Source organism: Chryseobacterium taklimakanense (assembly GCF_900187185.1).
GTDB classification, from domain to species: Bacteria; Bacteroidota; Bacteroidia; order Flavobacteriales; family Weeksellaceae; genus Planobacterium; species Planobacterium taklimakanense.
This window is the reverse complement of record NZ_LT906465.1, coordinates 689,806-747,476: the sequence shown is the minus strand read 5'-3', so window position 1 is coordinate 747,476 and position 57,671 is coordinate 689,806. Positions and strand designations below refer to the sequence as shown.

The window sequence follows — 57,671 nt, the reverse complement described above, 5'->3', positions numbered from 1 at the left end:
TTTTGCCGTGCATGATGAATTTCAGGCTTTCCCTGTGCAGTTCGGCGCGCATGACCATGTCATCGGTTTTGCCTTTTATTTTGTTTAAAGGTTCATACCAGCCTTCATCCCAAATTTCTACTTCACCGGCGCCGTAATTTCCTTTCGGTATTGTTCCCTCGAAAGTGCGGTAAGAAAAAGGATGATCTTCCACATGCATTGCAAGGCGTTTGTCTTTGGGGTTTAATGACGGGCCTTTTGGAACGGCCCAACTTTTCAGCACCCCGTCCATTTCCAGCCGGAAGTCGTAATGCAGATGCGACGCCGCATGCCGCTGAACCACAAAACGGAGTTTCTCGCCAGAAGTCTCGGCAATGCCTTCGGGTTCTGCAGTCTGCTTGAAATCACGCTTTTCGTTGTATTCTTTTAGTGACATCGCATTTTTTTTAAAAATTTTTTGTTTGAAATTTCATGGCCGCTTATCCGGTTGCTTTTTTTCCTGCTTCCAGACTGGCTTTAAGCATCGCCATTAGATCACTTGGTGCCGTTTGCTTTTCGGCTGGTTCATCGATTTTCACGGCTTTGCCTTTGGCTTTTTGATTAATGATTTTCATCAGATCATCATGATAAGTATCCTTGAATTTTTCCGGAGTGAAATCCGTGGCAAGTTGCCTGATCAGGCTTTCGGCCATTTTCAGTTCTTCTTCTTTAGGATTTTTTCCGGCGGGAATGTTCAGGTCTTCGTAGGAGCGCAACTCCTGTGGGAACCGCATCCGGTTCACCATCAGGATTTTGTTTTCGTAAGGCCTTACAAGGCACAGGATTTCTTTTTCTCTTAAAATAAATGTTCCGATGCCGGCCATTTTTGTTTTTACCAAAGATTTCAGGAGAAGTTTGTAGGCTTCCTCGCTGTTTTTTTGCGGTTCGAGGAAGTAAGGCGTTTCAAAATACGCAGGATCTATATCGTCGTGATTTACAAACTGTTTTATGGAAAGGATTTTGGATTTTTCAGGTGATGCCGCTTCGAAATCTTCCTTTTCCAGAACGATGTAGCGGTCTTCCATTTTATAGCCTTTTACGATATTCTCGTAAGCGACTTCCTTGCCCGTCTTTTCATTTACCCTTTTGAATTTTATATTGCTGAAATCCTTGCTGTCGAGCATATCGAGATCGATGCTGCTTTCTTCCGATGCCGAATATAATTTGATGGGAATATTTACCAGGCCAAAACCGATGGCGCCGCTCCAGATTGCTCTCATAATGTTATCTTTGTGATGGTAACTTGCAGACATCAAAAACCGTGACAAATCTTCGGACCATTAAAATTTATGAATTATTTAACCGAATCTTACAAGTATTTAAGTTTTAAAATACCTATTTTTGAAATTAACATTAAAACAAATTCTTATGGCTAATATCACCTTAAAAGGTAATGCAGTAAACACGATAGGCAACTTGCCGGAAAATGGACTGTCGATAAAAGATTTCGCACTGGTAAACGAAAAGCTTGAAGTAAAGCAGCTTTCAGATTATGACGGGAAGAAAAAAATCTTCAATATTTTCCCGTCGATTGATACCGGAGTTTGCGCGTCTTCTGCAAGAAAATTCAATGAAGAGGCTGGAAATTTGGAAAACACTGTGGTTATCAACGTCTCTAAGGATTTACCGTTTGCGCTGGGCAGATTTTGCGCTGCTGAAGGTCTGGATCACGTAGAAACCTTATCGGATTTCAGAGGAACTTTCGGTGATGATTATGGCGTTTCTATCACTGATAGCCCTATGAAAGGTCTGCTTTCAAGAGCGGTTATCGTAACTGATGAAAATAATAAAGTAATCTACACAGAGCAGGTTCCTGAAATTACACAGGAGCCTAATTATGAGGCAGCACTGAGTGCCGCAAAATAATTACTGATACCGTAAAAATTCAAACTGTAAAATCAAAGGTTTTCCATGTGAAGATCTTTGATTTTCTGTCTTAAGTAAGATTTAAACTCGAAAGATTAATCACTGAACACTTATGAAACGCTCCGGTTCCGCAAACCTCCCGCTTCACTATGGCTATGTTCCACAATGGCTGTACGAACGCATGTCAAGACTTGGCCTTGCGGTTTTTGAAGTTTTGCTCGAAGATTACGGAAAAGATGAGGTGTTGCGCCGGATGAGCGATCCGTTTTGGTTTCAAAGCCTTGGCGCGGTGATGGGAATGGACTGGCATTCGTCGGGCGTTACCACCTCCGTGATGGGCGCGCTGAAACGGGCAATTAATCCTCATTCAAAAGAATTTGGAATATACATTGCGGGCGGAAAAGGAAAATTCGCCAAAGAAACACCACATGAACTTCTGAAGATTGCAGACCTAACAGGACTGAACGGAAACGAGCTGGTGCGTGCGAGCAAACTTTCCGCAAAAGTGGACAATACCGCCATTCTCGACGGTTACCAACTTTATACACATAATTTTATCCTGAGTGACGAAGGAAAATGGACGGTAGTGCAACAGGGCATGAATGCACAGGACAAAACCGCACGCCGTTACCACTGGCATTCCGAAAATCTGAAATCCTTTGTAGATGAGCCACATCAGGGAATTGAAGGCGTCAATGTTGGTGAAATTTTAAATCTCACCCATCACGATGCCCGGGAAAACCGAAACGGGATTATGGAAATTTCCCACGGAGCACCCGAAAAAATTATGAAGGAAATTTCGCTGATTATGCCGTCGCATCATGATGTCCGCGCAGAGGATGTCAATTTGAAAAGACTTGGCGCAACACTCACTTTGGCGAGGGAAATGCAACCCGAAAATTTCGAGGAATTATTATTGTTAAAAGGCGTCGGCCCGCGTACGATGCAAAGTCTGGCTTTGGTGTCGGAGGTGATTTACGGCGCACCGGCAAGGTTTAAGGATCCTGCACGTTTTTCCTTTGCCCACGGCGGAAAAGACGGCCACCCGTTTCCGGTTCCTGTAAAAGTTTATGATGAAACTCTGGAAATTTTAAGATTGGGAATTGAAAAATCCAAACTCGGAAATTCAGATAAAATCCACGCCGTGAAAAAGTTACACGAAATCAATTTAAAAATCGAAGAAAACTTTATACCAAATTTTAATATTCAGGAGGTCATTGAAGAAGAACGCGAAAACTCCTGGCGTTTTGGCGGGAAAACGGTTTTTGGTGATGCGAAACCATCGAAAGGAAATTTAGGGAATGGCGGAATCCAGTTGAGTTTGTTTTAATAATAACTGTGGCCTGAAAATGATATTTTCCAATGTCTTTTTTTAATTTTAAGTGCAAATTTATCGATGCAGCAGAATCTCAAGTTTGTTTACCAGCATCCTTTACTTTCCGAAAACGATTTGGAAAAACTTGCGTCGAAACATCAGCGTACTGAATTTAAAAAGAATGAATTTCTGCTTCGCGAAGGCGAGATTTCAGCGGAATACTACATTTTGGAAAGTGGAATTGTCCGCGGTTTTGTGCATGATTACGACCAGAATGAAATCACTACCGAGTTTTTTGTGGAAAATGATATTGTGATTGTTCCCTCGTCGCTTTTTCAGAAAATTCCGTCGCAGGAAAACCTACAGGCGGTAATGGATTGTGTATTATGGAAAATCAGTTACGATGATTTCCAGGAACTTTTCCACGAAATCGAAGGTTTCCGGGAGTGGGGAAGGGTGTGGTTTTCGTATCAGGTTTTTTCAATGAAACAGCGGTCGTTGGATGTGGTGATGAAAACGGCTTCGGAAAGATATTTAAAACTGATGAAAGAAAAACCGCAAATCATCCGGAATGTCCCTTTAAAACAGATCGCTTCATATCTCGGAATTACGGATTCTTCGCTGAGCAGAATCAGAAGGGAGATTTAAGCTGTTGGTAAACGTCATCTTAACCTTCAACGGGCAGTAAAATTTGTTGTACAGAATATCTACAATAGTCATTCTTTTCTCTAATTCCAAAACAGCGCTATGAGATTACGACGATATTCAGCAAACCATCGAAGTCTTACACAAATTGGCTGCAGCGGTAAATATTGATTATAAATATTTAACATGATATTCTGAAATAATCTTTTTAATTTTATCATCCACAACCAAATTAAAATGCTACCAAAATGATTAAGCAGGGACTATTAAACGAATTCGACTACGAGGCCGAAAACACAAGAAAATTATTGAACTCCATTCCGGATTCTGCACTGGATTACCGTCCGCAACCGCAACTTTGGTCCGTCGGGCAACTGGCGTCGCACATCGCGGAAGTGTACAACTGGTATGACGGTACTTTCAACACTGATAATTTCGATATGGGGACATATTCCTACGACAAAGGCGACATCAGCAGGGCTTCCAACATTGTGGAAAAATTTGAAGAAAATGTAAAAAAAGCCCGTGAAATTTTAGCAAATTCAGACGAATCCACTTATATGAACAACTGGTCCATGGGCGCAAACGGACAGACGTTTATAGGGCCGGCTCCAAGAATTGCGATGGTGCGCAGTCTGCTTTATAACCACCTTTATCACCATCGTGGTGAACTGGTTGCACACCTTCGCGCCAGCGGAAATAAAGTTCCCGGACTTTACGGCCCAACTTACGAAGAAAGCCACGGAAAGTAATTTTTCTTAAGAGTAAATATAAAAAGTAACAGGTTTTGTGATCTGTTATTTTTTTGTTTTAGAATCAAATAATATCCCGCTGATTTCACAGATTACGCAGATTTCCACAGATTTTTTCTAAGCTGCATTAATAAATTAGCGCAGTCTGTGCAATCAGCGGGATAATTAAAAAGTTAAAAAGTAAGACTTTACCCATCTGTGAAAATCCGTGAAATCTGTGAGAAAAAAAGCCTAAACAATTCGTGCAATCGGAGAGAGAAAAAATCACACAGATCACACAGATCACACAGAATTTTAAACCTATTATCAAATCAGCGTAATCTGTGCAATCAGCGGGATAATTAAAAAGTTAAAAAGTAAGACTTTACCCATCTGTGAAAATCCGTGAAATCTGTGAGAAAAAAAGCCCAAACAATTCGTGCAATCGGAGAGACAAAAAACCACACAAATCACACAGATCACACAGATCACACAGATCACACAGAATTTTAACCTATTATCAAATCAGCGTAATCTGTGCAATCAGCGGGATAATTAAAAAGTTAAAAAGTAAGACTTTACGCATCTGTGAAAATCCGTGAAATCTGTGAGAAAAAAAGCTTAAACTATTCGTGCAATCGGAGAGAGAAAAAATCACACAGATCACACAGATCACACAGATTACACAGAATTTTAACCTATTATCAAATCAGCGTAATCTGTGAAATCAGCGGGATAATTAAAAAGTTAAAAAGTAAGACTTAACCCATCTGTGAAAATCCGTGAAATCTGTGAGAAAAAAAGCCTAAACAATTCGTGCAATCGGAGAGACAAAAAATCACACAGATCACACAGATCCACACAGATCACACAGAATTTTAACCTATTATTAAATCAGCGTAATCTGTGCAATCAGCGGGATAATTAAAAAGTTAAAAAGTAAGACTTTACCCATCTGTGAAAATCCGTGAAATCTGTGAGAAAAAAAGCCCAAACAATTCGTGCAATCGGAGAGAGAAAAAATCACACAGATCACACAGATCACACAGAATTTTAACCTATTATCAAATCAGCGTAATCTGTGCAATCAGCGGGATAATTAAAAAGTTAAAAAGTAAGACTTTACCCATCTGTGAAAATCCGTGAAATCTGTGAGAAAAAAAATCCGCACAATCCGCGCAAGATTCAAACCAATGAAAATTTCTTGCCCTATGACAAGTGATTTTAGATCAACTAAATTCTAATTTTGATAAAAATTTTAAGACATGCAAGCCAATGCCTTACAGTTTCTAAAAATACAACTCCAGTTCAACAACGAGGTCATTTCAAAAAATCTTGCCGGAATTTCCAACGAAGAAGCGATGGTTTTCCCGAATGGCGAAGTGAACAACGTGAACTGGGTTTTAGGCCATTTGATTTTTATTCGAAACGCGATGATTAAAATATTGGGCGGAACTACAGTCTGGAATGATGAAGAATACTCTTTCTACGACCGTGGCGCAAAACCGCTCGAACATAAAAACGAATTTCCTGATTTTGAATTTTTGAAATCCAAATTTGAAAAATCCTCCGAAGAAATTTTTTCTGCTTTAGAAAAAATGGTGAACGTAAAACCCGAAACCGTCGAAGACCTTGCCGCACTTATGCTCCACGAAATTTACCACGCCGGACAATTCGGAATTTTACGCAGGATTTTAGGAAAAGAAGGAGCGATTAAGTGAAAATGCTTGAAAATTAAATTTTCCCGCAGATTATGCAGATTGCACAGATTTTTTTGATAATGTATTAAATCAGCGTAAACTGTGTAATCTGCGGGAGAAAAACCTTTAAAAAAATCTTAATTATCAATTCCTTAACACAAATTTCAAATCCAAATTTTTAGTTTTAATAACCCAAATCCAAAATGCTATGGAAAACAAGGCAATCGTAAAGCAGTTTATCGACAACCTTTTTGTGAACGATGATTTAGCGTATGAAACGCTTTCGGACGACGTTACATTCAACTGGCCCGGCTTCGGAATGGAAGACATCGTGGGCAAGGATAACCTCAGAAAATTCTTCAGTGAAGACGGTCCCGACAAAATCATCGAACAGAAAATCAACAACCTCATTGCCGAAGGAAATACCGTTATCGGCGACGGAACCATCGTTACTGAAAGAAACGGAAAAGTGGAAACCTCCTATTTCGCCGATGTTTACACCGTAGAAAACGGGAAAATCACCAAAGCGCATTCGTATATGGTGATGGACAAAAGCAACGAAGGCCAAGAATAATCATGGAAAATGTCTGGCTAAATCTGCCGGTTCAGGATTTGGACCGCACAGAAAAATTTTACAAAGCCATCGGTTTCGAGCCGAATGGAAAACATTTTAAAAAAGATGAACTCGTAAGTTTTCTGGCGGGCAGCAACCAATTAATTGTGCATTTTTTCAAAAAGGAAATTTTGGCAAAATCAATGATGGGCGCGGTTGCCAATACCTCGAAAGGTAATGAAATCATCATCACCATCGGCTCAAAATCCAAAGAAGAAATCGCCGAAATTACTGAAAAAGCCAAACAAAATGGCGGCGAAATCCACCAGCAACCGCAAGAATCACCCGACGGTTATTATGGTAGCATGTTCTCCGATCCCGACGGCCACAAATGGAATCTCCTTCTCCTCGAAAAAGGAATGTAATAAAATGACCTCGGGAACGGAGGCGTGAAGAAAATTTAAAATTAATCCGTTAAAAAATTTCCACTGTTTGAGTGGCGGCAAAAATTTAACTTGAGTGCGATAATCGTGTTTCCGCCCGAGTTTTGGAAATTTTAGGATTAAATTTAAATTTTTAGCCGGAGTTTCCAAGTCTTGAACTTTTGGTTCTTTTGTTTCAAGACAAAAGAACAAGAATAAAAATCAATTTTAAAATAAAATATTATGAAAATTAATCCGTATCTCAATTTCGACGGCACTTGCGAAGAAGCCTTCAACCTTTACAAAGACATTTTCGGTGGAGAGTTTACCGGCAACGGAATCATGCGTTTCGGCGATATTCCTGCACAGGAAGACGGTCAGCCGATTTCGGACGAAGTAAAAAACAGAGTAATGCACGTCGCACTTCAAATCGGTGACGACACTTTAATGGGCAGCGACATCATGCCCGGGATGTGCAATTCCGACGGCGGCCTCGAGTTTCGCCGTGGCGACAATGTGATCATCAGTATTTCACCGGATTCCCGCGAAGACGCCGACAGAATTTACGCTGCACTTTCCAACGGCGGTAAAGCCACAAACCCAATGCAGGATCAATTCTGGGGCGATTATTGGGGCATGCTGGTCGATAAATTCGGGAATGAGTGGATGATTAATTATTCAGAACAGTCCACTTTTTAAAATAAAATCACACAGATTACACAGATCACACGGATTCTCACAGAGACTTCATTTGAATTTTAAATCTGTGAGAATCCGTGAAAATCTGTGCGAGAAAAGAATCGGCGCAATCGGCGTAATCAGCGGGAGAAAATAATCAAACAGAAAATCAAGAAATTTTATCAAAAATTTTAATCCGTGAAAATCCGTGAAATCTGTGCGAGAAAAAATAGTGCAAGCGTCCTCAGCAGGAAAAAAACCTTCGGAATTCATTCGATGAAGTAAATAAAAAGCCTTAAATTAGAGCCTTATTGAGATTTCAGTAAGGCTTTTAATTTTTAAACAAAATGGAAATCTATCGATTGCGATCTGGCGATGCAAGCAAGATGCAGGAACTTTCTTCCTTGTTTAAAAGGGTTTTTGAAATGGAAGTTTCTGAACCGGCTTCAGAAAATTATTGCGAACAGATTTTGAAAAATGAAAATTCAATTTATCTGGTTGCAGAGGAAAACACACAAATTGTTGGCGGACTTTCGGCTTTTTTGATGCCTTTTGTTCACGGAAATTCTGAAATCTTTGTATATGATTTGGCGGTTGAAGAAAATTTGCAGCGAAAAGGCATCGGAACTCAACTGATGCAGAAACTTAAAGAAATTTCGGTGGAACTTGGCGCAGACGGAATCATCATTCCGGCTGAAAATGAGGATGACCACGCGATTAAATTTTATAACAAAACCGGAGGCGAGGGCAATGATGAAGTTACGCTTTTCTGGTATCTAACAAAGACAAAATGAGCCCTGAAATCTCAAAATATATCGCCAATTTCCCCGAAGACGTTCAGGAAAAAATGCAGAAAATCCGGAAGATAATTTTGGACGAAGCACCTGAAGCAACGGAAAAACTCGGCTACGGAATGCCGGGATTTTATCTTAACGGAAAACCTTTGGTTTACTTCGCCGGTTACAAAAACCACATCGGATTTTACGCCACGCCCAGTGGACACGAGGAATTTAAAGAAGAGTTATCGAAATTCAAACAGGGAAAAGGTTCGGTGCAGTTTCCTTTGAAAGATGAAATTCCGTACGATTTAATTCGTAAAATTGTGAAATTCAGAAAAAAATCAAAAGATATAAAGTATGGAAAAGAAAATCACGATTGATAACTATATGGACAGCCACTACATCCACCGCAGCAACTGGCTCCGGGCGGCAGTTTTGGGTGCCAACGACGGTATTATTTCGATTTCGAGTTTGGCGATCGGTGTGGCGGCGGCAAGCGCTGCACGCGAACCAATTCTTTTGGCGACGGTTGCCGGACTCGTGGCAGGTGCGCTCTCTATGGCTGCTGGCGAATATGTCTCCGTAAGTTCGCAAACCGATATTGAAAAAGCCGATATCGAGCGTGAGAAAATTGAGCTTCGGGAAAGCCCTGAAGAAGAATTGCAGATTTTAGCGCAAATCTACGAACAGCGAGGACTGAAAAAGGAAACCGCCATGCTCGTTGCTCAGGAGCTTACCGCGAAAGATGCTCTTGGTGCACACGTTCGCGACGAATTGGGGATCAACGAAATCAGCCAGGCCAATCCTCTGCAGGCCGCGATGGCTTCTGGTGCGGCGTTTACCGTAGGTGGTGTTTTGCCTTTGTTTGTCGCACTTTTAGCTCCGGTACAGGGCATGGAATACTGGCTTTACGCCTTCACCATCGTGTTTCTTGGGATTTTGGGAACGGTTTCCGCAAAAGTTGGCGGTTCAAGTATCGGAAAAGCTGTGATGCGAATTATCATTTGGGGAACCATCGCGATGATACTTTCCGCTGCGGTAGGTTACATCTTTGGTGTAAAGAATGCAGGATAAATTTAGTGAAAAAAAATAAAGAAGAGTCCGGAATTTAAATTTTTCCGGACTTTTTGATTTAACAGAAATGTGATTTTAAAAATTAAAATGATTGAGTGCGGTATTTGACAGTTTTTTTGATAAAAATCGTGGGGATGGCAAACCTCCTTTAACATTTTTTACCATTCTTTATTTGGCTTACATGTTCATAAATTCCTATTTTAGAAAAATTTAAATCACAAAAAAATTATGGAAACAGTTACATTGGATTCAACGATTCTAAGGCCGGTAGACAAAGTTTGGGAGTATTTCACCCAACCGGAACACATCACCAAATGGAATTTCGCAACCGATGAGTGGACCTGTCCAAAAGCTGAAGCTGATGTGCGCGAAGGCGGCCGTTTCAATTACAGGATGGAGGCGAAGGATGGCAGTTTTGGTTTCGATTATACCGGCACTTTCAATGAGGTTATTCCACAGCAGAAACTCGCTTATACGCTGGATGACAACAGAAAAGTTCAGGTTTTGTTCAATGCCATCGATAACAGCACGACGGAAATTGTGGAAACTTTTGAGGCAGAGCCAAGCCAGCCGGTAGAAATGCAGCGCGAAGGCTGGAAAAATATTCTGCATAACTTCGAAAAATACGCTGAGAAAAATCTGTAACTTTTCAATTCTCCCGCAGATTTCAGGCTTTCGCATATTTTCTTTCGCACGGATGCCACAGATTATCACGGATTTTATGGAAGTATTATTTAAATCTGTGGAAATCTGTGTGATCTGTGAAATATTGTTCCCCGCAGATTACAGAGCTTTCGCAGATTTTTTTTCGCACGGATGCCACAGATTATCACAGATTTTATGGAAGTATTATTTAAATCTGTGGAAATCTGTGTGATCTGTGTGTTCATATTCCCCGCAGATTTCAGAGATTTCGCAGATTTTTTTTCGCACGGATGCCACAAATTATCACGGATCTTATGTAAATATTAATTTACTTCTGTGTGATCTGTGTGATCTGTGAAATATTGTTCCCCGCAGATTTCAGAGATTTCGCAGATTTTTTTTCTCACACGGATGCCGCAGATTATCCCGGATTTATGGAAATATTAATTTACTTTTTTGGAAATCTGTGTGATCTGTGAGATTTTTTTCCGGCAGATTGTGTAGATTTCGCAGATTTTTTTCTCACACGGATGACACAGATTATCACGGATTTTATGGAAATATTAATTTACTTCTTTGGAAATCTGTGTAATCTTTGAGGTTTTTTTCTCCCGCAGATTTCAGAGATTTTGCAGATTTTTTTTCTTACACGGATGACACAGATTATCACGGATTTTATGGAAATGTTAAATTACTTCTGTGGAAATCTGTGGAAATCTGTGGAAATCTGTGCGATTTTTTCTCCCGCAGATTTCAGAGATTTTGCAGATTTTTTTTCTTACACGGATGACACAGATTATCACGGATTTTATGGAAATGTTAAATTACTTCTGTGGAAATCTGTGCGATTTTTTCTCCCGCAGATTTCAGAGATTTTGCAGATTTTTTTTCTTACACGGATGACACAGATTATCACGGATTTAGGGAAATATTAAATTACTTCTTTGGAAATCTGTGTGATCTGTGAGATTTTTTTTCTCCCGCAGATTTCAGAGATTTTGCAGATTTTTTTTCTTACACGGATGACACAGATTATCACCGATTTAGGGAAATATTAATTTACTTCTGTGGAAATCTGTGTGATCTGTGAGATTTTTTTCCGGCAGATTGTGTAGATTTCGCAGATTTTTTTCTCACACGGATGACACAGATTATCACGGATTTTATGGAAATATTAATTTACTTCTTTGGAAATCTGTGTGATCTGTGAGATTTTTTTTCTCCCGCAGATTTCAGAGATTTCGCAGATTTTTTTTTCGCACGGATGACACAGATTATCACGGATCTTATGTAAATATTAATTTACTTCTGTGTGATCTGTGTGTTCTGTGAGATTTTTCTCTTATGCAGCTTTCAGGGATTTCGCAGATTTTTTTTTTTCACACAGATGGCACAGATTATCACGGATTTTATGTAAATATTAATTTACTTCTGTGAAAATCTGTGTGATCTGTGAAATATTGTTCCCCGCAGATTTCAGAGTTTTCGCAGATTTTTTTTCGCACGGATGCCACAGATTATCCCGGATTTTATGGAAATATTAAATTACTTCTGTGAAAACCTGTGTGATCTGTGAGAGTATATTTGTTTTGAAATTTAACTGGTATAGAGAAAGTGGGTTTTCGTTCGGTTTTTCATTTTAATTTTAAGTATATTTAGAAAAAAATTATGATATGGAGACAATAAAATCTGAAGTGATGCTTCTTGCACCTTTGAAGAGGGTTTGGGATTGTTTTGCGGATCCGAAACATATTTCCAAATGGTTTTTTGCCACGCACAGCTACAAAGTTCCGAAAGCGGTGAATGACCTGCGTGAGGGCGGTAAATTCAACTACACGATGGAAGCAAAGGACGGCAGTTTCGGGTACCAGTTCAGTGGAACGATTCAGGAGTTGAGGGATCTGGAGAAAATACTTTCCCGTCTTGATGACGGCCGCTCGGTGGAATTCCATTTTGTCAAAATTGATGACGGTACTACAAAATTCACGATGCTTTTTGAACCGGAAACCAAAAATACCCGCGAAACCCAGAAACGTTTCTGGGATGTGGTGCTGAATAATTTTGAAAAATATGTTGAAAAACAGAAATAAATTTATTCCTTTTCTCAGTTTTATCATCATTTTTTCCTGCAAGAAAACTGAATATTCCGATGTGGAATCTAAAGTTGATACGATTGAAATGATGAAGGATTCAGCGGTGAATGAGCATAAGGCAGGAGAAGAGAAAACCATCTTAACTTATTCCACTTACAAAGGCGCTTGGTTTGACATTGAATATCCCGCCAGTTTCAAAGTTGAAAATTCCTTGAAATCATCGACGAGCTCGGAAGGTTTTGACAGTGCATTTTTCACCTCGCCGGACGGTAAGGTTCAGTTTTATATTTTTTCGCCGCAGTGGAGCGGGAAACCTGGGGATATTAAAATTCAGCAAAACGAAAAGATACTGGAAACGAAGGCGGAAACCCAAAACGGTATTTTCATAAAAAGATGGAGTGTGGCTGCAAAAGACGGCAGCTATTTCAGATCCTATGAAGAAAGCTCTGAAATAGAGGGCCAGATTAATAAAATTTTCGGAATAAAATACGCTTCAAACGAAGATTTAGAGCGTTACCGGGATCAGTATCTTCATTTTAAAAATTCATTAGAGCAGTTTGCGGATTAAAAAAGTATAAATGAATCAACTTAGGTAATCACTGCAGAATTCCAAATTCTTTAGCTTTTTGAAGGAGATTGACCGTTTTGTTCACTTCAAATTTCTGCATCAGATTTTTCCTGTGGCTGTCCACTGTCTGGGAGTTCGCGGGACCCTTTTCATTTTCTTTGAGAAGGGTTCTTTTTTTTCTCATCAAAAATAGATTGCACTTAAATATTAAAAACTTAAATTTGAGAAAAAGATTTACTGTGAACAATGATGTTTTTCCCTCCCTTTGGTACAACGGCGATGCCAAGCAGTCCGCTGAATTCTACTGCAGTATTTTCGGTGGCAGGATTGCGGTCGATTCGCCAGTGGTTATCAATATTGAGATTTTTGGACAAAGAATGATGCTGCTGAACGGTGGCCCTCAGTTTGAAAAAAATGCCTCCATTTCTTTTATGGTTTTATGCGAAACCGAGGAGGAGATCGATAAATATTGGAAACCGCTTGCAGCCGACGGAATTGTCCTGATGGAACTGGGCGAATATCCGTGGAGTAAAAAATACGGCTGGGTTCGTGATAAATTTGGGGTTACCTGGCAGCTTTACCTCGGCGAAAAACAAGGTGATCAGACCATCGTGCCAACCCTCATGTTCATTCACCAAAACAATGGAAAGGCGTTAGAAGCGATGGAGCTTTACACTGGTATTTTTCCGAATTCTAAAATCACCCGCGTCCTGAAATATGGCGAAGGTTTAGGAAACGAAGCTCACGAAGTGCCTGAAAATGTGCAGCATGCAGCTTTTGAGCTTGACGGTTATGCTTTTTTCTGTATGGATAATTCCTACGACCATAGATTCGATTTCAATGAAGGGATTTCAATCGTGGTGATGACTGATAATCAGGATGAAACCGACAAGTTCTGGAATTCGCTTACTGCCGGTGGCGGTGAAGAAAGCCGCTGCGGTTGGCTGAAAGATAAATTTGGCGTAAGCTGGCAGATTGTTCCGAAAAGGCTACTGGAACTGATGAACGATTCCAGGCATCCCGAAAAAGCCCAAAAAGTGGTCGAAGCCATGTTGCAGATGAAAAAAATCGTAATTGCGGATTTGGAAAGTGCTTACAACTCGAAACCTTAGACATTAAAATTTAAACATAAATTAAATTAGCTATGCCACTACTGAATTTTGAAACAGAAATTAATGCCACGCGGGAAAAAGTGTGGGACACGCTTTGGCAGGAGGAGTCTTTCAAAGCATGGGCTCCGACTTTAAACTGCTCTTACTATGAAGGAAATTTTCAGCAGGATAGCAAGATTTATTTTTTTGGTGAAGACCGCAACGGAATGTACAGTTTCGTCGAGAAAAATATTCCTGAAAAAGAGATGAAATTTCAGCATCTGGGTTGGATTAACGATGGGGAAGAGTCGCCGCAAGACTGGGAAAATTCCTGGGAAACTTATCTTTTGGAAGAATCGTCAAACGGCACACAGCTAAAAATCGAGGTTAATGCTCTGGATGAATTTGCAGATTTCTTCAGCAGCAATTATCCAAATATGATCCAAAAAGTGAAAGAACTGGCTGAATCTTAAAAACATTAAACATCCAAATCACAAAATATGGTAACAATAATTCATGAAACCGACATCAAAGCACCTGCAGAAAAAATCTGGCAAATCCTCTGGAACGACGGTACTTACAGGAAGTGGGCCAACTGTTTCTCAGAAGGGTCTACTACGAATCCGACTGGCAGGTTGGCGGCAAAACGCTTTTTCTAGATTCTACCGGCAAAAACGGTATGCTTTCTACAATCGAAACACTCAATGCGCCTTTTGAAGTGGTTTTCAAGCATCTTGGTTCTCTGAAAGATGGCGAGGAAGTGTTCAACACCAAAGAAGTCGCAGAATGGAGCGGCGCGCAGGAAAAATATATCCTCACCGAATTTCCCGGTTATACCAAACTTACCGCCAAAACGCAAACAATGCAGGAGTATGAGGATTATATGAAAAACGCTTTTCACCGGGCGTTTGAAAAAATAAAAGAACTTGCGGAAAGTGAGTAAATATCCGGCACAACTTCTGGCAATTATGAGCGGCGGCAAACCTAGCCCGGTTTGCCGCCGATTTACTTCTCACTCAGTTCACTCTGGTAATTGCGGAGCGTAAAATTCAGGATTACATCCATGATATCGCCCATCGTTTGGCACTTTTTCAGCGAATTATCGTGCAGGTAGTTGAAGATCTCATGTTTCAGTTGCTCAGTTTTTTCGGCGGGAGCAATGGTGTCTTCCTTCATGATGGCCATTAATTTTTTTAGCCTTTCAGCGCCTACAATCATTCGTTTCGCCATCAGCGAGCGTTCCTCTTTTTGGTATTGTATGATCGATGATTCCTCGATATTTTCTGAAACAAACTTCACATAATCCAGATTTTCTCTGAAAAATTGGGGCTTGTACGTGTTCATTCTGCCTTCATAGCACTGCTGGTCAAAATCTATGCTGCGGATTCTATACTTCACCTCATCAAAATCCGGGGTCATTTCAATCACAAAGTTATAAGATCTCTGGTCGCCGAGCAGTCGCAGGAAACACCGCTCATTAAACTTTACAAACTCCTTGGCAATCCTCTTTTTGTTGCTGTATTCGTTCACATACCGGTCCAAAAAAACATCTCCCGGGATTCCAGAAATATGCTCTTCAATCAGCGTGTTTTTATAAACCAGAAAATAGACTCGGTTTGGCGAGAGCAGATACTCCAGTTCCAGGCCGTAGATCCGTGATGCATCGGCTTTTTTCACGTAAAAATAATCGTGAATATCATTATCCAGATTACGGATTTTAATCCGGAACGGGCGCGAATTTCCAAACGTGCAGTAATCGATACTGTCTACCGTAAGGTGATGCGTGGCTTCCTCGTTGCCGTCGCTACGCAGCCTTTGGTAAATCTTCAGCAGGCCGCTGTTAATCTCATCCTGTTCGTGATGATGGTACATAACGCCTTCCCAAAGCGTATCTTTCCCCTGGCTGTCCAGGATCGGCCAGTGATCGGTAAAGCGCATCAAATCTTCGTACAATACCGGCGATTTCATAGTGCGATGAAACTCATCAAGATAGCCCATTAAGTCGTCATTGATGGGATAATGAATTTTCTTTTTCGAGATTTTGATGTCGCCGTTTCCTGTAGGATTCATCGTCTGGTGAATTAAAAATCTAATTTACGAATTTTTTAGGAGCAAGACGACAGGCGTATCAGTTGGCCTCACGGACCCGCTTTCCGCACTCGCTTTTTTGTTTTTTCCCCAACTCTTAAACCCCAAAAAAACAAAAAGAGCTCAAACAGATGCTCCAATCGGGACTGTCGATCACGTTTCGCCCCTTCAGCCCACAAAAAAAATCACCATTTACTAAATTACAATACCATTCAACCACTCCACCACCCAACCACTCAACCACTCAACCACTAAATTACAACCACTCAACCGCATCTTTTTATTAAATTTGCCTCACAACCTCATTTGTGAAAGACTATTACTATTTTCTTGGTGTAAAACCTGATGCTTCTGATGAAGACATCAAAAAAGCCTATCGCAAGCTTTCGCTGAAATACCATCCCGACAAAAATGCGGATGACGGATTTTTCGAGAACCGTTTCCGGGAAGTGCAGGAGGCTTACGACACTTTAAGCGACAGTGAACTGCGCAAGACCTACGATTCTAATTTCGAGGGGTTTCAAAAAACTTTCAGAAGTAATTTGCCACCCGCGATAAAAACCTTTACGGCCAATAAGATTCACGCCGTGAAAGGCGAGGAAATTACCGTGAAATGGATCACCAACAATGCGGATGTGGTCAAGATAATGCCTTTTGGGTTGGAAAAAGCTTACGGCGAACGGACTTTTAGGATTACGGAGTTTAAAGACGGAAAATTTCAGTTGCTTTTGCATGCCCACAATTCATTGCTGCGACGTACCGCCGTGCAGGGAATTACCATAACAGAGGTTTTTGAAAACGAAAAAGAAAAATTTAGAAGTGAAGCGGAGGAGATTTTTCAGCCCAATCCGAAACTGCCGGCAAATCCTGCAAATTACTCCAGAGCTTTATATGTACTGATGGCGGTATTGCTGCTTGCAGTTGCTGCCATGCTGCTTTACACCAGCACTAAGTGATTTTTTTGTTTTAAAGAATTCTAAGCCATTTTCAGCCGTCCCGGACATTTTTTACAACGCTTGCCTTTCTTGAATTTTTTGCAGCATTTCTTTTTATCACAAAACATTTCCTCGGTAGAATAATTAAATGCCGGCGCTAACGGTTTAATTTTAAATGGCGTAATCTGCGGGTTCATCATGCAAAGATAAATCTAATTTAGAATTAATCAAAATAATAATTGATCATTCTGGCGACTTTTGGCATAAAAAATCCCGTTGTCAGTCACACCAAAAAATCGTATTTTTACACATCATTTTTCTGATAAAAAATAATCAAATAAAAAGTATGAATACAACAATGTTTGTGAACCGCCACATCTCGATGAACGAAGCTGACAAAAAGGCTATGCTTGAGAAAGTTGGTGTTTCCGGAGTAGATGAACTGATTTCGCAGACCATTCCAGATTCGATCCGTTTAGAAAAAGAACTCAATATTTCCAGAGCACTTTCTGAGTATGAAATGCTGCGCCATTCCAAAGCTTTGGCAAGTAAAAATGCGGATTTCGCGAACTATATCGGTTTTGGTTATAACAATACGATTTTGCCGTCGGCTATTAAAAGAAATATTTTTGAAAATCCTTCATGGTACACGGCTTACACACCATATCAGGCTGAAATTGCACAGGGAAGGCTGGAGGCACTTCTAAATTATCAGACGGTAATTGCCAACCTGACCGGTTTTCCGCTGGCAAATGCGTCACTTTTGGATGAATCCACTGCAGCCGCAGAAGCGATGAGTATGTTCTTCGGAAGCAGAACCAGAGAGCAGAAAAAAAATGCCAATAAATTCTTCGTTTCAGACCTCGTGTTGCCGCAAACGGTTGCGGTGCTGAAAACCAAAGCCGAAGGTTTGGGAATCGAAGTGATTGTCGGAAACCACAAAACACACCAGTTCAACGAAAACTATTTTGGAGTTTTATTGCAGTATCCGGGTAAAAACGGAATTGTTTTAGACTATTCAGAAGACATTCAATCTTACAAGGAGCATCATCTTCAGGTAGCAGTGGCCTGCGATATTTTAGCGTTGGTAAAACTGAAATCTCCTGCAGAGATGGGTGCTGACTGTGCCGTGGGAACTTCCCAAAGGTTCGGCATCCCGATGGGTTACGGTGGCCCGCACGCGGCATTTTTTGCTTGTAAAGATGATTATAAACGCGACATCCCGGGAAGAATTATCGGGGTTTCACAGGATGCTTACGGAAGACGCGCATTGAGAATGGCGCTTCAAACCAGGGAACAGCACATCAAAAGAGAAAGAGCAACTTCAAATATCTGTACTGCTCAGGTTCTTTTGGCGGTGATGGCGGGTATGTACGCGGTGTACCACGGTCCAAAAGGCCTTCAATATATTGCTGACCAGATTCATTTTAAAACCAATGCTCTGGCTGGCGCCTTAAAAGCTTTAGGTTATGATGTGGTGGAAGAACCTGTTTTTGATACCGTGAAAATCAGACTTCACGAGGACGAAAAAGCAAAGCTGACGCGTATGATGCGCGACAGAAGGATCAATCTGAATTATTTTACAGAAGGGGTGGTAAGTATTGCCATCAACGAAAGCACCACCGTTAACAAGCTGAATTATCTGGTTGAAGGTTTTGCAAATTTCAAGGAAAAGCAGGCCTTTAAACTTGAATTAAAAGAAGAGTACACCATTCCTTCTGAACTTCTCCGGAAAGATGAAATTCTCACTGAAGAGGTCTTCAATAAATATCACACGGAAACTGAACTCATGCGCTACAGTAAGCGTTTGGAAAGAAAAGACCTTTCGCTTACACATTCCATGATTTCTCTGGGATCATGTACGATGAAACTGAACGCAGCAACTCAAATGCTGCCTCTGTCCTGGGGCGAATGGGGAAATATCCATCCGTTTGTACCTACGGAACAGGCGGGCGGTTACCAGGAAATGATCCGGGAGCTTGAAAAAGACCTTTCTGAAATTACTGGATTTGCGGGTACTTCGCTTCAGCCAAATTCAGGTGCTCAGGGAGAATATGCAGGCCTCATGGTCATCAGGGCTTATCATGCCGCTAACGGACAGGGACACAGAAATATCGTACTGATTCCGCAGTCTGCACACGGTACCAATCCGGCTTCTGCTGTTTTGGCAGGGATGAAAGTAGTGGTTTGTAAAAACCTTGAAAACGGAGAAATCGATCCGGCTGACTGGCAGGCAAAAGCTGAAGAGCACAGGGATAACCTTGCTGCAGCAATGATTACTTATCCTTCGACCTACGGCTTCTTCGATGCAAATATCAAAGAAATCATCAAAGTAATTCACGATAACGGCGGCCAGGTGTATATGGATGGCGCCAATATGAATGCACAGGTTGGATACACCAGTCCCGGCAATATCGGTGCCGATGTTTGTCACCTGAATCTTCACAAGACTTTTGCGATTCCGCACGGCGGCGGCGGCCCAGGTGTTGGTCCTATTTGCGTTGCGGCGCATTTAGTGCCGTTCCTTCCTTCAAATCCAAATATCAAAACAGGAGGAAAACAGGCTCTTGAAGGAATTTCAGCGGCGCCTTACGGTTCTGCTTTGGTTCTGAATATTTCTTACGCTTACATCAAGATGCTTGGCACTGAAGGTCTGAAAAAATCAACAGAGCACGCAATTTTGAATGCGAATTATCTGAAAGAAGTTTTAGCGGAGCATTACCCAATCCTTTACCAAAACGAAAACGGAAGGGTGGCTCACGAATGTATCGTAGATTTCCGCCAGTTTAAATCTCTTGGAATTGAAGTGGCTGATGTGGCCAAACGTTTGATGGATTACGGGTTCCACGCGCCGACGGTTTCCTTCCCGGTTGCCGGAACTTTAATGATCGAACCTACAGAGTCTGAAAGCAAGGAAGAAATCGACCGTTTTGCAGAAGCGCTGATCAGCATTAAAAAAGAAATCGATGAAATCGCCAACGGTGATATGCCGGCCGATAACAACGTTTTGAAAAATGCACCGCACACGGAACAGGTGGTGATTTCAGATTCGTGGGATAAACCGTACAGCAGAGAAAAAGCGGCTTATCCTTTGGATTGGGTTCGCGACCATAAATTCTTCGCATCCGTTTCCAGAGTTGATGAAGCGTATGGCGACAGAAATCTGGTCTGTACCTGTGAGCCGATTGAAGCGTATATGTAAAATTAATTTTGCTATAATATGAGTCCCGGAGATTTTTAGACTGCACCCAAAAGTTTAGACAAAATTAAACAATATTCTCAAAGGAAAGAGTTCGGTACTGTACCGGACTCTTTCCTTTGAGATTGAGTCTTATTCTATCATTGTTGTAATAGTGAATGTACTTCACTATTTCCATCTTAAGTTCCTGAATGGAACCAAACTTTCTGGTATAAAACATTTCTGATTTTATTGTTCCAAAAAAGTTTTCTATCACCGCATTGTCCAAACAGTTTCCTTTTCTGGACATACTTTGAATAATACCTTTTTCTTTTAACAAGTTTTGGTAATGTTTCATTTGATACTGCCAACCTTGATCAGAATGTAGAATGATGTTTTGTGTAGATTTTACTTTTCTGAATGATTTCTTTAGCATCCTGATGATTTGGCTAAACACAGGTCTTTCAGATAGGTCAAAACTGACAATTTCACCATTAAATAAATCGATGATTGGAGATAGGTAAAGTTTATTACCCGATACATTAAACTCTGTAACATCAGTTGCCCATTTCTGATTAGGAGTGTCCGATTTGAAATTCCTCTGTAGAACATTGGGCGCAATTTTCCCTTGCTCTCCCTTGTAAGATTTATATTTCTTCACTCGGATAATACTCTTTAAACCTAATATTTTCATAAGTCGTAAAACAGTTTTGTGATTAATCAAAATTCCTTTTTCTTTCAAAAGCAAAGTAATTCTTCTATAGCCCAACCTTCCTTTGTGACGATGATAAATCTGCTTAATCATTTCTTTTATTTCCGCATATTTATCTTTCATTTGAAATCGTTTTTGATAGTAATAAAAACTGCTTCTTGCCATCGATGTACAATGCAGCAGTACTGCTAAATCAAAGTCCTGCCTTAACTCTTCGATGGCTTTGGATTTTTCCTTTCCTGAATTAAGGCGTCTAACTTTTTTAAAATGGCGTTCTCGGCTTCTAAATAATAAATCCTCTCCAACAGTTCTTCCTCCCTTGTTAAGGGTTTGCCTGTTTTCTTTTTTTTTCGCTTGTAATTACTCATGGTTTTAGGTCTTCCCCTGGGTCTGTTTTCTAAACCTAAAATACCATTTTTTTTGTAATTACGCTGCCAACTAAGAATACTGGACTCCGCAGGAATATTAAACCTTCTCGACGCTTCTTTTAAACTTAAATTCTCTTTCTCAATTACTGATAAAATCTTTAATTTAAAATCTTTTGTGTAATGCGTATTGGAAAGCCGAACAAGTCCTGAAACTCCATAAAGTTCATAAAATTTTATCCATTTACGAACCAATGAACCACAAACTCCAATGCGTTTTCCTAAATCGTCTGTTCCAATGTCACCTTTGTGATATCTCTTTATAGCTTTTAATTTAAAGTCTACTGAATATTTACTTTTCCCCATAAAAAATGCCCCTAAAAAGTGTCTAACTTTTTGGGGGCAGTCCATTTCCGGGATTTTTTTATATTTGAAAAATATGAAACAGCCATTCATCATACTTTTAATCTTACCATTCTTTGCTTTTTCACAAGCCAATAAAAAATTACCGCTTCACAAGGTGTCTTATTCTTCCACAATCTTAGATGGGAACAAAGATGTCTGTAAAAAATATTTTGAAGCTGATAAAAGTAACGGAAAAGCAAAAGACAGTATAATAGGCCACACCAGAAATTTGATTTTGCAGGACGGTTATTCAGAAGCAGATTTTTACGGAGACCTTTTAAAATTTCAGCCTGAATTTCAAAAAAGATTAAAAATTCCTGCTGATGTAAAAGCTGGTGAAAACAGAATAAGAATCTGGGTAGGTTTTGCAGGAAATTATGAAAAGATTGAGAAACTAAAGGTTTCTGATGACAGAGTTGCAGATCATATGGTTTCGTTGGTCAAATCTCAGGAAATCATAAAGGTAATGCCGTTCGCGAAATGTCAGCGTCCGGTTAGAGAGCAAATTTTGATATCTGTTTTTACTGAAAATAATTAAAGTAACGTATTAGGTTTTCAGCATGGCTAATTTATTTCTATTGCTGTAAGTTATATTTATGAAAAACAGTTATAGGCTTACAATTGATGACTGGCTTTACCCCACAATAAAATGAACTTAAACCAACTCTACACCAACCGCCGCACTGGCAACCACGGTGCTACTTCCGCTTCCCGAACAGATTTTCAGCGCGATTTCGACCGTATTATTTTCTCATCCGCGTTTCGTAGACTGCAGAACAAGACACAGGTTTTTCCGCTCCCGGGCAGTGTTTTTGTGCATAACCGGTTGACACATTCTTTGGAAGTTTCTTCTGTTGGCCGAAGTTTGGGAAGTTTGGCCGGCGAATTTATTGTTCAGAATTTCTCAAATGAACTGTCAGACGACTCCAAAAACTTTTACCTTCATAATCTAAGCAATGTGATTGCAGCGGCCTGCCTTTGTCACGACGTTGGTAATCCGGCTTTTGGGCACTCCGGGGAGGATGCGATCGCCAGTTATTTTGAAAGAAATGAATCAGGTTTAAAAGAAAAATTTAATGAAAAAGAGTGGGCCGATTTGGTGAATTTTGAGGGAAATGCCAATGCGGTCCGGGTTTTGACGCACAAGCAACAAGGCAAAGACGACGGCGGAACCCAATTGACGCACACCACGCTTGCAAGCATCGCGAAGTATCCGTGCGAAGCCGTTGCCAAGAAAAAAGGAATTCTGCACCGCAAAAAGTTTGGCTTTTTTCAAAATGAAAAGGAAACCTTCCTTCAGATCGCAAATTCCGTGAATATGATTCCGGAAAGTAGCGAGCCTACGATTTTTAAGCGTCACCCTTTTGTGTGGCTTGTGGAAGCGGCGGACGATATCTGCTACAACATCATCGATATGGAAGATGCTCACAGATTGGGAATTGTAGCAACTTCAGATATTGAAGATTTGTTTTTTGAACTGATAAAATCTGAAAATCAAAATCTGGAGAGGGTTATGGTTAAGCGAAGTACGCTGACTAATGCCAACGAGAGAATTTCTTATTTGCGGGCAAAAGTCATCAATGCGCTCATCAATACATCCATAGAAATTTACCGTGAAAGTTTTGATAAGATTTTGAACGGAACTTTGCACCTGGCGCTTTTGGATTCGTATAAAACTGTAAATCCGTCACTACAGGAAATTGAAAGTTTTTCCATTGAAAAAATATACGGCCACCGCTCTGTTGTGGAGATTGAAAATGCTGGCTATAACGTCATGTACGAGTTGCTGAACCATTTCATCCCACCAATCATCAAAGATAAATCCGAAAGAAAATCATATGATAAAAAAGCACTCCAGCTGATGCCGCAGCAGTTCCATTATGAAGACGGAACCGTTTATCAGAAAGTGCTGGGTGTTCTGGATTTTGTGTCTGGCATGACGGATAATTTCGCCACAGACCTTTACCGTAAAATAAAAGGTATTGATATCGGCATGACGGTTTAATCTGATTTTAAATCAGAAAAAATCTGTAACTTTCAACAGAGAAATCAGACTAATTAATAAACTTAAAAAACTCTAAATTATGTCATTAATCGGAATTGTAGCCTTTCTGGGGCTCATTATTTTATTCGCTTCTTTCTTTATTGTAAAGCAGCAAACAGCCGCTATTGTAGAACGTTTCGGTAAATTGCAGTCGGTGCGCCATGCCGGTTTTCACCTCAAGATTCCGTTAATTGACCAGATTTCAAAAAGAATGAATCTCAGGATTCAGCAGCTGGATGTCATCATCGATACAAAAACTTTGGATAATGTTTTCGTCAAGATGAAGGTTTCCGTGCAGTATCAGGTAATCCGGGAACAGGTGGCTGATGCATTCTATAAATTGGAATATCCGGAAGGACAGATCACTTCCTACGTTTTCGACGTGGTGAGAGCTGAAGTTCCAAAAATGAAACTCGACGATGTCTTTGTGAGAAAAGATGATATCGCAATTGCTGTAAAAGGCGAGCTTCAGGACGCGATGCAAAGCTACGGTTATGACATCATCAAAGCTCTGGTTACCGATATCGACCCGGATGAGCAGGTAAAACACGCCATGAACCGTATCAATGCCGCAGAACGCGAAAAAACCGCTGCGGAGTATGAATCTGAAGCTCAGAGAATCAGAATTGTTGCTGTGGCAAAAGCTGAAGCAGAATCGAAAAAACTTCAGGGCCAGGGTATTGCTGACCAGAGAAGAGAAATTGCAAAAGGTTTGAAAGAGTCTGTAGAAATGCTGAACGACGTCAATATCAACGCAGCGGAAGCTTCGGCTTTAATCGTGGTGACGCAGCACTACGATACCCTTCATTCCGTAGGTTCCAATAACAGAAGTAATTTGGTTCTGTTACCAAATTCGCCGACTGCAGCGAGCAATATGCTGAACGATTTAGTGGTTTCCATGGCTGCAACCCAACAGTTTGCTGACTTGGATAAGAGTAAACTTCCAAATCCACCGGACAGACACAGTCATTAATTTAATTTTTCATTTTAATAAAAATATTGCCCCGAAAATTTCCGGGGCATTTTTTTATGACTTGAATTTGATTTTACCTGTTAATAATTCAAAAAACATCCTGAAATCTGAAAGTAACGACCAAAGCGGATATTTAAAAGTCGCCGGTGTATTTTTCTCGAAAACTGCATGCGAGAACCAGGCGAAACCATAACCCACAATCGGCAAATACCACAGGAAGCGTTCTTTACCTGAATAAATCACGAAACCTAACACCCAAAACACCAAAAACGTCCCGACAAAATGAAAGATCCTCGTCCACATTTTGCTGTGTTCGGTAAGGTAAAACTGATAAAACTGCGGAAATGATTTGATTCTTTCGCTCATAAATAGTTTGTGAGAAGGAGATGTGAGATTAGTCCCTGCTACTTCAAGTCACCATTCAAATCCTGTTCCAGTTTGCTGTGTTTAACGCCGTAACAGAAGTATATAATCAGCCCGATAGCGAACCAAAGCAGAAACCAGAACCAGTTGTTGTGCGTCATTCCCGTCAAAAGATAAAGACATGAAGACAGCCCGAGCAACGGAATCAGATTTAAATTTTTGGTAAATGAAAGATAAACCAAAACGAAATTGATCAGAATATAAACCGTCACCGAAAGCCTGAATTCGCCCTCTGCCGGATCGCTCCATTCCAGAATATTGTGGAAAAATTCCGGCTGCCAGAAATAGAAGCCAGCCAGCCCACCAAGGAACAGAACCGGGAAAATGAATTTTGAATTCACATACGGCAGGTGGAAACGGCCTTTCAGTTTTTCTTTTTGCGGCATCAGAAGGATTCCTCCGTTTACCAGAACAAAAGCGAAAATCGTCCCGATACTGGTGAAATCCAGGATGAAAGTTTTATCCGTAAAGAGGATGGGAAGACCCACCGCAATTCCGGTAACAATCGTCGCGAAAGACGGTGTTTTATATTTAGGATGTATTTCTGAAAATTTCTTCGGCATCAGCCCGTCGCGGCTCATCGCATACCAGATTCTCGGCTGTCCCATCTGAAACACCAGCAACACCGTCGTAATAGCCACAATGGCTGTAATTGAAACCACAAATTCCATCCACGGCAAGTTTGCGTTATCCGGAGAGAAGATGAATGCGAGTGGATCACCAATGCCTTCAAACTTTTTGTAATGCACAATACCGGTGAGGATAAGGGTTAATGCCATATAAATTACTGTGCTTAAAACAAGCGAAATAATCATTCCTCGCGGGAGATTTTTTTGTGGATTTTTCGTTTCTTCAGACAGAACACTCAAAGCATCGAACCCAATGTAAGCAAAGAAAACTCCGGAAACCGCAGCCATCACTCCGGAAAATCCGTTCGGCATAAAGCTTTGTACGCCCTGCGCATTCGTCGGGGTCCAGTTGTCTGCATTGACATAAGCCACGCCTACTGCAATAATCAGGAATATCACCGCCAATTTCAAGATTACAAGTAAATTATTGAAATTTTTACTTTCTTTTACTCCGATATACACCAATCCTGTAATAAAAGCATTGATAATCAGTGCGGGAATATCCACGATAAATTTCAGTCCGCCAATGACGGGGGCGGAGTTCCACGCATTGACAAGCTCGGAATTTTCGGAGCCGCTTTCAAAAGCTTTTTTAGCTTCGGGATAACTGGTAGAAAGGAAATCAGGAATGTGAAAGCCAAGCCTTTCCACAAAACTTGTAAAATAATCAGACCAGGAAAATGCCACATATATATTCCCGAAAGAATATTCCATAATGAGTGCCCACCCAATAATCCACGCAATCAGTTCCCCAAAACTGGCATAAGCATACGTGTATGCACTGCCCGCAGTAGGTATTCTGCTCGCAAATTCCGCATATGAAAGTGCTGTAAAACCACATGCGATACCGCAAATGATATAAAGTGAAATAACGCCGGGGCCGCCCCTGAAAATGGCTTCGCCCAAACTGCTGAAACTTCCTGCACCGATAATGGCCGCAAGCCCAAAAAATACAATATCCCAAACGCCAAGAACCCTGTTGAGTCCCGTAGAATGGTCGTTTTCATTATAGCGTTTCCTTCTGAAAAGTTGGCTCATAGTTATTTTTGAAAAAACAAATGTAATTAAAATTGTTTTTGTTGATATAAAAAACCGTTTATTGCTCTTAATTTATAATGAAAACCACGCTTTTTATGAGTAAAGAAAATTTATTTTTAAATAGAATAAAAACATCGCTTTTACATTGTTTTTTTAAGAAAAGTTTAACGTTATCCACATTTCCACAATAAGCTAAAAACTTGTGCAGGCAATATCTTTTGTATATTTTCGTTGGTTAAATGTGGCTAATTTCCTGGCTGCACATTCCTTGATATTAAAAAACTTTTTTGAAAAACAATTTTTAATGAATTCAAAAAAAATCATCGTTTCCGCTGCGTTTTTATATTTCGGATTTTCCGGGGCGCAGCAGTCTCAATATTTCAGCGCCAAAGAAAGTTACCGTTTCGACCTGGCTGAAAACCTCTACCAAACTAAAATTTATAACGCCTCCCAGTTCGAATATGCCCGCCAGTACTTCTACAACCAGAATCTTTCAAATTCAGAGAAAGAGATGGCGCAGTTTTTCGATAATGTGATTGGCGTTATCCTGCAGAAAAACCACGCTGAGGAAGGTCTTGACGCTTTTATGCGCCAATACCCGAATTCAGCCTATTTTGCCCAGGCAAACTTACCGCTTGCTGATTTTTATTTGACTAAAAAAGATTTCGGAAAAGCACTGGAAACTTTGCAGAAAGTCAATCAGTATGAGCTCTCAAAAACTGAAAACACAGAGTATATCCTGAAATTGGGTTATGCCAAATTTATGACCGGCGATTCCAACGGCGCAATCGAAGCGCTGGAAGAAGCGTATAAAAATGCCGACGTTCAGGCCAGGGGAGACATCGCCTATATGCTCGGCCACCTTTATTACGCTGACGGGCAGAATGATAAAGCGTTCAGCTTCTTCGATTCCATCAAAAATGAAGAAAAATATGCCAAGCTGGTTCGTCCCTATTATGTACAGCTGGCCTTCAATGATAAAGATTACGACCGGGCCATCTCAGAAGGAAATTCGCTGCTGAATGAGAACATTTCCGAATCGTATCGGGCTGAAGTTCACAAGATTATCGGGGAAAGTTATTTTATGAAAAAAGACTATGCTTCAGCATATCCGCACCTTAAAATTTATTTGGATAAACAGCAGAATCCAAGTGAGAGCGACCTTTATGAAATGGGTTTTGTAGCAGCAAACCTGAAGAGATACGACGAGGCGGTTTCCTACTACAACAGGCTGATCAACAGCAATTCGGCGATGGCGCAAAACGCTTATTACCAGCTGGGGAATGCCTATCTGCAGACCAACAATAAGCAGGAGGCACTTTCTGCATTTCGGTCGGCGTATCAGATGAGTTATGATGCGAAAGTACAGCAACTCGCACACGGGCAGTATGCAAAATTGAGCTACGATATCGGGAATCCTTTTGAAGCCGCTCCTACGGTCATTCAGAACTATATTGACAAATATCCGGGAAGCCAGATGAATGCTGAAATGCGCAGCTTATTGGTGAAATCTTATCTGTATTCTGGTAATTATAAGGAAACTTTGGCGGCAATAGACAGACTCCCGAATTCATCGCCGGAAACGGATAAAGTGGATCAGGAAGTTTCTTTCCTTCTTGGGACTGAAGAATTCAACAAAGGGAATTATGACGAAGCTGAAAAATATTTTATGCGAAGCCTGGAATTTCACCAAAATAAAGAGTTCAATAACCGCGCAACTTATTGGCTGGCGCAGACTTATTATCACAAAAATAATTTCCCGTCAGCGATTACAAGATTTGAAAGGTTAAAATCTGAAGAATTTCCGGAAAAGCAACAATTGAATTATGATTTAGGCTACGCTTATTTCAAATCAGGAAAATTTGAGGAAGCGCAGGCGCATTTCAAGGAGTATTTAAAAAATCCAAACCCGGAATTTAAGTCCGATGCTGAACTTCGCTTAGCCGATACATATTACGCCAATAACCAGCTGAATGACGCTATCGCGATCTATGATCAAACCGATAATGCCAGCGATTACACACTTTTCCAGAAGGGAATGGCGCTTGGATTCAAAGGAGATTCTTTGGCAAAGATTGAGACTTTAAAAAACCTTATTTTAAAATATCCGAATTCGGAATATGTGGATGATGCCAATTACGAAATTGGTGTCGCTTACTCCTCGAATGATGATTTCGCCAAATCTAATGAATATTTTGAAAGGGTGATTAAAAACAGTACTGACAAAGATTTAGTCGCCAATTCGCAGATTTACCGTGCGCAGAATTACATCGACCAAAGCCAGCCTGAAAAAGCCTTGGCAGAACTGAAATCGTTAGGGAATCAGTATAAAAACACCGCTTACGCTTCGAAAATCGTACAGGCTGCAAGACCGATATATGTAAAGAACGGTGATGTTGCAGGTTATCAGGAATTTGCCAGAAGTTTGGGCGTGAGGATCGATGCTTCCGAACTGGACGAAATCAACCTGAATTCGGCAAAACAGTTTTACGTCAAAAAAGATTATAAGAGCGCGATTCCGCTTTATGAGAAATATTTAACCCAAAACCCTACCGGTGACGGCCTTTACCAGGCGCAGTACGAGTTGGGCGAAAGTTACTATCAAACCAAAAACACCACAAAAGCCCTTCTGATCTTACAGGAAGTTGCCAATGTACAGAACGATTATCAGGAAGATGCTCAAACCAGGGTTGCACAAATTTATCTGGCGCAGGGCAATACTTCTGAGGCTAAAAAATATCTGGAGCCTTTGTCGAAATCATCAAACGCTACCATTAAAAACTTTGCAAACATCGAGCTGATGAAACTTTTTGCTGAGGAAAAGAATTTTTCTAAAGCGGAACAGTATGCTGATTTGGTTATAGCCAATTCCAAAAACTCGGCCTCGATTCTGGAAAGTGCCAAAGTCATTAAGGCCAGAGCTCTGATGAACAGTGGAAAAGATAAAGACGCGCAAACTGCATACGCTTCGCTGGAAAAATCTTCTAATACGGAAGTTGCGGCTGAAGCTCTTTACGCAAAAGCGTTCTACCAAAACAAAGCAAAGGCTTTCAAAACTTCGAATGAAACCATATTCAAACTGGCAAACAATTATGCCTCCGAAGAATATTGGGGTGCAAAAGCGCTGGTCATCATGGCGAAGAATTATATCGGTTTGAAGGACAGTTATCAGGCGAGTTACACTGTGGATCAGATTATCGCAAACTATCAGGACTTTCCGGATGTGGTAGCCGAAGCGCGTGAAGTTAAAAAACAAATTAAGTAAATTTTAAAATTTGTCACCTTGAGCCTGTCGAAAGGCCGAATCTCATTAATTATGAACAGAAACATTCAGAAAATATTTTTACTCGGACTGCTCGTATCATCTACAGCCGTTTTTTCCCAAATTCAGGAAGAGCGGCTTATTCTCAACAAAAAACGGGAGCCCGAAGTAAAGAAAATTGAAAAGAAGAAAACCTCGGTAGAAACCATAAAAAATTATCCGCCGGAAGAGAAATCTGCGGTGCCGGTAGAATACGAGATTACCAATGTGCCGGCGGTTTCAGACTTCAAGACTTCTACCATTCAGGGCGAGGATCTTTCACCGAAGTTCGATTCAGAATTGCAGAAAAATTATTTCAGACTCGGTTACGGTAATTACGGGAAGTTTCTGGCAGACGGTAATATATCCGGTAACCTTCAAAATCAAATGGAAGTTGGTGCAAATGTTCACTATATTTCCACCGAGGGGCTGAAAAAAGAATATCCATGGTCATCAAAGCAGAGCAGTGCGGCGCTGGGCGGTTTTCTTACTTCTTATGGCGAATCCGGAAAATTCAACCTTAATGCGGAATATAACCTTATTGACTACAATTATTACGGAATTTATGCACTACAGCCAGCTGCTGACGTAGATCTGTCACAGAAAACCAACCAGTTTACAGTCGATGGGTATTATGACTTTTATACGAATAATATTCTGAATGACGCACGGGTTAAATCTTCATTTTTGGGAGATAAATTCGATGCAAAGGAGAGCAATGTTTCAGCGATGCTCAATCTATCAAAACACGCGGTGCAGCTTCCTGCCAACGGTATCACGATGAATGCGGATTTAGGGTTAGGCATCGAAACTTTGAACTCGGAATTTGCGATTTTAAATAAAAACTACAGCAATTATTTCAATGCCGATATTGCGCCAAAAGTCACTTTCTTCAGTGGTAATTCTTACGTGATGCTCGGCTCATCATTTTCATTCCTTAATTCAAAAAATAAGAATTTGCTGACGACGGATGAGGTAAAATCCAATAAAGCTTACTGGTTTCCAAAAGCGGAGATTCTATACGCCGCCACGGAAGAATTCAAGTTCTACGCCGGTGTTGACGGTGGCTTGAAGATGAATTCCTACGCGTCGATGCTGCAGGAAAATCCTTATCTGGTTTCTGACCAAGTCATTAAGCCAACAGAAACCAAATACAATATTTACTTTGGGTTGAAAGGCGACCTGAACCAGAATCTGAAATTTGATGTAAATGCAGGTTTTGGAAAGGTAAAAAATATTCTGCTCTACGAAGCTAATGGCCTTTTTGATAACAATGCTACGCTGAACAGGTCTGCGTACAATTTTGCAAACACATTTTCAGCCGTTTACGACAACGGGAACGTGAGCACGATCACCGGAAATTTGCAGTATTACCCGCTGGCAAACCTTACACTGGAAGCCGAGCTTAATTTTGCATCTTACCGGCTTGAAAACCTTGAAAAAGCTTACAACAGGCCAATGGTAAAAGGGACTTTGGGCGCAAAATATACAATGCTCGACAAAAAACTTCACCTTGGTTTCAAAGGATTTTTAATGAGCGAAAAGCCGACCAACTCGTTCCAAATCGTGGAGACACCTAATCCAAATGTTTCCAACAGCACGATTTACCAAAATGTAGAGAACCGAAATGATAGCGTTGCCGGCCATGCAGATTTTAATCTTTCCGCAGAATACAAAGTTCACAAAAATTTCAGTATTTTCGCGCTCGGAAATAATTTGATGACCCAAAAGTACGAGACCTTCAAAGGATATAAAGTGCTTGGTCCGCAAATTTTAGGTGGAGTAAAGATTTCATTTTAAGTAAATGTGCAAGAGAAGTTCACCACTTCCAGAAATGTGATTTACCGGGCCCATAGTTTAATGGATAGAATTAAAGATTCCGGTTCTTTAGGTTGAGGTTCGATTCCTCATGGGCCTACAAAAAACTGCTGTACAGAGCAGTTTTTTTTGTTTCATGCGAATTTTATAAGTTTTATAGGGTAATATCTAATCTTTAAAGCTTACGAACCTATCACTTTTCTGTAATTTTGTGGCATGAAAAACAGAATTCAATTCTCTGAAAAATATAACGAGCTCACCGCTCACGAACACAGGCTTTTGGATAAAGCAGCAGTTTTAGTGAAAAAATTCGTAGAACTCTCTCCGAAGATCAGCAAGACAAATTACAGGACCAGAGATGCGCACGCCAAACGTTACGCCGATGTTCACGGGACTTTGAAAATCAACTCGGTGGCTGATGCGAATTTTAAACAGATTTTTAATGAAAGCTCGTACACCGCAGTAATAAGGATTTCCAATGCGGCGATGCAGGTGACAGCGGGTAAGGACGTGGCGCCGGCATATGGTTTTTCAATCAAGTTGCTCAAGTTTAAAGACAGTAAGGAATTCAATCTGCCCTTGGTGAATTTTCCGCTGTTTCCGACGAATTCTGTTTCTAAATTTTTAAAACTTTTCATCGCTTTGAACAGTTATAAAATTTCCAAAAAACAGTATGGTATTCTTGGAAATTTTAAAATTCCGGGTGTTTTGATCAAATTAGGCAGTACAGTCCCGGATGCTTTTAAAAGTCCGGTTTTAAAAAATATGATAAAAACAGCCTTTAACAAAGATAAAAATCCTTTGGCCTTCACCTTTCATTCCGTGGGTTGCTACAGGATGGGCGATTATATCGTTAAATTTATGCTGGAACCGCCACGGGACAAGGCACTTTCAAAAAAATTAAAAAATAAAACTCAAAAAGAAGCCGTCCACGAAATTTTCCTAAAAAACAAACTGGTCTATTCTCTTAAGATGCAGTATTGCCGCAATGAAGAATTGGTAAATGACCTCACGAAAATGTGGCCAAAGAAAAAATTTATTGAAATAGGGAAGTTAACAATAGAGCCGGAATCTTTTTTAAATCCCGAAAAAGCGGAAGTGCTTTCCTATAATCCCTTTGATAATCCAGAATTTCTGATGCCGGTGGGCAGAATGCAGAAAACACGTGAAAAAATCTATAAAGTTTCTGTGGATACCCGCCGGATAAAAATTTAAAACCGTTCCAAAACTTCTGTACACAGGATGATTTGTTTCATATTGATTGGTGTTTGGTGATTTGCTACCTTTATTCAAGTAAAATAAAAAAGTCAAAACACATTATTATGGAAAGTCATATTTTAATTAACGAATTCCCTGATCAGGCACAAAAGATCGCAGATTTGAAAGTAAATGACGCTGAATTCCTGAAAATGTATGTGAATTATGAGGAAGTGAATGCACTCATTCAACACTACGAAGAAGGCGAAGTAAACCATACAACTGACGAACATCTGACGGAACTGCGCAGAAAAAGAGTTCATCTGAAGGACGAAATTTATTCATATCTGCAGAAAAACTGATTTTTAAAGGACAATTCAAATTTATTGCAAAGCGGCCGGTGAAGCCGCTTTTTTGTGGCATAAATTTTTCTATGGTTTCTGAAAAGTAATCCTGTGAAACAGCTTGGCGCGTTTTTTTTGGTTTTAATGATCTGTTCCTGCAGCGAGAACACAAAATTTACTCAGCTCAAAAAAGATATCGACAAACTAAGCGGTGCATATGCTGAAAATACGAATTCACAAAAAGATACCGTACCTGAGCCACAAATTTCTTCATTACAGCCCAATCTGAAATCCGGGAATCCCAATGAAGTTTTTTATAACACCGGCGAGCGGCGCGAAGATTTAGTGAATTTTTCTAAACAGTTTATTGGTACACCTTACCTATACGGTTCAACCGATCCAAAACAAGGTTTGGACTGTTCGGGATTTATAAATCATGTATATAAAACTTATTCCTATAATGTGCCCCGTTCGTCAAAAGATTTCGTGAATTTTGGCCGGCAGATTGATATCAACGAAGTTAAAAAAGGAGATTTACTACTTTTCACCGGAACAGAAGAGGGTTCGTCCGAAGCCGGACACATCGGCATCGTGATCACACCAAACGGAATGAATTCCGAGTTCATCCATTCTTCCAGCGGAAAAGCCAACGGCGTGACGACAACTTTGCTCTCCGAACCACATTACACCAAACGCTTCATCAAAGCCATCTCTGTCATAGATTAAAAAAGATAATGACACGGCGCGAGCGCAGCGAGCGCCAAAGCATCCGCCATATAAAGCGACCTAGGAGTCCGCCGTTTAAAGCGACCTTGGAGCTTTTTGCGTTAGGAAAAAGTTGTAATGAAGCGTTAAAAAAGATTTACTGTTTGAGCGCGCTTTTCGCTTCTTAATAAACAGAACCTTCTATCGCGCGAGTTTTAAATCTTTTAGCGTAATGAAAACTTTTTTAGCTAAAAAGATCCAGTCTTGAATTTTTGGTTCTTTTGTTTCAAGACAAAAGAACATTACTAAAATACGTTTACGAAAAAATTAAAATTCGTACAGCGGAAAAACGCAACAGCATAGATTAAAAAAGATAATGACACGGCGCGAGCGCAGCGAGCGCCAAAGCATCCGCCATATAAAGCGACCTTGGAGCTTTTTGCGTTAAGAAAAAGTTGTAATGAAGCGTTAAAAAAGATTTACTGTTTGAGCGCGCTTTACGCTTCTTAATAAACAGAACCTTCTTTCGCGCGAGTTTTAAATCTTTTAGCGTAATGAAAACTTTTTTAGCTAAAAAGATCCAGTCTTGAATTTTTGGTTCTTTTGTTTCAAGACAAAAGAACTTTACTAAAATACATTTACGAAAAAATTAAGATTTGTACAGCGGAAAAACTCAACAGCATAGATTAAAAAGGTAATGACACGGCGCGAGTGCAGCGAGCGCCAAAGCATCCGGCATATAAAGCGACCTTGGAGCTTTTTGCGTTAAGAAAAAGTTGTAATGAAGCGTTAAAAAAGATTTAATGCTTGAGCGCGCTTTACGCTTCTTAATAAACAGAACCTTCTGTCGCGCGAGTTTTAAATCTTTTAGCGTAATGAAAACTTTTTTAGCTAAAAAGATCCAGTCTTGAATTTTTGGTTCTTTTGTTTCAAGACAAAAGAACTTTACTTAAAATAATAATTGAAAATTTAAAAAACTCAGCCTTTTCCTTAATTACTTCCAAAAAAACAAAAGCTGTTCTTCAGGTATTATCAAAAAGTTAATTTTTCAACTTTTTATTATCAATTCATTAATTATCACTACTTTTGCACCGTCAAAAAAAGAATATGCAGAACATCAGAAATATTGCGATCATCGCACACGTTGACCACGGGAAAACCACTTTGGTTGACAAAATCATCCACGCAACCAACATCTTCCGCGAAAACCAGGAATCAGGCGAACTGATTATGGACAACAACGATCTGGAACGCGAACGCGGAATCACCATCCTTTCCAAAAACATTTCCGTAACGTACAAAGACACAAAAATCAATGTGATTGATACCCCGGGCCACGCCGATTTTGGTGGGGAAGTGGAAAGAGTTCTCAAAATGGCCGACGGTGTAATCCTTTTGGTGGACGCCTTCGAAGGACCGATGCCGCAAACCCGTTTCGTTCTGCACAAAGCGCTGGAATTGGGCTTGAAGCCGATTGTCGTAATCAATAAAGTGGACAAACCAAACTGCCGTCCGGAAGAAGTTCACGATCAGGTTTTTGATTTGTTCTTCAACCTTGATGCGACTGAAGAACAGTTGGATTTCCCAACATTTTACGGCTCTTCAAAACAGGGCTGGTTCAACACAAGTTTAGAGCCTGCAGCAGATATTACACCGCTTTTGGACGGAATTTTAAAATATGTTCCGGAGTCTAAAGTTCAGGAAGGAAACCTGCAGATGCAGATCACTTCGCTTGATTATTCTTCTTTTCTTGGTAGAATTGCCATCGGCAAAATTACCAGAGGTTCCATCAGCGAAAATCAATGGATCGGGCTTGCGCAGGAGGGAGGAAAAATTGTAAAAGGAAAAGTAAAGGAATTATATGTATTTGAGGGACTGGGCAAGAAAAAAGTTCAGGAAGTTCAGGCAGGAGATATTTGTGCGGTAGTAGGTTTCGATGCATTCCAGATCGGCGATTCATTCGTTGACTTTGAAAATCCCGAGCCGATGCCCAGAACTGCGATTGATGAGCCGACTTTGAACATGACCTTCTCCATCAACAACTCACCGTTCTTTGGTAAAGATGGAAAATATGTAACTTCAAACCACCTGAAGGAAAGACTGGAAAAAGAACTTGAGAAAAACCTGGCATTGCGCGTTCAGCAAACGGATGATGCAAATACTTTCCTCGTTTTTGGACGTGGTATCCTTCACCTTTCTGTTTTGATTGAAACGATGAGAAGGGAAGGTTACGAAATGACGATCGGGCAGCCGCAGGTTATTTTAAGAGAAATCGACGGTGAAAAAATGGAGCCTTACGAATCGATGGTGGTGGATGTGCCGGAAGAATATGCTTCCCGTGTAATCGATCTTGCCACTCAGAGAAAGGGCGATCTTCATATCATGGAAACCAAGGGCGAAATGCAGCATTTGGAATTCGAAATTCCATCCAGAGGGTTGATAGGTCTTCGTTCTCAAATGTTGACCGCAACTGCCGGAGAAGCCATCATGGCGCACCGTTTCTCGGAATACAAACCATTCAAAGGGGCCATTCCCGGCCGAAGCAATGGGGTTCTGATTGCTAAAAACCAGGGGCAGGGAACTGCTTATTCCATCGAAAAACTTCAGGACAGAGGCCGTTTCTTCGTAGATCCGGGCGAGGAAGTTTACGCGGGAATGATCGTAGGCGAGCAGAACAAACCAGGCGACTTGGTGGTGAATATCGTTGAAGGTAAACAACTCAACAACATGCGTGCAGCCGGAAAAGATAAAGACGGCAACATCGCTCCAAAAATTCAGATGTCGCTGGAAGAATGCATGGAATACATCCAGGCCGATGAAGCCATCGAAGTAACACCAAATTTCATCCGTATGCGTAAGAAAATCCTCGCCGAAGAAGACAGAAAACGCGCAGAAAGAATGGCGAAATCGGAATAATTAAGACACATATCATTGCGGTCGGAACCAAGTGGTGCGCGGCAATGTGATCTAAAAAACAAGAAGACTGTTCAAACGAGCAGTCTTTTTTTGATTTCATAAGATTTCTTCGTCAATCGGGCGGTAAGTTATTGCGAGCGTAACGCAGTGTAGTGCGGCAATTTTTATAATCTTTGTTAAAAACTTTTATCTAAAGTTAAATTCAAATATTTTTGCCTCCATGAACATTCACAATATAAAATCTACGGCCCTCATCATATCCGGTTTATTCCTCGCATCGTGCGCCTCCCAACCGAAACAAAAAACGGTATCTGAAAAGCCAGCAGCCACCAAACCTGCAACAAAACCAAGCAGCCCAGCCGCAACCTCTGGAACAGTAAAGCCCAAAACCCTTACTTTACCAACCGTAAACCGCGAATTTCGCGCCGCATGGGTTGCCACTGTGGCGAATATCAACTGGCCCTCACGTAACAACCTTTCCGTAGAACAGCAGAAACTGGAAGCTGTGCAGATGCTCGATATGCTGAAGGATGCCCATTTCAATGCGGTGATTTTCCAGGCGCGGCCTTCTGCTGATGCCCTTTACAAAAGCGATCTTGAGCCGTGGTCGTATTTCCTGACGGGCCAGACAGGCAAAGCGCCGTCGCCCTATTATGATCCGCTTGAATTCTGGATTTCTGAAGCGCACAAACGCGGGATGGAACTGCACGTATGGCTCAATCCGTACCGCGCGCACCATACCACCGGCGGCGCAGTAACCGGCGAAAGTATGGCCGCGAAAATGTCAAGCGACACTTACCGCCTGCGCAACGGCATGTACTGGATGGATCCTACAAGTGACCGGGTGCAAAACCATGTTTCCGCCGTCATTAAAGACCTTGTGAAACGCTACGATCTGGATGCGGTGCACATCGATGATTATTTTTATCCGTACCGAGAATACAACGGTGGTGCAGATTTCCCGGATTCCAGGACATGGACGGCCTATAAAAATTCCGGCGGCGACCTTTCGAAAGCTGACTGGAGAAGAGCCAACGTGAACAAATTCATAAAACGCATTCACGATGAGATAAAAGCTGAAAAACCGTACGTGAAATTCGGCATTTCGCCGTTCGGCATCTGGAAACCCGGCTATCCTGCGGATGTGACGGGTTCTTCACAGTATGACGAACTTTTTGCGGATGCCAAACTGTGGCTCAACGAAGGCTGGTGCGATTATTATTCGCCGCAACTGTACTGGAAAGAAGAAGGCCCGCAGCGTTTTTCATCGCTTTTAAAATGGTGGAAGCAGGAAAACTACAAAAACATCCACCTCTGGCCGGGCTTAAACACGGTCGGGATCAAAGGCGTGGCCGATAAATCCCAGGAAATTTCGGACCAGATCAGTACAACCAGAAACCTGCTCGGTAACGGCGCCGGTGTCATTCATTACAGTATTGACGGGCTTTCCAAAGACTGGAAAATGCTCAGCGCCGTGAAAAACCTTTACAGGGAAAAAGCCCTGGTTCCCGCAAGTCCGTGGATTAAAACAGAGCCTGTGCTGAAACCAGAACTCACCGCCAAAAAGAACGGCACCACGGTTGATATTCGCTGGCTTTCCCGAAAGCCGCAGCAGGTGCGGAACTGGATTCTCTATTCCAAATACGGCAGCCAGTGGGAAACGCAAATTTTGAACGGCGAAGATTATTCCCTGAAATTACCGTTGGCGAAATCGGGCGTCCACCTCACCGACCTCGCACTGAAATCCGTGGACAGGCTTGGGAATGAGAGCGAATATGTGGCTGTGGAAGTGCATTGATCTGCCTGGATTTCTGTTTGTGATAAATCACCCACTAAAAAAATAAAACTGTGTTTATGAGCGAAAAATTCAAGACTGGATTCATTTGCTGAAAAATTAACATTTCGCCCGGGAATTGAATCCCTTCGTTCATCGGACCATTTTATTTGGTTTCTCAAAACTCGCCCGGGCGGTTTTTTTCTTGCGTCCATGGATTGCTCAAAATGTGGGAATTTTTAATTTTGTTTTCAATAAAATATTTCAATCCGTAAAAAAAACCATTTTCTTTGCGCAAATGACTCCCAGGACACTTTGTGGTACGTGATGAATCTACCCGCAATGACAATCTGGCTTAAAGTTCCTGACCGTAACTAGCCCTGACCGCAACGGTTACCCCGCAGCACGCGCCGGGCATGGCGATGGCGCGAGGAGTATGAGTGAAGGGCAGGTTCCCGGCTCCTGATAATTTGTATTAAGATTTAATTAACTGAAGATCAATAAAAAATAAAATAAAAAAGCTTTGTGAATTAAATTATAATCGTATCTTGCAGCCAGTTATTTAAGGAGAAATTCAATCAATGTTCATATGTCCGTTAGTTGATTTCCAATTAATTAATCAACAATATTTTTATTTTTTATTATGAACATTTTTATTTCAAACCTCAACTACAACACTGTTGAGTCCGAATTGCAGGCGTTATTTGAAAATTACGGTACTGTAGATTCTGCAAAAATTGTAATTGACAGGGAAACGGGAAGAAGCCGTGGTTTTGCATTCGTGGAAATGCCGAACGAAGAGGAAGCTAATAGAGCCATCGAAGCACTTAACCAATCAGAATTTAAGCAGAGAGCGATGAATGTTGCCGAGGCACAGGCCAGAGAATCTAAACCGAGAAGCTATGGCGGAAACGGCGGTGGCTACAACAGAGGCGGCGGTGGCTACAACAGAGGCGGCGGTGGCTATAACCGTGGCGGTAACGACAGAGGAAACTGGTAAGAACCAATATCCATAAATGAAGCGGGCTTTTTGAGCCCGTTTTTTTGTTTCCGCGAATTGCTTTTTAAGTAATAAGACCAAGAAAAACCCTATCTTTGCACACCTTAAAGAACATGGATTCTTTTAGTTTTAACTTGAAACAACTATCAAAATGAAGTGTGGTATCGTAGGACTTCCGAATGTGGGAAAGTCAACCCTTTTTAACTGTTTGAGCAATGCCAAAGCGCAGTCGGCAAACTATCCGTTCTGTACCATTGAGCCTAATTTGGGAACCGTGTCGGTACCGGATCCGCGGCTTTTCGAGCTGGAAAAACTGGTGAATCCTGAAAGAGTTTTGCCGGCGGTAGTGGAGATTGTTGATATTGCCGGTTTGGTGAAAGGCGCTTCCAAAGGTGAAGGTCTGGGTAACCAGTTCCTGGCTAACATCCGCGAGTGCGAGGCGATCATCCACGTTTTGAGATGTTTTGATAACGGCAATATCGTGCACGTGGAAGGCTCTGTTGATCCTTTGAGAGACAAGGAAATCATCGACATTGAACTCCAGCTGAAAGACCTGGAAACCATTGGTAAAGCCGTTGATAAAGCCAAAAAATTCATTAAATCCGGAAAAAAAGAAGATATCCTGACTTATGAAACTTTGCAGAATCTCCAGAAGTTTTTGGAGGACGGCAGAAATGCAAGGGAATTTGAAACAAATGATTTAACAAAACCGATTATCGACGAAGTTCATTTGCTGACCAAAAAACCTATTCTGTACGTTTGCAATGTGGACGAAAATTCCATTAAAAACGGCAATGAATGGGTTCCGAAGATTGAGGAGATGGCGAAAAAGGAAGGCGCTGAAGTTGTGGTTTTGGCTGCCCAAATTGAAGCCGACATTAACGAACTTGAAACTTTCGAGGAAAGGCAGATGTTCCTGGAAGAACTTGGCCTGGAAGAGCCGGGCGTTAACCGTCTCATCAGAAAAGCCTATGATTTGCTGCACCTTCAAACTTATTTCACGGCTGGCGTAAAAGAGGTTCGCGCCTGGACCATCGAAAAAGGCTGGACTGCACCGCAGGCTGCCGGAGTAATCCATACCGATTTTGAAAAAGGGTTCATCCGGGCCGAAGTGATTAAGTACGACGATTATATTAAGTACGGTTCCGAAGCCAAAGTAAAGGAAGCCGGAAAAATGGGCGTGGAAGGCAAGGAATATATTGTGCAGGATGGCGATATCATGCATTTCAGATTCAATGTTTAAAAAATAAGATTTAATTAAAGATAACAGCGGACGTAATGTTCGCTTTTTTAATGGTATTGCTGTGGGTAATATTAACTTTCCTTAAAGAAAATCCTTTGGTATTATTATTGAAAGCCAACTGCAAACGTTTTTTTTTTATGAAGTTCAGATTGTTTTATGCAGGAATTTTAATGTGTTTTGTGTCAGGTTTAATTCTAATTCAGTGTAAAAAAGAAAACACGGCTGAAACACAAAGTGACCAAATCGTTTCACAAAACCCAACCGACAGTTTAGCCAAAAAAGACACAGTTGTTGCCGAACCGGCAGCGAAGGAGAATATTAAATTCACTGCTTTTGTTTTTCCCGAAGGCAAGAAGAAAAAAGATTCAGCAATGGCGGCTTTCAATGATAAATTTTCAAAAGAAGAGCGCTATACCATTCTGGCGCTTAACCGCCTGGACAGCAAGAACAAGTGGCGTGCGGATACTCTTGTGATTCCTGAAAAGATAGAAACAGATTTCCTGAAATATACACCTTTTCCCGTACGAATTGATCTGCTTAAAGACGTGAAGAAGATTGCATTTTTCGATTATGCCATTCACGCATATGCGCTTTATGACAACGGGAATCTCGTAAAATGGGGGCCGTCGAGCATGGGTAAAAAAGCGACGCCAACCAAAAAAGGCCTTATGTTTACCAACTGGAAGAAAGAAGAGGCTATAAGCACCTCGAACGACGAGTGGAAGCTGCGCTGGAATTTCAACATTCATAATACCATGGGCATCGGATGGCACCAGTATGATTTGCCCGGTTACCACGCTTCACACTCGTGTCTGAGATTGCTGGAGGAAGATGCCAAATGGATGTACAACTGGGCGGACCAGTGGGTGATTACCAATAACGGACAAACTTTAAAAGCCAAAGGGACACCGGTCATCGTATTTGGAGAAACTGATTTTAAATCGAAACCCTGGATGAAGCTGCTGGATAGTCCAAATGCCAATGATGTTTCGCTGGACGAAATGAATGAGCTGATCGAGCCGCATCTGGATGAGATTTTAAAAGAACAGAAAAACTCGGAACAGGTGAGGGCACAGCGGGCAGCGGAAACTAAAAAGGATGCTGCTTAGTTTCCTTTTTCTCAAAGGGTAAAGTAGATTCGATTGCGAATTTTCTGAGAAGCTCCATTTCTGCTTTTGCTTTCTTCTGTCCGTAGCGGGCTGCGAAATAGGTGAGCAAACCTAGCATAAGGACGACGAAAGACATGGGCAACCCCCAGTGATAATCTTCGCTTCTGATCTGTATACCAACGTACCACAACGTGATGAACACCATCCAGAGGATTCCCCATATGAAATAAAGAAACATAAAGAAAGTCCAAACTGCCGAACTCGGGCCGAAAATTCCACGTATGGCTGTGGTGGAATTTTCTTTTTCGGTTCTTAAAGACAGGTATGGTTTCCAAAATTCATTATGCTCGGTTTTCACATAGATCGTTGCACTTTCACGGTTAATAATTCCGGAAAACTGCGGATCAGCAGCAAGAAATTTTTTAAGTTGAACTGAATATTCTTCTGGTGAAAGCGATGTGAAGACCTTAAAACGGGGCCTCGTCCGTATTCTGTCAATTGTCGATTCTTCTGTAATCATAGGTTTTCCTGATAGGGGATTGGATCTTCCAGCGTGAAGGTAAATTTCATTGGTTGTCCGCCCCGTATTATTTCAAAAGTTACAATTTTTCCTTCTTCTGATTTCAGCAGGTTGTTTATTTTTTCTAAAGTTAAATCTCCGGCTTTTTTACCGTTGATCAGCATTATTTTATCGCCTTTCCTTATTCCTGCGATTTCTGCCGGTGAACCTTTTCTTATACCTGCGACTGAATATTCCGGTTTCAGAACAAACTTATATTTAAATTCTCCTTCGGCGGTATAAACCTGGCGGTTTTCGTTAGCCGTCGCGAAGCTGGAATTTTTTGTTTCATTCTGCACCTTCACCAAATCCTGATGCCAGGACATTCCGTCGTGTTTCACGTCAATACCGCTCATATTAAATTGAAAAGGCTCATTGAAGTTACTGTTTTTTTTCAAATAAAATTCACGGTTCGGATAATCAAAAATAATGGTGAAACGCCGAAGCGTCTCGCTGCCAATAGAACCCTTACGTCCCGGTACTAAATTGAGATGCTGAATTGAGTGTTCATCCGGCATTGCCACCAAAGGCTTCTGAATTTTAAAATCGGAAAGGTAAAGATTCCGGATCCGGCTGCGTTTCCCGTAGATATCACCATTGAAGCCGCGTCCGAGATAATCTTCAATATTCGGACGGTTATATTCAAAACCGGGAATCAGCGACGGGAACAGCCAAACAGCATCACTGTTTCCAAGGTCTAAAAGCATTTTCGACGTTTTTTGCTCGTTATACTGTTCTACATCAGCAATGATATAAGGTTTGTTGAGTTCAATGGTTATGGGCTCTTTGGCATAGTTTTTCTTTTCGCGACTGAGGTTTTTCTCTGTTAAAACCGTGATTTTGTGGCTGACATAATCGATCTTAACGGGATGGTTGCGAAAGAAATGGTAACCAATAATGCCGTTCACAGGAATTCCGACGTGTGATGAAAAGTTAAAATCTTCATTAAGTATAATGAAAATTGTATGGCTTGAATCCGTAAAATTTTTACCGATGGAAATGTGGTTTTTTACCGCTTTCAGTCCTTCAATTTCTACGCTGCCACCCAATCCGGAAAATTTCATTTTTTCAACGTGGTTGAAATCAACCTGCTTGTCATCAAGGCTGAAAAGTAGCGTTTCGCTCACCCCGGAATCCAAAAGAAAAGTAAGTTCCACACCATTGACAAATACCGGAATAAAGATGAGATTATTGATTAATCTGAATGGGATTACCATTTTTTTATTTTCAGTGAGCTGAAAGCCTTCCTGAGAAAAAAGGTTTAAGGAAATGAAAAGCATTAAAAACGGAACCCATTTCATAAACTGAAGTTACAAAATAAATTGATTGCCCATGAAAAAGCCCGGAAAATTTCCGGGCCTTGTTTTATTTTTGGTTATCTCAGATATTCATCCTTGATCTTTCAATATCTTAATATCTGTAATATTCCGGTTTGAATGGTCCTTCAACCTCTACACCAATATATTTTGCCTGCTCAGGAGAAAGGGTTTCCAGTTCCACACCAATTTTTTTCAGGTGAAGCATGGCTACTTTTTCGTCCAGTTTTTTAGGAAGTGTATAAACTTTGTTTTCGTAAGCTTCTGAATTGTTCCAAAGCTCGATCTGAGCCAAAGTCTGGTTAGAGAATGAATTTGACATTACAAAACTCGGGTGTCCTGTTGCGCATCCAAGATTTACCAGACGGCCTTCTGCGAGGATAATGATGTCTTTTCCGTCCACGTTGTAAATATCCACCTGTGGTTTTACTTCAGATTTTGTAGCGCCGTAATTTTCATTAAGCCATTTCATATCGATTTCATTATCGAAGTGACCGATGTTACAAACGATGGTTTTATCCTTCATTTTCTTAAAATGTTCACCTCTCACGATGTTGAAATTACCTGTTGTGGTAATGATGATATCTGCAGTTTCGATAACTGTTTCCAGTTTCTTTACTTCGTAACCTTCCATGGCAGCCTGTAGCGCACAAATTGGGTCGATTTCCGTAACGGTAACAATAGAACCTGCACCTCTGAAAGATGCTGCCGTTCCTTTACCAACGTCGCCGTAACCGCAAACTACAACTCTTTTGCCGGCCAACATCACGTCAGTCGCTCTTCTGATGGCGTCTACAGCAGATTCTCTACAGCCGTATTTGTTGTCGAATTTTGATTTTGTAACAGAATCGTTTACATTGATTGCAGGCATTACCAAAGTTCCCTTTTCCATTCTTTCGTAAAGCCTGTGAACACCGGTTGTGGTTTCTTCGGAAAGTCCTTTGATGTCTTTAGTCAATTCTGGATACCTGTCGAAAACCATATTTGTAAGGTCTCCACCGTCATCCAATATCATATTTAAAGGTTTTCTTTCCTCACCAAAGAACAAAGTCTGCTCGATGCACCAGTCGAATTCTTCCTCATTCATTCCCTTCCAGGCATAAACCGGAATTCCAGCCGCTGCAATCGCTGCTGCAGCGTGATCCTGGGTAGAGAAAATATTACAGGAAGACCAGGTAACTTCAGCACCCAAAGCCACCAAAGTTTCAATCAGCACGGCAGTCTGGATCGTCATGTGAAGACACCCTGCGATTCTGGCGCCTTTTAAAGGCTGGCTCGGCCCGTATTCTTCACGGATGGCCATTAAGCCGGGCATTTCTGCTTCAGCAAGTTCAATTTCTTTTCTTCCCCATTCTGCGAGAGAGATGTCCTTTACTTTGTAAGGAATATATTGCGTTGTTGTTTCCATTTTTAAATTGAAAATTTTTTTTGCAAATTTACTAACTAATTATTTCATACCAAAATATGCCTTTTTATCAGGATTTTACCGACGAAAATGCCACCATTCTTTTCTGGAAATATAATGAAAATGACCAGTTTAATCAATGGGAACTTATTCAGCCGGAAGATTTTGAGAAAGTACAGAATTACCATCCAAAAAAAATGGCGGAATACCTGATGATCCGCAAACTCCTGCGGATGGCTAAACCTGACCACAAAATCCTGTATCAGTCCATTGGCAAGCCGTACCTCTATCCGAAAGATGCCTTTATTTCCATCACGCATTCTTATCCTTTTGCTGCATTGGCAATTTCTACAAAACGCGTAGGGATCGACATTGAGCGTATTATGCCGAAAATTTTAAAGATTAAAAGCAAATTTTTGCATGACAGCGAAACAGTTTGGACAGAAAATGCAGACGAGGTGGAATTTCTCACCGTGATTTGGGTAATCAAGGAGGCGCTGTACAAACTTCACCCTTCAAAATACTGGTCACTCAAAAAGCATTATGAAGTGGAACCTTTTGAGCTAAATGATTTGAATGAAATTAAATGTCGGGTTTTTGATGAAAATTTTGAGGATCGTTATATCGCCAAAGTCATTCAGATAGAGGATTTTTACTTTGCGATCATCGAAGAAAACCACAAAATCAATTACAAAATTCCGAAGAACAATATTTTCTAGCGGTAAAGGACATACTTATCAACCACCTTCCGCTGCTCGCGGGCCACGTCGTAGAGCAGTTCCAGAATTTCCCTTATGTTCTTAAGTTCGGTGAGTTTGGTAATTCGGTTTGGATCCCGGATATCAAAAAATTCGTTTTCCTCAATTTCTTCTTTGCGCTTTTTGAGCATTTTCTCCACTAAATCCTCCGGTTTCAGGGCACTTTCCTGGATCGTTTTCTCGTCGGTTTCCTCAGAATTAAGCAACGCGACCGTTCGCAGGAGCTCTGCAGAAATTTTCTTGTTCCAGTTCTCAGTATCGATTTCGGGGAACTGATTTTTCGAATTGGCATACTGTGCCAGCGATGCGGTATATGCCGTCACAAGGTGAGAGGTGTTCACAAACTGGTGCACGGCTTCCATCCTGCGCTGCTGATTTTTTGGGTCAGAGAGCATTTTCTGGAAGTTGTCCGACAGGTTTGCAAGGCTGATGATGGCGTCTTTCCGCTTCATCCGGTATTCCTGGTCATCCCCTTTTTTACTGATGAAATGCTCAAGCACATTCTGAAAGTAATTCAGGTTGGCTTTGGCAGACTTCTTCATGAGAACAATGTTTTGCGAATGCTCCCAAACCGGGAAAATAAAGTAAGAAACAGCAAACGCGATCACTCCCGCAATCACGGTATCCAAAATCCGGTCTTTGAAAATAAGGTTTACATTTCCGGGATTCAGGAAATTAAAAGTGATGAAAATATAAATCGTCATAAAGAAAACCGCCCACGCATATTTGTCTTTAAGAAGCGAAAAGCACATAATCATCGATGACAGTAATATTGCGAGCAAAACCGTGTCATTCTTAATAAAAATCAACATAAAATAGGCGGTTACTGCACCTGCCGCCGTACCGTAAATCCGTAGGATATTGCGGTGTTTTGTGGTGCTGTACGCCGGCCGCATAATTGCAATGATGGTGATGAGAATCCAGTAAGAATGCCCAATCCCAAGAAAACTTAATTTTGAAATCGCATATCCGATCAGTAATGCAACTGTAATTCTCACCGAATGCCGGAAAATTCCTGATTTTAAAGAAAAATTATTGAGAAAAACCCGGGAGTTCAGCTTTTCCTGTTTCGGAACGAACTTTTCCAGATCCAAACCTGTAGAAAGGCTTCTGGCATTTTTCAGATCTTGGGAGAAAACTTTATAAATCGTGATTACATCCTCCGCAACCTCGCTTACACGCAGCAGGATCAGCCTAAGGGCCATAAAATCCTCAAGCGTTTCTGGTTTCATTTCGCGGTTCCGGAGCGCGAAATAATCGTCATAAATATGTTGCAGCTCCGCATCAATATCCAGCCGCGGGACGGTTTTTACACCGCTCTGGAGTGCAATGCCGATATTGGTGATTTCTTTGGCCAAAAGGTTAAGGAAATCGTGGATTTTTGGAAGAATTCCAGCGTCATCGAAAGCTTCATGTACTTTCCTGTAATTATGATCGCTGGTTAGGAGCTTTTCATAAAAATCTATGGAATTCAGGAACATTAACATCAGCAGGCGGCTCGTGGTAGTGGATTCGTTCACAATTTGCCGGGTTTTGAAAACCACTTCGCGGGTGTCTTCCTGGAGGTCTTTTATGACAACCTGTTTTGCAATCACTTCGTTATAAAGTGCATCCAAATCGGCATTTTTCTGGTAGAATTTGGCTTTGATCGTAAGGTAATCGGCGAGCTGAAGATAGTTTTCGCCAATCATCTGTCCGGGCAACTTATAGGGCTGAAGCTTCGTCACCACAAGAAAAACCAGAAAAAACCAAATACAGCCCGCCGCAAAAATCACCACGCTTTTAAAAACCTGATCACCCGATAAATGCCCGTCGATAAAAATTGAGAAGACCACCAGGCTTAAACCACCAACCGCCGCCAACCTTTGGCCGTAGACGCCCAGCATTGTAAAAAACATTCCGAAAATGATGATTTCCACAAAAATCAGAGGAGGATAATCCTTCAGAACACTGGCAATTACCGTAACAAAAAAGAAAGAAACTACGGCTAAAAGCAATGCATTACGACGCCGGATAAATGGCCCCGACATATCCGTCAAACCCACAAAACTGGTTCCCAGCGGAAAGAGGAAATACTCTTTCAGTATCCCAAAATAAGCTAAAATAATGCTGGGAATCACAATTGCCAAAGCAACCCGCGTCCCGGAATAAATGTGCTGACTGGTGATAAATTTCTGGATTTCGGATCTGTAGTTCACATTACAAAAGTAAGGTTAAAATGTAATAATCCTTCGCTTTTGCGCAAGAACTGTGGCTGCCGAACTAAGTTTTTTTTAAGAAGGGGTGAAGGTTACAAAGAGAAAAGTGATCAGTCCTCTACAAAGAATGCCATGGAGCTCCCGATCCAGATTGCATCTTTTTTATTGAAATCCACATTTGCCATTTCTACCTTGGTCATCCTCACAATGTTATCCATCAGCATAGGATGTTCTTCATTTTCTTTCCATAAATACAGCATCCTGATTTCCGCTTTTGAAAATTCACCGTTAATGTCTTTGAAAAGCGGTTCATAGCTGACCTTACGCTGCATGATGTAATGTTCTTTGTCAGAAATCCGGTCAATGTCCTGCTTCGTCGGATTCAGATTTATACCGCTTCCTGCAAATGAAAACAGAGGCTTCAAAACGTATTCTTCAAGTTTTTCATCTTGAGGAAAGTCCTTCAGGAAATAGCTTTTTGGAATGTAATGGTGCTTAAGCTTTGGAAGTATGAATTTTGAGATTTTAAAAAACCAGTTCGGGTGTGTAACCCATTCTGCATCGATTTCGTCGCGGAAATCAAAACCCGGTTTCACATCCGGCAGATTTTCAAGCTCATCGAAAATGACACGGTTGTAAATCCGGTTTACAGGGATCAGCTTGCCCTCATTTTCATAAAAAAGTTTTTTACCTTCTTTTTTAATTTTGGTGAGGCAAACGGTCTTTATGCCAAGGTATTTTTCAGTTAATGCAAAATCAACTTTTGTTTTTTGCTTTTCGGGATAAATCTCGAGTAAGATAACATTTTCGGGATTTTCATCGCCCACGATCACTTCCCTCAAATAATCAATATATTCCGTTTTGGGCATTGAAGTTTTCAAGTCTTTACAGAAAGGGAAAACCTCTATAAGCGTCTCTTCACACGCTTCTTGAAATGAAAACAGAGAAGGGAATCCCTGTAGTTCAATCAGTTGTGGCTCTATTTCGTCTTTATTGTTTTTGCAGATTCCAAAATCTATAGCCAGAAAATGAGGTTTTTTTGTGTCGCCAGGCACTCTGCAGTGATCCGGAACAGCCTTTTGCAGCTCTTCATCCGGCATTTCCTTTATTTGCTGAATGATGCTTTCGCAGGCTGCAATTAATTTATTTTTAAAATCGTTTGAAAGAAAAACAGGGCTTTCAGAAATCCTGAAATCTGCAGGCATGCCGGCCTTTTCTGCCAGAATATTCTGAAACCGAGCATACTTTTCAGCCGAAAATTCGCGGTTAAACTGTTCTCTGTATTTGGAAATCATTTCTTTGTTTTAAAAATAAATAAAAAAACTTTAATCCTGAGTTTGCAAACGGAACTGCATAACCTGATCAGCAGCATTTTTCAGAAAGGTTGGCAATATTTCTTTCTGTGTCAGCAAGATTTTATCATCGTCATTCAGCCGGTCGATTGTTTCCAGGTATTTTTCAACACCATAATTTTTAATCATGGCTGCACGGTTGGTGTCATCTTCAAGGTTTTTCATCATGCCTTCGGGATCGGCTTCGGGATGAAATTGCGTTCCAAAGATTTCATCTGAAAAACGAATCGCCATCACGGCCCTTTCCAACTGAATATGCGGACGGACTTTTTCTAACACCATGATTTTCATTCCCAACTCATCCATTAATTTTAAATTGGGTTCGATTAACTGATAAGCACGGGAATCTACGGCGTAGAAGGGATCGGGAAGATTTTTTAGCAAAATATCGCTTTCACCTTCGTCGGTTTTGTGCACCGGCATTACACCGAAAGAGTACGATTTCCTCTTGCAGATATTTCCCAGTTTCCAGTGGATGCTTGCCAGCTGAAATGAGTGGCAAATAAGGAACAGATACTTCTTCTGTTCAGAATTTTTGTTGTGATTCCAGATTCCATCTAAAAAATCGGCAAATTTCTGTTCCCATTCATAGCCTTCACGATGCGGATTTCCAGGGCCGCCAGAGGATATAAAAATGTCAAAATCCTCAATTTGTGGAACTTCATTTCTGAACCTCACATCAAAAATTTTCACCTCCAGTTCTGCCGGCGACTGTTCTCTGAACGCGTAGGAAATCTCTGTTATATTTCTCATTCCCTGATTGATATGGTTATTATTCATATCGAGCAGGGCAAGTCTTATTTTATTCATGTGGCAAAATTAGAAAAAAAATGTTGGGGGCGGATTTAAGCTTCAATGTTCAATGTCAATATCCAATGCTCAATTGATAAATTATTAAACATTAAACCAATAAGTTACCAAACCACTAAATTACTCAACCACTCAACCACTCAACCACTAAATTACTAAACCACTAAACCACTAAACCACTAAACCACTAAATTACTCAACCACTAAACCACTAAACCACTAAACCACCAAACCCCTAAACACCATCACTATCTAACAACCGCTTTATTCCGTAATTCCATACTCGGTTTCGGCAATCATATAATCCACCACACTGCGCAGATCGCGTGTGTCGTTGAAAACCTGCAGCTGGCGATCAGCACCGGTTCCTCGCCTGATGATTTCCCAAACGTAATTGATCTCGTCGCGGCTCTCGAGTTCATCAACCACGTCATCGATGAAGAGCAGAAGTTCCCTGAGCAAATCTATAAACGGTACGGATTCTTCTTTGCCAAAATCAATCAGCTCTGACTGGATGCCCTTTTTGGCTGCGCGCCATTTATTTTCTGTAATCATCAGCCGGCGATAGCTTCTGAATGTGATGTTTTGTTGGTGTAGCTTATAAATTTTTGCGGTTAAAGCCTGCATAATAGCTGCTAAACAAACGGTCTCATCAATCCGCAGCGGCATATCGCATATTCTGAATTCTATGGTCGGGTAGAAGGGATGTACACGCAGATCCCACCAGATTTTTTTGGCATTGTCAATGGTTCCCGTTTTGATCATAAGGTTGATATATTCATCAAATTCTGAAACACTGGAGAAGTAGCTTGGGATCCCCGTTCGGGGGAATTTTGCGAACACCTGCTGGCGGTATGACTTAAAACCCGTATTTCTCCCAATCCAAAACGGCGAATTGGTGGAAAGCGCATAAATATGCGGAAGAAAATAACGCATCACATTCTGGATTTTAATGCCTTCTTCACGATTCGGAATGCCAATGTGTACGTGAAGTCCAAAAATGAGATTTCCCCTTGCAACATCACCCATATCGTCCACAATTTTATCATAGCGGTCGGCGGAGGTTATTTTGTTCGTGCGCCATTGTGAAAATGGGTGTGTACCGCCCCCGGAAACGCGGAGGTTCTGTTCATGAGCGATTTTTATGAGCCTTTTTCTCAGGCTGTAAAGTTCTTCTTTGGCTTGCTTGATGTTCTGGCAGATGCCGGTCTCCATCTCCACCACGGATTCGTGCATCTCGTGTTTCAGGTGCTCTTCAAGCGTCGCTTTTCCCCCTTCGATGATCTTGGAGACGTGGGAAACCAGATCGCGGCTCTCCGCATCGATGATCTGGTATTCTTCTTCCACGCCAATGGTGAATCGGTGCATAGTTTTGTGTTTTTAAAATTGAAGTACGGGCAGTGTTGCAGTCCTTATTTAACTGAATCTCTTACAAAAGTTCCCCACGGAATATTTGGTTTTCCAGGTTTGTATTCCCTCGCTTTTTCAATAGCGAATTTTGCAGAATGTTCCACGATCCATGCAAAATTTTCTTCGCCCACAGAATTGCGGTCTGCATCAGGAGCCGGATTGCAGAAGTCGATAGCATAAGGGATACCGTCCCGCACGGCAAATTCTACTGTATTGAAATCATAGCCCAATGCTTTATTCATCTTCAGGGTGAGATCTTCAATCTGTTTTAGAAGTTTTTCCCGTGCTTTGCCGGCCGTTTGATGGGTTGTGGCATATCTCAGATGATGAGGATTGCGCGGCTCATAAGGCATAATGTGGACATATTTCCTGCCGAGACAGTAAACGCGGTAGTAATCTTCAAAAACAATTTCCTCCTGCACCATCATCACCAGTTCGCCGGTTTCACTAAGTTTATCCCATAAATCCTGAGGATTTTCGCAGCGGTAAACATTTCTCCAACCGCCTCCGTCGTGCGGTTTCATATAGCACGGAAAGCCGACATAACCGAAAATATAATCCCAGTCGAGCGGGAATTTCATATTTCTGAAGGATGTCTCCTGCGTATTTTCCGGCCTTTGATATGATGGCAGAAGAACGGTTTTTGGAAGCGGGACACCCAGTTTGGTCATTAACGCATTATTAAAGAATTTTTCGTCAGCGCTCCACCAAAACGGATTGTTGATGACATAAGTGCCGCTGACCGCAGCATTTTTAAGATAAGCCCTGTAAAACGGTACGTCTTGTGAGATTCTGTCAACAATCACAGCGTAACCGTAATCTGCGCCCTGCTCAAGCTTGTCGATAGAGACAGGTTCTGCAATAATTTCGCCGTTTCCCAGCTCATTTACTCTGTCGATAAATGCCCAAGGAAAGGTATCTTCCATACCGAAAAGAATTCCTATTTTTTTCATATTATTATTTAGTTTGATTTTGTTTGATTTTGTTTGAAGGGGTCTGATGGTTTATCCTCTTCCGATTTTTTTATATTTACTTCCTTTGAATTCAATCTTTTTTTTAAATATTGTACGAAGTTTTTAATTTTTATACTTAATTTTTCAGATCTGGTTTTTACTTCTTCAAGCTCCTGTTCGGTATTGGCTTTACTGTAAAATCCCATTAGTTATTAAAGTTTTAAATAAATTATATTTGAAAGGCACAATCGACTTTTGAAAATGCATCACACCGTTTCAAACCAAATTATTTCATCCAAAAAACCGACCCACAAAATTCGGAAATACCATTCGCCAAAGCGGCCAGTCGTGAGATATCCATTTTCTTTCGTCGTACCAGTGGTCGATGCTTTTCTCACTTAAAATCGCTGCCATTTCCTGAGTTGGACCAAGACAGATATCCTGATCGGAGGTGCTGAGCACGATGTGCATGTGCCTGTATTTCCATGCTTCATCATTTTTCACAAATTCTCTCGGGCAGTTGAAGTACACCAGATCATCGCTGTAACCATCCATAAAACTACGGATATCAAACGCTCCGGAAAGACAGAACAGATGGGAAACCAAATCCGGAAACCTGAATGCGAAATTTGCGGAGTGATAACCTCCGAAACTTGCGCCCGCAATCGCGATACGATGTGTCTGGTGTTGCTTCTGCAGATAAGGCACATATTCTTTAACCAGAAACTGAACAAAAAGCTCGTAGTTGCGGATCCTTTCAGCGGGGTGAATATTTTTATTGTAAAGGCTCAGTTTATCGATGGTCTGTACATTATAGAGTTTAAGTCTTCCCTCATTGGTGAACCAGCTGATGCTCTCATTCAGCTTAAAATCATGGTTCTGCGTATATGATCCCTGAGAAGTAGGAAACATCAGAACCGGATAGCCGTAATGTCCGGTAATTTCGACGGGAACGCTTATTCCCAGAATGTGAGAGTAAAAATCTGTATGTTCGATGCGCGGCATAAGTTTTTTTTTTGAAATGGTTGTTGAACGTTGGAGCAATTAATATTGCTACTTACTCACTACTAATAGTTTTTCAAGAACCCAGTTGGTCTTTCGGTGGCAGGATATTTAGTAAGTGATCATTAATTTTTTCAGCAGCTTCATCCAGTTTTTCCCGGACGGTATTTTCACTCTTGGATTTATATACAATGCCCACGTGATAATCAATTGGGAGGAATCTCACTACTTCATTACATTCAAACTCAGTATAATCAGGAAACTGATTTTTAGTGAGGGCGATGATTAATCCGGAATATAATGCGGTTGGTTCTGCGATCTCGTAATCAGCATTTTTCAGCAAAGAATCTTCAATCTTTGCCCACTCTTTCCATAGATTTATTCCGGTGGCAGCTTCCACCATTTCGGGAATATGTGCGCCGCCAACTCTGGAGGAGGTTTCCAGGAAATATAGCTTTCCGTCGTCTTTTCCGCGGATGAATTCGGTGTGCGTAGCACCGTTTGCCAGTCCGAAATCCTTCAGCACTTTAGCATTGGCGTCTTTCAAAGCTTTAAATTCTTCAGAATCAGTGCCCAGGGTTATGGAACGGAATATACCGCCCTCGTGCGAAATCTGCATTGGCGGAGCCAGATATTTTGATGCGGAAGTGAAAACGACTTTGTTTTTATATGTCAGGCTGTCCACATGGTAAACATCACCAGGTTTAAAGCTTTCAAGCAGATATTTATGCCTTTCATCGCCAAGAGAGTTGATAATTTCCCACAGATCGTCTTTATTACTGATTTTTTTAATGCCTGTCGCAGAAGCCTCGGAGCGCGGTTTCAGTACCCAAGGTGCAGGAACTTTTTCCACGAAATCATTTACTTCTTCATTATTGAAAATCGCGGAAAATTCAGGAACATCGATGTGGTTCAGTTTCGCCATCTGGCGCATCGCCAACTTATCCCGGAAATAACGGTGTGCGGTTTGCCCCATTCCGGGAATCCTGAACGTCTCGCGGAGCAGCGCGGCTTTTTCCACATCGTAATCATCAAGCGCGACCACTGCATCGACTTTACGGTTTTGCATAAGATAAGAGAAACCCTTTACCATATCGGAAAGATTCCACACGGACGGCCGCTCTTCAGCCATGAAAAAAATATCTTCCAGCGCGTGGTGCGGCCAGTTTTTGTCTTTTAGATTATCTGACGTTAGCAGGATGACGCGGTTCCCCAGCCGGTGCATCTCATCCATAAATTCGTATCCCTTGAAATAACTGGCAAGGCACACTATAATTTTGGCCTCCATATTAACTGATTTTGGTGTGTTGGTGTAATTTCAGAAAAGAAAAGTGCTATTTTTTTAATCACCTGTATCAAAAAATGAACAAACCTTTCGTTTTCTAGGATTTTCAATCAATTATAAGGAGAAAATTTTAATTAATCTAATTTTTAAAAATAATTTTTAATGAAATTTAAAAGCAGCTGCACGCCGTAACCCGTGGCGGCTTTTTCTTTAGCATAATTCACATTACCAAAGGCTACGCCGGCAATATCGAGATGTGCCCAGTTTTGGTGACCTTCAATAAAATGCTCAAGAAATTTTGCAGCGACGATACAGTCGCCCACAGATTTCATTGAAATATTCTTAAAATCTGCCACATCCGAGCTGATATCGTCCTTCCAAATGTCCCAAAGGGGTAGATTCCAAAGCCTCTGGTTGGTTTCGTCGCCCGATTTCAGAAGTTGGTTTTTTAATTCTTCATTATTTGAGAAAAGGGCACCGCAAGTATCACCGAACATTCTCACCGCACTTCCTGTAAGCGTTGCCAGGTCGATCAGCACATCGGTTTTGTAATTTTTTGAAAGGTATGAAAGCCCGTCCGCCAAAGTCATTCTGCCCTCAGCATCGGTGTTCAGCACTTCAATGGTTTTACCGTTATACGCTGTGAAAACGTCACTCGGCGTGAAGGCATCCCGCGAGATCGCGTTATCCGTAATGGGTAAAACTGCCACAATATTCAGCGGCAGTTTCATTTCAGCCGCTGCGATCAGTGTCCCGATTACCGCTGTTGCACCACCAAGATCCGACTTCATATAATGCATATTGTCGGGATTTTTAAGGGAAATTCCACCAGTATCGAACAGGACACATTTGCCGACCAGTCCAATGGTTTTGTCATTTTCAGCAGCAGCTTTATATTCTAAGATCGTGAAGGCGGCTTCTTTTCCGCTGCCCTGATTGACGGAGAGAAATGCACCAAGCCCCAGTTCTTCACACTGTTTCCGGTTGAAGGCGGTGTACTTAAGATTTTTTTCCTGAGCTAAATTTTTCAGGAATTCGCTGATCTGGTAAACATCTTTTGCGTTGGCGGGTTTATTGAGCCAGTCCATCGCAGCAAACTGTCCGTTGCAAAGCGCCTGAACAGTTTCAGAAATTTCGTCAAGTTTATTCTGGTAAAAAGATTCGGTATGCAGTTCAAAATTTTCACGCCAAAAAGGATGCTCTTTATTGAAAGGATATTTATACGAACCTAGAAACAGGCCTTTAATGAATTCCTCCAACTGATGTTCACCCACGAATTCTGCCGAAATTTTGGTTGCCGTATCCTGAAAGGTTTTTTGATGTGAGTTTGAAAACTTGGCCGCAACCTGCTGAATTTCGAAATTTTTGAAATTACTTTTTCCCAATCCAACCAGATAATTCACTGAATCACCTTCAATCAAAGAAAAAACTTCATTTTTCTTACCTTTGAAAAACTGCTGTACGGATTTTGGGTAACCGGTTTTTTGGTTTTCCCAGAGTTCTTCGGTAAAAAGCGTAAAAATCTGTCTGTAATTTTCACTGCGGTTATTGGTTAGTTTAATCATTGGCTTCGTATTCTTGTATGGTTGGACTTACCTCAGCAGGGTTTTCAATATTATCGTAAAACAGCCATTCTACAGCTTTCGGGAACTCCTGAGACCAGTAGAACTCGTTATGGGTTCCTTCCTCGTTGATGCTCGTTCTGAACTCGAAATCAAAAAGTTTCTGTTCTTCCCATTTTTTCATCTTTTCCTCGAAAACGCGGATTCTCTGCACCATATTCGAGCCTTCCTTGTCGCCGCCATAGATATAAACCTTGGTTTTGTAAGGGACGGTGTAAGAAAACATCGGGAAATTATTATTGGGCTCCACCCAAAGCGAGGGCGAAAAGATCATCAGTTTGGAATAAACTTCCGGGTAAAGGAAACCACTGTAAATACTGATCAGTCCGCCAAGCGAACTGCCGCCAATACCGGTAAACTCCCGCTCTTTTTTGGTTCTGTAAACCGAATCCACATAGGGTTTCAGCGTATCTGCTATAAAACGGATGTACTTTTTCCCTTCTGAGTTTTTGGCGACGGTATTGTTATCAAAAATATATTCGTTGATGCGTTCTTCACTGCCGTGTTCTATAGCGATGACGATGAGGTCTCCGCGCCCGTATTCTGCTAGGATAGAGAGTTTTTTATCAATCTGCCAGTTGCCGAAAGCTGAACCGCCGTTGAAGAGGTTTTGCGCATCCTGAAGA

The 57,671-nt window shown here is 41.1% G+C and carries 53 protein-coding genes and 1 tRNA gene (2 of these 54 only partly in view); 34 read left to right on the top strand and 20 right to left on the bottom strand.

The annotated features are described in order from the left end of the window. Window positions 1-415, bottom strand: the 5' end (the start) of a protein-coding gene (gene ligD, locus CKV81_RS03650; RefSeq protein ID WP_095070513.1) for a DNA ligase D. The gene continues 2,126 nt to the left of window position 1, outside the view; 415 of the gene's 2,541 nt are visible here — the first part of the coding sequence; it begins with the start codon at window positions 413-415; its stop codon lies beyond the left edge, outside the window. A 43-nt stretch (window positions 416-458) separates the two neighbouring features. Further along, entirely contained in the window at window positions 459-1,238 is a 780-nt protein-coding gene (gene ku, locus CKV81_RS03645; RefSeq protein ID WP_095074205.1) for a non-homologous end joining protein Ku, read from the bottom strand. A 148-nt stretch (window positions 1,239-1,386) separates the two neighbouring features. On the opposite strand from ku, the gene tpx reads away from it, so the two are divergent. From tpx to CKV81_RS03560, 14 genes are all read left to right on the top strand, one after another. Then, window positions 1,387-1,884 carry a thiol peroxidase gene (gene tpx / locus CKV81_RS03640; protein ID WP_095070512.1) on the top strand — a complete coding sequence of 166 codons (498 nt, stop codon included), beginning with the start codon at window positions 1,387-1,389 and terminating at the stop codon, window positions 1,882-1,884. A gap of 112 nt (window positions 1,885-1,996) precedes the next feature. Beyond that, window positions 1,997-3,214, top strand: a complete 1,218-nt coding sequence (locus CKV81_RS03635) for a DUF763 domain-containing protein (RefSeq protein ID WP_095070510.1) — start codon at window positions 1,997-1,999, stop codon at window positions 3,212-3,214. Between the two features lie 66 nt (window positions 3,215-3,280). After that, a complete protein-coding gene (locus CKV81_RS03630) occupies window positions 3,281-3,847 on the top strand; it encodes a Crp/Fnr family transcriptional regulator (protein WP_095070508.1) in 567 nt (188 codons plus the stop codon). A 245-nt stretch (window positions 3,848-4,092) separates the two neighbouring features. Further along, window positions 4,093-4,596 (top strand): DinB family protein, encoded by a 504-nt coding sequence (locus tag CKV81_RS03625; protein ID WP_095070506.1) that lies wholly within the window; start codon window positions 4,093-4,095, stop codon window positions 4,594-4,596. Window positions 4,597-5,840: 1,244 nt separating this feature from the next. Then, window positions 5,841-6,296: a DinB family protein gene (locus CKV81_RS03620; RefSeq protein WP_095070504.1), complete on the top strand. Its 456-nt coding sequence runs from the start codon at window positions 5,841-5,843 to the stop codon at window positions 6,294-6,296. A 187-nt stretch (window positions 6,297-6,483) separates the two neighbouring features. Continuing rightward, a complete protein-coding gene (locus CKV81_RS03615; RefSeq protein ID WP_095070502.1) occupies window positions 6,484-6,849 on the top strand; it encodes a nuclear transport factor 2 family protein in 366 nt (121 codons plus the stop codon). Window positions 6,850-6,851: 2 nt separating this feature from the next. Beyond that, window positions 6,852-7,253, top strand: a complete 402-nt coding sequence (locus tag CKV81_RS03610; protein ID WP_095070500.1) for a VOC family protein — start codon at window positions 6,852-6,854, stop codon at window positions 7,251-7,253. A 240-nt stretch (window positions 7,254-7,493) separates the two neighbouring features. After that, on the top strand, window positions 7,494-7,949 hold the full coding sequence (locus CKV81_RS03605; RefSeq protein ID WP_407641677.1) for a VOC family protein: 456 nt from the start codon (window positions 7,494-7,496) through the stop codon (window positions 7,947-7,949). Between the two features lie 326 nt (window positions 7,950-8,275). Next, window positions 8,276-8,722, top strand: a complete 447-nt coding sequence (locus CKV81_RS03595; protein ID WP_095070494.1) for a GNAT family N-acetyltransferase — start codon at window positions 8,276-8,278, stop codon at window positions 8,720-8,722. After that, window positions 8,719-9,087: an iron chaperone gene (locus CKV81_RS03590; RefSeq protein ID WP_095070492.1), complete on the top strand. Its 369-nt coding sequence runs from the start codon at window positions 8,719-8,721 to the stop codon at window positions 9,085-9,087. The genes CKV81_RS03595 and CKV81_RS03590 overlap by 4 nt, the downstream gene beginning before the upstream one ends. After that, on the top strand, window positions 9,065-9,781 hold the full coding sequence (locus tag CKV81_RS03585; protein WP_095070490.1) for a VIT1/CCC1 transporter family protein: 717 nt from the start codon (window positions 9,065-9,067) through the stop codon (window positions 9,779-9,781). The genes CKV81_RS03590 and CKV81_RS03585 overlap by 23 nt, the downstream gene beginning before the upstream one ends. 228 nt (window positions 9,782-10,009) lie before the next feature. Further along, entirely contained in the window at window positions 10,010-10,426 is a 417-nt protein-coding gene (locus tag CKV81_RS03580) for an SRPBCC domain-containing protein (protein WP_095070488.1), read from the top strand. A gap of 1,673 nt (window positions 10,427-12,099) precedes the next feature. Further along, window positions 12,100-12,516, top strand: coding sequence for an SRPBCC domain-containing protein (locus tag CKV81_RS03565; protein WP_095070482.1), 417 nt, complete (start codon window positions 12,100-12,102; stop codon window positions 12,514-12,516). Then, the gene (locus CKV81_RS03560) at window positions 12,497-13,087 is read left to right on the top strand and encodes a hypothetical protein (RefSeq protein ID WP_095070480.1); all 591 of its coding nucleotides are present in this window, start codon (window positions 12,497-12,499) and stop codon (window positions 13,085-13,087) included. The genes CKV81_RS03565 and CKV81_RS03560 overlap by 20 nt, the downstream gene beginning before the upstream one ends. A 28-nt stretch (window positions 13,088-13,115) precedes the next feature. Here the strand turns inward: CKV81_RS03560 and CKV81_RS13300 are convergent, their stop codons facing one another. Further along, complete coding sequence (locus CKV81_RS13300) at window positions 13,116-13,271, bottom strand: hypothetical protein (RefSeq protein WP_157727359.1); 156 nt, start codon at window positions 13,269-13,271, stop codon at window positions 13,116-13,118. Window positions 13,272-13,308: 37 nt separating this feature from the next. Between CKV81_RS13300 and CKV81_RS03555 the strand changes: the two genes are divergently transcribed. From CKV81_RS03555 to CKV81_RS03545, 3 genes are all read left to right on the top strand, one after another. Then, window positions 13,309-14,199 (top strand): VOC family protein, encoded by an 891-nt coding sequence (locus tag CKV81_RS03555; protein WP_258454508.1) that lies wholly within the window; start codon window positions 13,309-13,311, stop codon window positions 14,197-14,199. A 32-nt stretch (window positions 14,200-14,231) separates the two neighbouring features. Next, window positions 14,232-14,651 carry an SRPBCC domain-containing protein gene (locus tag CKV81_RS03550; RefSeq protein WP_095070478.1) on the top strand — a complete coding sequence of 140 codons (420 nt, stop codon included), beginning with the start codon at window positions 14,232-14,234 and terminating at the stop codon, window positions 14,649-14,651. Between the two features lie 113 nt (window positions 14,652-14,764). Beyond that, window positions 14,765-15,121, top strand: a complete 357-nt coding sequence (locus CKV81_RS03545; RefSeq protein ID WP_095070476.1) for an ATPase — start codon at window positions 14,765-14,767, stop codon at window positions 15,119-15,121. A gap of 62 nt (window positions 15,122-15,183) precedes the next feature. Here CKV81_RS03545 and CKV81_RS03540 read toward each other — a convergent pair whose 3' ends face one another. After that, on the bottom strand, window positions 15,184-16,248 hold the full coding sequence (locus tag CKV81_RS03540) for a hypothetical protein (protein WP_095070474.1): 1,065 nt from the start codon (window positions 16,246-16,248) through the stop codon (window positions 15,184-15,186). 326 nt (window positions 16,249-16,574) lie between these two features. Here CKV81_RS03540 and CKV81_RS03535 point away from each other — a divergent pair, with 326 nt between their 5' ends. Both CKV81_RS03535 and gcvP read left to right on the top strand, forming a co-directional pair. After that, window positions 16,575-17,222 (top strand): J domain-containing protein, encoded by a 648-nt coding sequence (locus CKV81_RS03535; RefSeq protein ID WP_095070472.1) that lies wholly within the window; start codon window positions 16,575-16,577, stop codon window positions 17,220-17,222. Window positions 17,223-17,547: 325 nt separating this feature from the next. Next, a complete protein-coding gene (gcvP, locus tag CKV81_RS03530; RefSeq protein ID WP_095070470.1) occupies window positions 17,548-20,403 on the top strand; it encodes an aminomethyl-transferring glycine dehydrogenase in 2,856 nt (951 codons plus the stop codon). Between the two features lie 64 nt (window positions 20,404-20,467). Here gcvP and CKV81_RS03525 read toward each other — a convergent pair. Then, window positions 20,468-21,822, bottom strand: a protein-coding gene (locus CKV81_RS03525; RefSeq protein WP_095072675.1) for an IS3 family transposase whose coding sequence is annotated in 2 segments (ribosomal slippage) — window positions 20,468-21,348 and window positions 21,348-21,822 — 1,356 coding nt in all. Because the reading frame shifts where the segments join, the coding sequence is not laid out codon by codon here. Between the two features lie 73 nt (window positions 21,823-21,895). On the opposite strand from CKV81_RS03525, the gene CKV81_RS03520 reads away from it, so the two are divergent. The 3 genes from CKV81_RS03520 to CKV81_RS03510 all read left to right on the top strand — a co-directional run bounded on the left by CKV81_RS03520 (window position 21,896) and on the right by CKV81_RS03510 (window position 24,878). Next, window positions 21,896-22,399, top strand: a complete 504-nt coding sequence (locus CKV81_RS03520) for a hypothetical protein (protein WP_095070468.1) — start codon at window positions 21,896-21,898, stop codon at window positions 22,397-22,399. Window positions 22,400-22,510: 111 nt separating this feature from the next. Then, on the top strand, window positions 22,511-23,866 hold the full coding sequence (dgt, locus tag CKV81_RS03515) for a dGTP triphosphohydrolase (protein ID WP_095070467.1): 1,356 nt from the start codon (window positions 22,511-22,513) through the stop codon (window positions 23,864-23,866). A 79-nt stretch (window positions 23,867-23,945) separates the two neighbouring features. After that, on the top strand, window positions 23,946-24,878 hold the full coding sequence (locus tag CKV81_RS03510; RefSeq protein ID WP_095070465.1) for an SPFH domain-containing protein: 933 nt from the start codon (window positions 23,946-23,948) through the stop codon (window positions 24,876-24,878). 54 nt (window positions 24,879-24,932) lie between these two features. On the opposite strand, the gene CKV81_RS03505 is transcribed toward CKV81_RS03510, so the two are convergent. Both CKV81_RS03505 and CKV81_RS03500 read right to left on the bottom strand, forming a co-directional pair. Further along, the gene (locus CKV81_RS03505; protein ID WP_095070463.1) at window positions 24,933-25,244 is read right to left on the bottom strand and encodes a DUF962 domain-containing protein; all 312 of its coding nucleotides are present in this window, start codon (window positions 25,242-25,244) and stop codon (window positions 24,933-24,935) included. Between the two features lie 38 nt (window positions 25,245-25,282). Further along, window positions 25,283-26,968 (bottom strand): APC family permease, encoded by a 1,686-nt coding sequence (locus CKV81_RS03500; RefSeq protein ID WP_095070461.1) that lies wholly within the window; start codon window positions 26,966-26,968, stop codon window positions 25,283-25,285. 304 nt (window positions 26,969-27,272) lie between these two features. On the opposite strand from CKV81_RS03500, the gene CKV81_RS03495 reads away from it, so the two are divergent. The 11 genes from CKV81_RS03495 (at window position 27,273) to CKV81_RS03445 (ending at window position 42,375) form a co-directional block, all read left to right on the top strand. Further along, window positions 27,273-30,233 (top strand): tetratricopeptide repeat protein, encoded by a 2,961-nt coding sequence (locus tag CKV81_RS03495; RefSeq protein ID WP_095074200.1) that lies wholly within the window; start codon window positions 27,273-27,275, stop codon window positions 30,231-30,233. Between the two features lie 51 nt (window positions 30,234-30,284). Next, complete coding sequence (locus CKV81_RS03490) at window positions 30,285-32,069, top strand: TonB-dependent receptor (RefSeq protein WP_095070458.1); 1,785 nt, start codon at window positions 30,285-30,287, stop codon at window positions 32,067-32,069. A gap of 46 nt (window positions 32,070-32,115) precedes the next feature. Beyond that, window positions 32,116-32,187: transfer RNA gene (locus CKV81_RS03485), tRNA-Arg, on the top strand. A gap of 116 nt (window positions 32,188-32,303) precedes the next feature. Beyond that, window positions 32,304-33,302: a catalase family protein gene (locus CKV81_RS03480; protein ID WP_095070456.1), complete on the top strand. Its 999-nt coding sequence runs from the start codon at window positions 32,304-32,306 to the stop codon at window positions 33,300-33,302. A gap of 107 nt (window positions 33,303-33,409) precedes the next feature. Next, entirely contained in the window at window positions 33,410-33,646 is a 237-nt protein-coding gene (locus CKV81_RS03475; RefSeq protein ID WP_095074198.1) for a YdcH family protein, read from the top strand. A 93-nt stretch (window positions 33,647-33,739) separates the two neighbouring features. Next, on the top strand, window positions 33,740-34,354 hold the full coding sequence (locus tag CKV81_RS03470; protein WP_095070453.1) for a C40 family peptidase: 615 nt from the start codon (window positions 33,740-33,742) through the stop codon (window positions 34,352-34,354). 1,086 nt (window positions 34,355-35,440) lie between these two features. After that, on the top strand, window positions 35,441-37,249 hold the full coding sequence (typA, locus tag CKV81_RS03465; protein ID WP_095070451.1) for a translational GTPase TypA: 1,809 nt from the start codon (window positions 35,441-35,443) through the stop codon (window positions 37,247-37,249). Window positions 37,250-37,469: 220 nt separating this feature from the next. After that, a complete protein-coding gene (locus CKV81_RS03460) occupies window positions 37,470-39,047 on the top strand; it encodes a glycoside hydrolase family 10 protein (protein ID WP_095070449.1) in 1,578 nt (525 codons plus the stop codon). A gap of 619 nt (window positions 39,048-39,666) precedes the next feature. Continuing rightward, a complete protein-coding gene (locus tag CKV81_RS03455; RefSeq protein ID WP_095070447.1) occupies window positions 39,667-40,023 on the top strand; it encodes an RNA recognition motif domain-containing protein in 357 nt (118 codons plus the stop codon). A gap of 151 nt (window positions 40,024-40,174) precedes the next feature. Continuing rightward, a complete protein-coding gene (gene ychF, locus CKV81_RS03450; protein ID WP_095070445.1) occupies window positions 40,175-41,266 on the top strand; it encodes a redox-regulated ATPase YchF in 1,092 nt (363 codons plus the stop codon). 137 nt (window positions 41,267-41,403) lie between these two features. Then, window positions 41,404-42,375, top strand: coding sequence for a L,D-transpeptidase (locus tag CKV81_RS03445; protein ID WP_157727358.1), 972 nt, complete (start codon window positions 41,404-41,406; stop codon window positions 42,373-42,375). Here the strand turns inward: CKV81_RS03445 and CKV81_RS03440 are convergent. The 3 genes from CKV81_RS03440 to ahcY form a co-directional block, all read right to left on the bottom strand. Next, window positions 42,356-42,895, bottom strand: coding sequence for a hypothetical protein (locus tag CKV81_RS03440; protein ID WP_095070441.1), 540 nt, complete (start codon window positions 42,893-42,895; stop codon window positions 42,356-42,358). The genes CKV81_RS03445 and CKV81_RS03440 overlap by 20 nt on opposite strands. Continuing rightward, entirely contained in the window at window positions 42,892-44,151 is a 1,260-nt protein-coding gene (locus CKV81_RS03435) for a PDZ domain-containing protein (RefSeq protein ID WP_258454500.1), read from the bottom strand. Before CKV81_RS03435 ends, CKV81_RS03440 begins: the two co-directional genes overlap by 4 nt. A 193-nt stretch (window positions 44,152-44,344) precedes the next feature. Continuing rightward, window positions 44,345-45,658, bottom strand: coding sequence for an adenosylhomocysteinase (gene ahcY / locus CKV81_RS03430; protein WP_095070436.1), 1,314 nt, complete (start codon window positions 45,656-45,658; stop codon window positions 44,345-44,347). A 56-nt stretch (window positions 45,659-45,714) separates the two neighbouring features. Here ahcY and CKV81_RS03425 point away from each other — a divergent pair, with 56 nt between their 5' ends. Next, a complete protein-coding gene (locus CKV81_RS03425) occupies window positions 45,715-46,374 on the top strand; it encodes a 4'-phosphopantetheinyl transferase family protein (protein ID WP_095070433.1) in 660 nt (219 codons plus the stop codon). Here the strand turns inward: CKV81_RS03425 and CKV81_RS03420 are convergent. From CKV81_RS03420 to CKV81_RS03375, 10 genes are all read right to left on the bottom strand, one after another. Further along, entirely contained in the window at window positions 46,371-48,611 is a 2,241-nt protein-coding gene (locus CKV81_RS03420) for an FUSC family protein (protein ID WP_095070431.1), read from the bottom strand. The genes CKV81_RS03425 and CKV81_RS03420 overlap by 4 nt on opposite strands. A 110-nt stretch (window positions 48,612-48,721) precedes the next feature. Continuing rightward, window positions 48,722-49,906: a hypothetical protein gene (locus tag CKV81_RS03415; RefSeq protein WP_095070429.1), complete on the bottom strand. Its 1,185-nt coding sequence runs from the start codon at window positions 49,904-49,906 to the stop codon at window positions 48,722-48,724. 30 nt (window positions 49,907-49,936) lie between these two features. After that, window positions 49,937-50,773, bottom strand: coding sequence for a type 1 glutamine amidotransferase (locus CKV81_RS03410; protein ID WP_095070427.1), 837 nt, complete (start codon window positions 50,771-50,773; stop codon window positions 49,937-49,939). A gap of 264 nt (window positions 50,774-51,037) precedes the next feature. Then, a complete protein-coding gene (locus CKV81_RS03405; RefSeq protein WP_095070425.1) occupies window positions 51,038-52,141 on the bottom strand; it encodes a carboxylate-amine ligase in 1,104 nt (367 codons plus the stop codon). 44 nt (window positions 52,142-52,185) lie between these two features. Then, entirely contained in the window at window positions 52,186-53,136 is a 951-nt protein-coding gene (locus CKV81_RS03400; protein WP_095070423.1) for an ATP-grasp domain-containing protein, read from the bottom strand. Between the two features lie 8 nt (window positions 53,137-53,144). Further along, complete coding sequence (locus CKV81_RS03395) at window positions 53,145-53,342, bottom strand: hypothetical protein (protein ID WP_095070421.1); 198 nt, start codon at window positions 53,340-53,342, stop codon at window positions 53,145-53,147. 85 nt (window positions 53,343-53,427) lie between these two features. Next, window positions 53,428-54,141 (bottom strand): alpha/beta hydrolase-fold protein, encoded by a 714-nt coding sequence (locus CKV81_RS03390; protein WP_095070419.1) that lies wholly within the window; start codon window positions 54,139-54,141, stop codon window positions 53,428-53,430. 73 nt (window positions 54,142-54,214) lie between these two features. Beyond that, window positions 54,215-55,426: an ATP-grasp domain-containing protein gene (locus CKV81_RS03385; protein ID WP_095070417.1), complete on the bottom strand. Its 1,212-nt coding sequence runs from the start codon at window positions 55,424-55,426 to the stop codon at window positions 54,215-54,217. A 143-nt stretch (window positions 55,427-55,569) separates the two neighbouring features. Further along, on the bottom strand, window positions 55,570-56,988 hold the full coding sequence (locus tag CKV81_RS03380; protein WP_095070415.1) for a leucyl aminopeptidase family protein: 1,419 nt from the start codon (window positions 56,986-56,988) through the stop codon (window positions 55,570-55,572). Next, a protein-coding gene (locus CKV81_RS03375) for an alpha/beta hydrolase-fold protein (protein ID WP_095070413.1) crosses the window boundary here: on the bottom strand, window positions 56,981-57,671 show its 3' portion. Its footprint extends 437 nt past the window's final position; only the last 691 of its 1,128 coding nucleotides appear in the window; its start codon lies beyond the right edge, outside the window; it ends in the stop codon at window positions 56,981-56,983. The genes CKV81_RS03380 and CKV81_RS03375 overlap by 8 nt, the downstream gene beginning before the upstream one ends.

What these genes read in the sequence shown, in the direction of transcription:
- ku (WP_095074205.1), bottom strand. Translation starts at nt 1,238, where the DNA reads ATGAGAGCAATCTGGAGCGGCGCCATCGGTTTTGGCCTGGTAAATATT.
- tpx (WP_095070512.1), top strand. Translation starts at nt 1,387, where the DNA reads ATGGCTAATATCACCTTAAAAGGTAATGCAGTAAACACGATAGGCAAC.
- CKV81_RS03635 (WP_095070510.1), top strand. Translation starts at nt 1,997, where the DNA reads ATGAAACGCTCCGGTTCCGCAAACCTCCCGCTTCACTATGGCTATGTT.
- CKV81_RS03630 (WP_095070508.1), top strand. Translation starts at nt 3,281, where the DNA reads ATGCAGCAGAATCTCAAGTTTGTTTACCAGCATCCTTTACTTTCCGAA.
- CKV81_RS03625 (WP_095070506.1), top strand. Translation starts at nt 4,093, where the DNA reads ATGATTAAGCAGGGACTATTAAACGAATTCGACTACGAGGCCGAAAAC.
- CKV81_RS03620 (WP_095070504.1), top strand. Translation starts at nt 5,841, where the DNA reads ATGCAAGCCAATGCCTTACAGTTTCTAAAAATACAACTCCAGTTCAAC.
- CKV81_RS03615 (WP_095070502.1), top strand. Translation starts at nt 6,484, where the DNA reads ATGGAAAACAAGGCAATCGTAAAGCAGTTTATCGACAACCTTTTTGTG.
- CKV81_RS03610 (WP_095070500.1), top strand. Translation starts at nt 6,852, where the DNA reads ATGGAAAATGTCTGGCTAAATCTGCCGGTTCAGGATTTGGACCGCACA.
- CKV81_RS03605 (WP_407641677.1), top strand. Translation starts at nt 7,494, where the DNA reads ATGAAAATTAATCCGTATCTCAATTTCGACGGCACTTGCGAAGAAGCC.
- CKV81_RS03595 (WP_095070494.1), top strand. Translation starts at nt 8,276, where the DNA reads ATGGAAATCTATCGATTGCGATCTGGCGATGCAAGCAAGATGCAGGAA.
- CKV81_RS03590 (WP_095070492.1), top strand. Translation starts at nt 8,719, where the DNA reads ATGAGCCCTGAAATCTCAAAATATATCGCCAATTTCCCCGAAGACGTT.
- CKV81_RS03585 (WP_095070490.1), top strand. Translation starts at nt 9,065, where the DNA reads ATGGAAAAGAAAATCACGATTGATAACTATATGGACAGCCACTACATC.
- CKV81_RS03580 (WP_095070488.1), top strand. Translation starts at nt 10,010, where the DNA reads ATGGAAACAGTTACATTGGATTCAACGATTCTAAGGCCGGTAGACAAA.
- CKV81_RS03565 (WP_095070482.1), top strand. Translation starts at nt 12,100, where the DNA reads ATGGAGACAATAAAATCTGAAGTGATGCTTCTTGCACCTTTGAAGAGG.
- CKV81_RS03560 (WP_095070480.1), top strand. Translation starts at nt 12,497, where the DNA reads ATGTTGAAAAACAGAAATAAATTTATTCCTTTTCTCAGTTTTATCATC.
- CKV81_RS13300 (WP_157727359.1), bottom strand. Translation starts at nt 13,271, where the DNA reads ATGAGAAAAAAAAGAACCCTTCTCAAAGAAAATGAAAAGGGTCCCGCG.
- CKV81_RS03550 (WP_095070478.1), top strand. Translation starts at nt 14,232, where the DNA reads ATGCCACTACTGAATTTTGAAACAGAAATTAATGCCACGCGGGAAAAA.
- CKV81_RS03540 (WP_095070474.1), bottom strand. Translation starts at nt 16,248, where the DNA reads ATGAATCCTACAGGAAACGGCGACATCAAAATCTCGAAAAAGAAAATT.
- gcvP (WP_095070470.1), top strand. Translation starts at nt 17,548, where the DNA reads ATGAATACAACAATGTTTGTGAACCGCCACATCTCGATGAACGAAGCT.
- CKV81_RS03520 (WP_095070468.1), top strand. Translation starts at nt 21,896, where the DNA reads ATGAAACAGCCATTCATCATACTTTTAATCTTACCATTCTTTGCTTTT.
- dgt (WP_095070467.1), top strand. Translation starts at nt 22,511, where the DNA reads ATGAACTTAAACCAACTCTACACCAACCGCCGCACTGGCAACCACGGT.
- CKV81_RS03510 (WP_095070465.1), top strand. Translation starts at nt 23,946, where the DNA reads ATGTCATTAATCGGAATTGTAGCCTTTCTGGGGCTCATTATTTTATTC.
- CKV81_RS03505 (WP_095070463.1), bottom strand. Translation starts at nt 25,244, where the DNA reads ATGAGCGAAAGAATCAAATCATTTCCGCAGTTTTATCAGTTTTACCTT.
- CKV81_RS03500 (WP_095070461.1), bottom strand. Translation starts at nt 26,968, where the DNA reads ATGAGCCAACTTTTCAGAAGGAAACGCTATAATGAAAACGACCATTCT.
- CKV81_RS03495 (WP_095074200.1), top strand. Translation starts at nt 27,273, where the DNA reads ATGAATTCAAAAAAAATCATCGTTTCCGCTGCGTTTTTATATTTCGGA.
- CKV81_RS03490 (WP_095070458.1), top strand. Translation starts at nt 30,285, where the DNA reads ATGAACAGAAACATTCAGAAAATATTTTTACTCGGACTGCTCGTATCA.
- CKV81_RS03480 (WP_095070456.1), top strand. Translation starts at nt 32,304, where the DNA reads ATGAAAAACAGAATTCAATTCTCTGAAAAATATAACGAGCTCACCGCT.
- CKV81_RS03475 (WP_095074198.1), top strand. Translation starts at nt 33,410, where the DNA reads ATGGAAAGTCATATTTTAATTAACGAATTCCCTGATCAGGCACAAAAG.
- typA (WP_095070451.1), top strand. Translation starts at nt 35,441, where the DNA reads ATGCAGAACATCAGAAATATTGCGATCATCGCACACGTTGACCACGGG.
- CKV81_RS03460 (WP_095070449.1), top strand. Translation starts at nt 37,470, where the DNA reads ATGAACATTCACAATATAAAATCTACGGCCCTCATCATATCCGGTTTA.
- CKV81_RS03455 (WP_095070447.1), top strand. Translation starts at nt 39,667, where the DNA reads ATGAACATTTTTATTTCAAACCTCAACTACAACACTGTTGAGTCCGAA.
- ychF (WP_095070445.1), top strand. Translation starts at nt 40,175, where the DNA reads ATGAAGTGTGGTATCGTAGGACTTCCGAATGTGGGAAAGTCAACCCTT.
- CKV81_RS03445 (WP_157727358.1), top strand. Translation starts at nt 41,404, where the DNA reads ATGAAGTTCAGATTGTTTTATGCAGGAATTTTAATGTGTTTTGTGTCA.
- CKV81_RS03440 (WP_095070441.1), bottom strand. Translation starts at nt 42,895, where the DNA reads ATGATTACAGAAGAATCGACAATTGACAGAATACGGACGAGGCCCCGT.
- CKV81_RS03435 (WP_258454500.1), bottom strand. Translation starts at nt 44,151, where the DNA reads ATGGTAATCCCATTCAGATTAATCAATAATCTCATCTTTATTCCGGTA.
- ahcY (WP_095070436.1), bottom strand. Translation starts at nt 45,658, where the DNA reads ATGGAAACAACAACGCAATATATTCCTTACAAAGTAAAGGACATCTCT.
- CKV81_RS03425 (WP_095070433.1), top strand. Translation starts at nt 45,715, where the DNA reads ATGCCTTTTTATCAGGATTTTACCGACGAAAATGCCACCATTCTTTTC.
- CKV81_RS03415 (WP_095070429.1), bottom strand. Translation starts at nt 49,906, where the DNA reads ATGATTTCCAAATACAGAGAACAGTTTAACCGCGAATTTTCGGCTGAA.
- CKV81_RS03410 (WP_095070427.1), bottom strand. Translation starts at nt 50,773, where the DNA reads ATGAATAAAATAAGACTTGCCCTGCTCGATATGAATAATAACCATATC.
- CKV81_RS03405 (WP_095070425.1), bottom strand. Translation starts at nt 52,141, where the DNA reads ATGCACCGATTCACCATTGGCGTGGAAGAAGAATACCAGATCATCGAT.
- CKV81_RS03400 (WP_095070423.1), bottom strand. Translation starts at nt 53,136, where the DNA reads ATGAAAAAAATAGGAATTCTTTTCGGTATGGAAGATACCTTTCCTTGG.
- CKV81_RS03395 (WP_095070421.1), bottom strand. Translation starts at nt 53,342, where the DNA reads ATGGGATTTTACAGTAAAGCCAATACCGAACAGGAGCTTGAAGAAGTA.
- CKV81_RS03390 (WP_095070419.1), bottom strand. Translation starts at nt 54,141, where the DNA reads ATGCCGCGCATCGAACATACAGATTTTTACTCTCACATTCTGGGAATA.
- CKV81_RS03385 (WP_095070417.1), bottom strand. Translation starts at nt 55,426, where the DNA reads ATGGAGGCCAAAATTATAGTGTGCCTTGCCAGTTATTTCAAGGGATAC.
- CKV81_RS03380 (WP_095070415.1), bottom strand. Translation starts at nt 56,988, where the DNA reads ATGATTAAACTAACCAATAACCGCAGTGAAAATTACAGACAGATTTTT.